This window comes from Methyloceanibacter stevinii, from assembly GCF_001723355.1.
Classification (GTDB): Bacteria; Pseudomonadota; Alphaproteobacteria; order Rhizobiales; family Methyloligellaceae; genus Methyloceanibacter; species Methyloceanibacter stevinii.
This window is the reverse complement of record NZ_LPWE01000001.1, coordinates 1-56,395: the sequence shown is the minus strand read 5'-3', so window position 1 is coordinate 56,395 and position 56,395 is coordinate 1. Positions and strand designations below refer to the sequence as shown.

Sequence of the window (56,395 nt, the reverse complement as noted above, 5' to 3'; positions counted from 1 at the left end):
TGTGGCTGGTTTGGAAGAGCGGAGCCATGTCTTGACCGTGCCGACGCGCGGGAAAGGCTTTGTCAATTTCACGCGGGCGGTTGCCGCATGGCTGGAGTCGATCCGAGCTCAAGGCGGTTTGCTGACGGTCTTCGTGACCCACACGTCGGCGTCACTGACCATTCAGGAAAACGCCGATCCGAATGTGCGGGTCGACCTGCTGGACGCGCTCGAGCGGCTTGCCCCGGAGGACCACCCCTACGTCCACCACGAAGAAGGGCCCGACGACATGCCGAGTCACATCAAGTCGATGCTGACCTCCGTGAGCCTCTCGATCCCCGTTCGCGAGGGGGCAATGACACTCGGCATTTGGCAGGGCGTCTATCTGATCGAGCATCGCACCTCACCCAATAAGCGCCAGGTGGTGCTGAGCTATATCGGCCGTGTGGGCGAGTGAGGGTCAGTCGCCGGCGAACATCCGCGTTTCTGCGATCAGGGCGTGAACGATGCCCGGTTCCGTCATCGCATGTCCGGCGTCGGGCACAATGCGCAGTTCCGCCGTGGGCCAGGCCCTCGACAGGTCAAACGCATTTTTCATCGGCGTGACCACGTCGTAGCGGCCATGGACGATCGCGCCGGGGATGTCCGTCAGGCGGTCCGCATTCTGCAACAGCTGATCGTCCGCCTTGAAGAAGCCTCGGTTGACGACGTAGTGGCATTCGATCCGTGCGAGGGCGAGGGCGTAGCGGTCGGCCGTCAGATAACGCGTGCGGTCGTGGTCCGGCAGAAGCGAGAGGGTTCGTCCCTCCCAGGACGTCCACGCACGGGCCGCTTCGAGTTGGACGGACCGGTCCGAACTCGTCAGCCGTTTGTAGTAGGCGCCGATCATGTCGGCACGCTCTTCTTCCGGAATAGCGCTGGTGAAGTCGGCGAACGCCTCCGGGAACAACCAGTTGCAGCCGTCCCGATAAAACCATTCGAGCTCGGACCTCCGCATGAGGAAGATGCCCCGCAGGATTAGTTCGCGGACCCGATCCGGGTGCGTTTGCGCGTAAGCGAGGGCAAGCGCCGATCCCCATGACCCCCCGAACACCTGCCAGCTTTCGATCCCGAGATGGTCGCGCAAGGCTTCGATGTCGGAGACCAGGTCCCACGTCGTGTTGTTCTCGAGCGAGGCATGGGGATGCGACCGGCCGCAACCGCGCTGATCGAACAGTACGATGCGGTAGAGCCGTGGATCGTGGAAGCGGCGCATGACGGGCGACACACCTGCCCCAGGGCCTCCGTGGAGGATGACGACGGGCTTGCCGATTTCTGAGCCGCACTCCTCGAAGTAGAGCTCGTGTCCCCCGGACACTGGAAGACGGCCCGTACGAAAAGGGGCGATCGCGGGGTAAAGATGAAAACGTTGTGGCTCGGTCAGGTTATCCAAGCTGATCCTGTTGTTCTGTCTTGTTCTGCGCGGCCGAGGCTTGTGCTTCAGCCTGGTCGTAGAGGGTTTCGCCGTCGGGGCGGCGCATCGCCTCGAAGAAAGCGGTATCCGCCGCCTTGGCCGCGGGGCCATAGAGACTGGCGCCGATGCCGCCGACGAGGGCGAGCAAGGCCGAGACGAGGCTCGCCGCCGCCGTTCCAGCCGCGGTGTCAGCGATACCGACGAGGCCGCCCGCAATGAGGCACAGAAGCATAAAGCCAAATCCCGTCGCCATGCTCGCGAGCGCTCCCCACAGCGTGCACCGTTGCCACCAGGTCGACAAGAACAGGGCAGGGAAGAACGTCGCGGCTGCAAGCGCAAAGGCCGTCACCATGTAGCTCAAGGCGTCGACGTCGGCGATGAACAGATAGATCGCCGTGATCAGCGCGGTACCGGCGATGGCCGCCCAAGCCAGCAGAAGGCGAGGCAGCACGATCGGCTGCGGATCGATCGAGCGATACAGATCGTCCGACAGGCTCGCGCTGAGCGTGAAGAGGTGAGAGCCGGATGCGGCGAGTGCGACCGCAAGTCCGGCCGCGGCCATCAGCGCCGTGAGGATATAGGGTAGCGCCGCGAGTGTAGGCAGCGCCAGTGCGACCCCGTCGCGCGCGACGAGGAGGTCGCTGAAACTGATCGATCCGTCCCCATTCAGGTCCGTGGCGCGCAGCAACTGGAGCGCGCTTAGATCGTTGAACCAGGCCGGTAGACCTTGCGTGGGGATGAGAACGATATCTCCGAACATCAAGACCTTTGCGAACACGACGAGGGCCGGCGCCGTCATGGCGAAGAGGGAGACGAGCAGGAGCGCCCAGGCCGTAGATCGGCGCTGGTCTGCGACGGACGCGGTCACGCCGCTCCGGGCCAGCAGGCTGGGCAAAGCGGCCGTGCCGAGCGCGAAACAGACAAACACCGCGAAGAAGCCCGCCTCCGAGATCGTGCTGAAGGCCTGTAGAAAGGGCGTCACGGCGGCGACCGGTTCGTGACCGGGGAAACCCGCGACCGCGCTCGGACCGGCCGCGCCAACGCCGGCCGCAGCCTCCGCGTTCCCCAGGGAGCCGAGTAGTCCCCCATAGGTGAATTGCGGCGCCGGCAGGTTGGTCAGGACCACCGCGACCACCGTCAGCGGAATGGCGAGGCCGAGGCTGCCCGTGATGAACTGGGCGCTGCCCGACCATGTCAGGGCGCGCATGCCTCCGAGAATTCCCGTCGCGGCGATGAACACGACCACGATCAGCACGGCCACCCAGTGGGCCGCGGGCAGGAAGAGCGAAAGCACCATGGCCGCGATCTTCGCTTCGGCGGCAAGCAGGAGAAATGTCGGTGCGATCAGGAGCGCGCTCGCCACCATGCGCGTCAGCGGCGAGCGAAAGCGCAGGCCGAAATAGGCCGGAAGCGTGTATGCCCCCACGCGCCGCAAATACGGCGCAAACAGCACGGCGGCGAGCAACAGACCGCAGACCCAGCCAAGACCGATCGCCAGACCGTCGAAGCCGACGAAGAACAGCGCGCCCGTATAGGCGAAGAAGCCGGTTCCCCCGACGGTGATCGCCGCCATGAGGAACCCGTTATAGATCTGCGGAACCCGGCGCCCCGATGTGAAGAAGTCCTCGATGTTCAGTGTGCGGGCCGCGACCGCGATAGCCATGTAGAGGATCATCGGCATCAGGATCATCAGCCGCGCGATCGATCCGCCGCCCCATCCCAATTGCTCCGCCATGGCCAGCAGGATCGCGAGCGAGACGAAGGCGCTGGCGACGATCCCGTAATAGGCGCCGAGATGAGGGTTCGGCGTGCGCTGGCGTGATTGCAGAGCCATCGCCTAGGTAACCTCCTCGTTCATGCTGCGGGTCAGGTCGATCCGTTCCTGGACGCGCACGTACCAGAACGTGACGAAGACCGCGAAGAGGATGAGCCCCTGAGCGAGCAGATAGAAGCCGAGCGGGAAGTTCAGAAACCAGATGCGGTTGAGCGGAATCGCGTAGAGGATGGCCACGACCACGGCGAACAGCACGACCGACACGGAAGTGATTGCGACAGCCAGCGTCCGCAGCTGGTGACGGTCGCGGGCCGCGTTCTCGATCTCAATATCGTGCTGCGCGTCCTGGTCGGTGTTCTGCGTCGTCACGCGTCCTGCCCCGTTGCGTGGTTGAGGTGCCGCCGAGACCGCCTGCCGTCAAGGCACGGAAGCCATACCGCCGCGCGGCGGTACTTTGAATGCACTTAGCAGCCGGGCCAGCCAATGCAAACCGTCCTTCGCCAACAACGAGGCCAAATTGCGGTTGGCGCGGGCGACGGACACCGCGCGATGCTGCGTTCCGGGAAGGGGAGCCGCGCCTACCAGGTCAGGCGCATGCCGCCTCTGGCGCTGATGCCTTCCGTCTGATCGGCGAAGATATAGTCGATCTTGGCGAACACGGCGGTCTGGGCCTCCGGGTTGAAGAAGTTCACGCCGCCCGACACTTCGCCCCAAACCTCGTCCGGCTTATCGGTGAAGACGAAATCGGTCCCCCGTGAGGTCAGCGTCGCGCTGTGTTCCCCGGAAAGCAATCCCCAGAAGCTGCCCGTCACGAACGGCTCGAAGGTGGTGCCTTCCCAGATCTGCGACGACGTGCCCATGCGCAGGCCAAGGCGACCGCGCACCTGTTCGTCGTCGGCGAAGTCGATGCTGTTGCCCTGGTGGGAGAAGTCGTCGACATGCGTCCATGAGATCGCGACCGTACCGAGCGGTTCGACGAACGGCCCGTCCTTCAGACCGCCGAAGCGGTAGCCGCTGTCCATGCGAAGACCGTAGGTTTGCGTGTCAAGGGTCTCGGGATACTCGACCGACGCCGTCGGCTCGACCGTGCCGAAGAAGGCCTTGAACAACGTATCGAAGAAGAATCCGCCGCGCAGATAGGTCGCGTAAGCGCCCGCTTCCAAGGTGCTGATCTCGAACGAGCGGGCAATGGCATCGTATTCGAGCGACGATTCCACGGCGCCGCCGAGGACGCCGAAGACGAGCATGTCGTCCGGCGACAGGATGTCTTCCTTGCCGAAGTCCACACCTGACTCGACCTGCCAAATGTCGAGATCCCGTCCCAAATCGTAGCGGTAGGTCCGGCCGTTCGCCTTGGTCGTTCCGTTGTCGTCGAGATCGAGCCAGGTGCCACCGCCCCGGGCCCAAACGGCGGGAACCAGGTCATACAGATCCTGACAGCGGATCCGTTCCTGAGGATTGTAAATGTCGTCGCACACCGATCCGCGCGCCAGGACCGCGCGCAAGTCGACTGTCTGGTCGAACCACGTCTCCGTCGATTGATGGAAGACTCGTGCGTGGCAGTGATGATATGCGGAATAATATGGGAACCGCCGCCGGCGTGGCTCTTCAGGTCGAAGCGTCCGCTTCCCGTCGGCGTGAACACCAGGTCGTAGTCGAAGAAGCCCGCATCGATCGGCTTCTCGAGGTAGAAGTTCGACGCGTTCACGTTCCCGTCCACGTACACGACGGGAATGCCTTGGCGGTTGAGCTGGCCGGGTCCCGGATTGACGTTGTTGACCTTTAGGCGCGTGCGCCCGGTCGTGGTGCCTTCGACGGTCAGCGTATCGGACTTGGATCCCGGCCCGCCGAGGAACGCATCGACGCCCAGCGTGGATTTGCCGGAGCCGCTGAACCGCAGGTCGGTCCCTCCTGGCGTGTTCGACATGGTGAAGGAATCGCCGGTTGTCCCGTCGACCATGGTGATGAGGCCCATGTTCCGAAAACGCTCGAGGCCGGTGAAGCGCGTGTCTTCGTTCGAGAACTTGGTCGCGGTGCGCAGCGTGCCGCCAGCTTCGTTGATGAAGAGATCGGAGCCGCCCCGGAAGCGGCTGGTGTCCCGCGCGTGAACTCACCGCCCGCCGTGTTCGTGAACGTGTCGCTGCTGTTGGTCAGATCCACGAAACCAGTGATCAGCCCAGAGTTGTTGATGGATGTGCTGGCGCCGGCGGTATCGATAGCTAGTCCCGATCCCGCCGAGATGTCGCCGCTATTGTTGATCGTCGTCGAGGTCGCGCTGTAGCTGTAGAGGCCTGCCGTCGATCCGAAAAGCTCGCCGCTGTTGTTGACGGTGATCTCCGATCCCGGACGGAGGGAGACGGCCGTGATGCCGTAGGCGAAGCGCCCCTCGGCGCGAATGGACCCGGAATTGTTGATCGTGATCTCGCTGCTCCGGCCGGGGGCATAGACGCCGGTAAGGGCATAGATGCCGTCAGCGAACGCACCTTTGGCCAGAACCTCACCGCTGTTCGTGATCGTGATGTCGGAGTTGCGCCAGTTCGTGGTCGCGTAGATACCCTCCGCCGCAAAGCCGGTTGTCGTGACTTGGCCGGTGTTCTTGACGTTGATCGATGAGGCGGGGCCGAAGGTCGTGAGGTTCATGCCCTCCGCGTCAAAGCCTCGGGTGAGGATATCGCCGGTGTTGGTGACCGAGATGTCCGCGTTACGGTCGTAGGTCAAGCCGAAGACGCCCTCGGCATTGGTGCCGCGCGTATCGATAGTGCCGCTGTTCGTCACCTTGATGTTGCTGCGCCGGTCGAAGGTCGCCGAGACAATGCCGTATGCGTTCCGGCCGCGCGTGTGATTTCGCCGGCGTGGTAATGGTGACGTCGCTGTCTCTTGAAAACGTCGCGCCGTAGATGCCGTCTGCGGCATAGCCGACCGTGGCCACCTGGCCGTTGTTTTGGATCGACACAGAGCCGGAGATGCCCCCGGCCGCGGCATGGATGCCGGTGGCGTAGCCGCCGGCGGTGGCGATGCCCCCCGAGTTTGTAATGTTGACCGCACCCGCCGTGGCGGCCAGCGCGTAGATGCCATAGGAGAACAGCCCAGCCGTTGCGATGTCGCCGGTGTTGGTGATGTTGATGGCGCCGCCGAGAGCCGTCACCGCAGAGATGCCGGCGGAAAGGCCGCCTGCTGTAGCCAAATCGCCCGAATTATTGATGGTGATGCGGCCGCCGAGCAGCGTGGTCGTCAGGATGCTGGCTGCCCCAGGCCCGAGCGTGGCGAAGTCCCCCGAGTTCGTGAAGGTGATATTGGCGAAAGGACCGACCGTATTAATGAAGGCGCAATTGACGGGAAAGATGCAGTCGTCCGCGTTGTTGATGTTCACCGAGAACAGCGACGCGGGAACGTTCACGGCCTGCTGCGCTTGGGCAGCGCTCGTCGAGACCATGAAGGTCGTCGCGATCGCCGTTCCGGCCAGAAGAAGGCGCCGCCGCATCCCGTCCACGCCGGAATGGCTGGTTGTGCCCGCGCGGAAGGCCCCTGTGCGGCGAACCGCCGTTTGACGTTCCATGATCCCCCCCGGAAACTGTCGGTACGACCGGAGCAAAATGGCGGAAAAGTGTGATCGGGACTAGGGGAAGCCTCCAAATGCTCCACAGTCGAATGCTGATTCACGGCAGGCGTTGCTGGAAAGAAACAGTTTTTCTCGTGCGCCCGCGCCGGAGATTCTGTTCGCGAAGCGCCCGGTGAAAGAAAAATGTCCTGCGTTTAGGGTTTCTCAGGAACAATTTTGCACTAAAGGCGGGATATGGACATTTGCTGGGGAATGATTTTTCAGTAGCGCTTCTTATTTACGGGGCCTGCCGCCCTCTTTGATGAGGCTGGGGCCGGGGGCCTGGGAACCAGGTTTCGCCCGATCTCATGGCGGTCTTTCAGGCGTTTACGATTGGCAGTTTTGCGGACTTGCGGGGCGGGCGGCCGCCCAGTACACGGGCCGTTCTTTTTCAACCTCGACGCCTTTTGGAAGGTGGCTTGAGACATGTTTATCAACGTGCGCATGCCGGACGGTTCCACGCACCGCCTCGAAGCCATGGAGGGGTGGCGTGTGATGGAGGTCATTCGCGACTGGGGTCTGCCTATCAAGGCGGAATGCGGCGGCGCCTGCGCGTGTGCGACCTGCCATGTCTGGGTGGCGGATAGTTGGGTCGACAAGCTCGTCCCGCCGACCGACGAAGAGACCGAGATGCTCGACGGGGCCTTTTCCGTCGACGACCGGCGCTCGCGGCTTTCCTGCCAGCTCCTGATGCGCCCGAGCTCGACGGGTTGGAAGTCGAGCTTGCGCCCGAAAGCATTGCCGACATTGCCGACAACACGGCAGCGACAGGAACCTCTGGATGATGCGGACCTTCCCCATCTTCGTCAGCTTCGATGGCAAGCCGCCGCTCGTGGTCGGCGGGGGTCCTCTTGCGGCCATCAAGACGCGTCTGCTCCTGAAGCGGGCCGGGCACGTCGATGTGGCTGCCGAGACGCTGAGCCCGGAGCTGTCGGACCTCGAGGCCGAGGGCAAGGTTGTCTTGCAGCCGGCCCATCCGGGCGCGGATCAAATTCGCGGCCGGCCGTTGGTGATTTCGGCCACCGAGATCGACGGCGAGGACGCCCGTATCGCCGAGATCGCTCATAGCTTGGGCGTGCCGGTTAACGTCCCGGACCGGCCGGCTCTTTGCACCGCTGTGCTGCCCGCGATCGTGGATCGCGGCGAGGTTACGGTGGCGGTCGGCACATCGGCCGCCGCGCCGGTCCTGGCTCAGCGCCTGCGCGCCTGGCTGGAGAATGAGTTGCATCCCCGGCTTGGCGACCTGGCCGAACTCGCAGGGCAGTTTCGCCATCGCGTGGCCGAACGTCTCGCCGAGGGGCCTGAGCGGCGCCGGTTGTGGGAGAGGATCTTCGATGGGCCGGCCGCTCGCGCCATGCTTCACGGCGACGAGGACGCCGCCCGCAAGCTGATCGACCACGAGATTGAAACCGCCGCTTTGGCCGGAACGGGCGAAGCCCCGGAGTCGCAGGGCCGCGTTCTTCTCATTGGCGCCGGTCCCGGTGACCCCGAGCTTCTGACCGTGAAGGCGGTCCGGGCGCTCAAGGCCGCCGACGTCGTCTTCTACGACAAGCTCGTCGGCGACGGTGTCTTGGAACTGGCCCGCCGCGAGGCGGAACTGGTTTCCGTCGGCAAGGCGAAGGGAGCCCATAGCGTTCCGCAGGCGGAGATCAACGCGCTGTTGGTGGCGCGCGCAAAGGCGGGGCACACCGTCGTCCGGCTCAAGGGCGGCGACCCCTTCATCTTCGGCCGCGGCGGCGAGGAACTCGACGCGCTGCGCGCCGAGGCGATTCCCGTCGAGGTCGTGCCCGGCGTCACGGCCGGTGCAGCGGCAGCGGCGAGCCTGCAGATTCCGCTGACCCATCGCGACGTGTCGCACACGGTCACGTTCCTGTCCGGCCATGAAGCGGGCGGGAAGGCGCCGAGCTTCGAACATCTCGACTTGAAGGCCTTGGCGTCCGGCAACAACACGCTTGTCGTCTATATGGGCGTCACAACAGGCGCGGTGATTGCACAGCGCCTCCTGGACGCCGGATTCCGCGCGGCACTCCCCGTGATTGCGGTGGAGAACGCGAGCCGCGCGAACGAGCGCCGCGTCGCCACTACGATTTCCGCGCTGGCGAACGATGCTGGCAGCGTTGGGCTGAAGAGCCCCGCCGTTCTTATCTTCGGGGAAGTTGCCGGGCTTCCCGCGGCCGGGGCCGTTGACACGATTTTGGCTCATGAGGAGGTCGCGCGCGCCTATGCCTAGCGTCGTTACAGCAAACCGTTTGGACGACGGCATTGTCGTCTATCTCGCATCGGGTGGTGCGTGGACGGAGGACATTGCCGAGGCGGCCCGTGCCGAGGGCGAGGACGAGGTCAAGGCGCTTGAGGCGACCGCCGAGGAGGCCGTCCGCGAACGGCTCGTCATCAGCGTCTATCCGATGCCGATCGAGGTTAAGGACGACGGCACCGTCGATCCCATTTCCGTGCGCGAACGCATTCGCGCGTCCCACCGCACGACACTGACAAAGGACTGGTACGATGTACCGCTATGATGAATTCGATCACGCCTTCGTAAACGAGCGCGTCGCGGAGTTCCGCGACCAGGTCGGACGGCGGCTGACCGGCGAGCTCTCGGAAGAAGAGTTCCGCCCCTTGCGCCTACGCAACGGGCTCTATCTGCAGCTGCATGCCTACATGCTGCGGATCGCGGTCCCCTATGGCCAGCTCTCGCCGCGCCAGATGCGGCAGCTCGCGATGATCGGCCGGAAGTGGGATCGCGGCTACGGTCACTTCACGACGCGCCAGAACATCCAGTTCAACTGGATCAAGCTCGTCGACGTGCCCGACGTGCTGGCCGCGCTGGCTGACGTCGAGATGCACTGCATTCAGACAAGCGGCAATTGCGTGCGCAATGTCACCTCGGACCCGTACGCGGCCGCCGCGAACGACGAATTGGAGACCCCGCGCGTCTGGTGCGAGATCCTGCGCCAGTGGTCGACGCTGCATCCGGAGTTCAACTGGCTGCCGCGCAAGTTCAAGATCGCCGTCTCCGGAGCCGCGGAGGACCGCGCGGCCACGGCGTTCCACGACATCGGTCTGCGCATCGTGCGTGGCCCGAACGGTGAAAATGGCTTCCGCGTCCTCGTCGGCGGCGGCATGGGACGTACGCCCTATGTGGGTCAGGTGATCCGCGAGTTCCTGCCGAAGGAGCATCTGCTCTCCTACGTGGAGTCGATCCTGCGCGTGTACAATCTGCTCGGCCGCCGGGATAATCTGTACAAGGCGCGCATCAAGATCCTCGTGAACACGCTCGGTATCGAGAAGTTCCGCGAAGCCGTCGAAGAGACTGGAACGCGACGGCTAAGGCTGGCAATCGATCTTCCCGAAGACGAGGTTCGCCGTATCGCGTCCTATTTCACGCCGCCCGATCTGCCGGAGCGCGCTCCGCGCAACGAGGCCCTTGCCGCGCGCCGCGAGAGCGACCCGGCCTTCGCGACTTGGTACCGCAACAACGTGCTGCCCCATCGGGTGCCGGGCTATGCGTCCGCCGTGATCTCGCTCAAGGAGCCGGGCCGGACGCCGGGCGATGCCTCATCCGACACGATGGATATGGTGGCCGATCTCGCCGAGCGTTTCGGCCATGATGAGATCCGGGTCAACTACACCCAGAACCTGGTTCTGCCGCATGTGGCGCTGGCGGACATCCCCGCGCTCTACGACGCGCTTGCGGAAGCGGGGCTCGCGGTCGGCAACAACGAGTTGCTCGGCGACATGATCTGCTGCCCGGGCCTGGACTACTGCAACCTTGCGAACGCGCGGTCGATCCCCATCGCCAAGGAGATCGCCAAGAAGTTCGAGGATCCCGCGCGGCAGGACGAGATCGGCAAGATCCGGGTCAACATGTCCGGCTGCATCAATGCCTGCGGTCATCACCACGCCGGCAATATCGGCATCCTCGGTGTCGATAAGAAGGGTACGGAGCTTTATCAGATCACCCTTGGCGGCAGCCCCAAGGATGACGCCGCGGTCGGCACCATCATCGGTCCCGGCTTCCGCGCCGAGAAGGTCCCGGAAGCGATCGATACGATCGTCGAGACCTATGTCGAAAACCGGAACGAGGGAGAGAGCTTCCTCGAGACTTGGCGCCGTGTCGGTGCAGCGCCGTTCAAGGAGGCTCTCTATGGTGCTCGTTGATTTGTCGACAGGCACGCTTGTCGCGGAACCCGATGAGCCTGCCACCGTATTGGAGCCGTCCGCGGATCACGAGACGCTGGTCTCGGCGGCGGGTGGCAATGCCGGTCCGATCGCGGTCCTCTTCCCGAGTTTCGCGGACGGGCGCGGCTTCAGCCTTGCACGCATGCTCCGGGACCGGCTCGGCTTCACCGGCGAGATCCGTGCGGTCGGCTCGCTGATTCCGGACCAGTCGCAGTTTCTGCTGCGGTCCGGTTTCGACACAGCCGAGATCGCCGATCCCGGCGCGGCCGAGACATGGAAGAAGACGCTCACCATCATCGGCCGGAGCTACCAGCCCTCGGCGCGCAACCCGCTGCCGCTGCGCTGGAACGCATCCGCCAAGGCCGCGGCGGAACTCGACCGGGCGCTCGCCGCGACGGACGATCTCGTGGAGCGCATCAAGCTGATCGCCGAACGCATTGAGGGCCGCATCGCGTTCTCGACGAGCGTCGGTCTCGAGGATCAGGTGATCCTGCAGGCCATCGCCAAGTCGGGCGTAGCGAAGTCGGGCGCCGAGATCGATGTCTTCACGCTCGATACCGGCCGGCTGTTCCCGGAAGTGCTGGAAACGATCGAATTGTCCGAGCTGCGCTACCGCACACGCATTCGGCTTGTCGCGCCCGATGCGCGCGAGGTCGAAGAGCTCGTATCCCGCGACGGCGTGTATGGCTTTCGCCAGTCCGTCGAGAACCGGAAGAGCTGCTGCGAGGTGCGCAAGGTCCGTCCCCTGAACAGGGCCCTGCAGGGCGCGCAAGGGTGGATCGCCGGTCTGCGGCGCGAGCAGTCGCAGGCGCGTGCGGACGTGCCGCTGGCCGAATGGGACGCGGAGCGTGGGCTGATCAAGATCAACCCGATTGCCGACTGGTCCGACAAGCGCCTGAACGACTACATCGATGCCAACAATGTCGTGGTCAATCCGCTGCATGCGCAAGGCTTCGTCTCGATCGGCTGCGCGCCGTGCACGCGCGCGATCGAGCCCGGCGAGGATCCACGCGCGGGCCGCTGGTGGTGGGAGGCCGAAGACAAGAAGGAATGCGGGCTGCATGTGGCCGAATCCGAACGCTCGGCCGTGCCAGTCGCACACCGGGAGAAGGCCGCATGACCGCGCTGACATCACACCTCAAGCTTCTCGAAGCCGAGAGCATCCACATCTTCCGGGAGGCCGCGGCGCAGTTCCGTGCCCCGGTGCTGTTGTATTCGATCGGGAAGGACTCGACCGTCCTGCTGCATTTGGCGCGGAAGGCATTCTGGCCCGCCAAGCCGCCGTTCCCGCTGCTTCACGTGGACACCACGTGGAAGTTCCGCGACATGATCGCGTTTCGCGACCGGACCGTTTCGGAGATGGGGCTCGATCTGATCGTGCACACCAATCACGACGGAGCGGCCAAGAACATCAACCCGTTCGACTATCCGCCGTCTGTCTATACGGACATCATGAAGACCCAGGCTCTGCGCCAGGCGCTCGACAATGGCGGCTACGATGCCGCGTTCGGCGGAGCGCGACGCGATGAAGAGGCCTCGCGGGCCAAGGAACGCGTGTTTTCGTTCCGGGCCAGCGGCCATAGCTGGGATCCGCGCTTGCAACGGCCCGAGATGTGGCAGCTGCTGAACGGCCGTCTCGGCAAGGACGAAACCGTCCGGGTCTTTCCGCTGTCGAATTGGACCGAGGCGGACGTGTGGCGCTACATCACGCTCGAGAAGCTCGACCTCGTGCCGCTCTATTTCGCGAAGGAGCGCCCGACGGTTGAACGCGACGGGCAGATACTGATGGTCGACGACGAGCGTATGCGGCTCAAGCCGGGTGAAGAGCCCGTGATGCGCAGGATCCGCTTCCGCACGCTCGGGTGCTATCCGCTCACCGCCGCCATCGAGTCCGAGGCGACGGATCTGGACGCGGTCGTGACCGAGACCTTGGATGCGCGTGTGTCGGAGCGGGCGGGGCGCCTGATCGACCATGACGAGGCCGGTGCGATGGAGATGAAGAAGCGCGAGGGGTACTTCTAAAATGAGTTTGGTAGCGCTCTCCGAAACAGAAGCCGCGCAGCCGGTCCTTCAGCCCGGCGACAAGTCCGAGGCCATGTTGCGGCTCCTCACCTGCGGCTCCGTGGACGACGGCAAGTCGACCCTGATCGGCCGTCTCTTGTGGGATGCGGCCGGCGTGACCGACGATCAGCGCGCGCAGATCATGCATGCCTCGCACGCCCGTGCCGTCAACGGGGAACGCATCGACTTTTCGCTTCTGCTCGACGGCCTCGTGGCTGAACGCGAGCAGGGAATCACGATCGACATCGCCTGGCGCTATTTCGAGACCGAGCGCCGCCGCTTCGTGATCATCGACTCCCCGGGACACGAGCAATATACCCGCAACATGGCGACCGGCGCCTCGCATGCGGATGTCGCCATCCTGCTGGTCGATGCGCGCCACGGCGTGAAGCGCCAGACGCGGCGGCATGCGGCGATCTGCAATCTCGTTGGCATCAAGAAGGTCATTCTCGCCGTCAACAAGATGGATCAGATCGATTGGTCCGAGGAACGCTATCGCGCGATCGAAGAGGATTTCCGCTCGCTTGGGGGCAATTTCAGCTTTTCGGACGTCACCTCGATTCCCGTCGCGGCTCTGACAGGCGCGAATGTCGTCGCCCGGTCCGAAGAAATGCCGTGGTACGACGGGCCGACGCTTCTGGAATATCTCGAGAGCGTCGAAGCCAGGACCGAACCCGAAGACGCGCCGTTCCGGATGCCGGTGCAGATGGTGTTGCGGGCAGCGAACGACTTTCGCGGTTATGCGGGCACGGTGACGTCGGGCACGATCCGTGTCGGCGACCGCATCGTGGATGCGCGCAGCGGCCTTGGTGCGACTTTGCAGCGCATCTCGACCATGGACGGCGATCTCGATAGCGCGTCGAGCGGCGATGCGGTCACGCTCGTGCTCGATACCGATCTCGACATTTCGCGTGGTGCCGTGCTGACGGAAACGCAGCGGCGCCCTACCAACGCCGATGTCATCGAGGCACGGCTGGTGTGGCTCTCCGAGAAGCCGTTCGATCCGGAGGCAGGTTACCTGCTGCGCACGGCAACGGATCTGACGCCTGTCACATCCGTAAGCGTCTCTACACTGATCGATTTCGAGACGCTTTCTTCCACGCAGGCCCATACGTGTAGCATGAACGACATCGCCGACTGCCGCGTTCTCCTCGGCCGGTCGACGGCATTGGACCTCTTCGGCGATCTTCCGCTGACGGGCAACTTCGTCCTGGTCAACGCACTGGACGGCGCCACCGTCGCAGGCGGCGTGATCACATGGGTACAAACTGGTGCGGCGGCCGTTGGGGACAACGTACTGGTGCTTGACCGAGCCCGGCTGTCTGGCTTATGCGCGGACCTTGGCGATTCTCCGGAGGACAGGGCCGAATATGATCGACGTGCCCAAGAGGTGGCAATTCTGTTACGGTCGGCCGGCGTTCCGGTGCTGATTGAGACCGATCGCTAAAAAGCCGTTGGATCCGTCTCGGTCCTGATCGTGCTGGATAAGTCGGGGGAGGCCCTCATAGATGATTGATCTCAGCGGGGTCATTGCCCTGCTGCCCCTCGCTGGTGCCGGATTCGGCGTCGGCTTCTTGGTGGGACTGACAGGCGTTGGCGGCGGCGCATTGATGACGCCGCTGCTTATTTCGAGTTTCGGCGTTCCGCCTCCGTCGCGGTGGGTACGGACCTCCTCTATGCGTCGGTGACCAAAACGGTCGGCGGCTGGCGGCACCATGTGCAGGAGAATGTCGACTGGCCGATCGTGCTGCGGCTTGCGATGGGCTCGCTGCCGGCGTCGATCATACTGTTGGCCATCATTGCCTATGTGCCGTTGGACACGGAAGCCATGGCGGGGTGGATCCGCTACGGCCTTGCCTTCGCGCTTCCCGTCAGCGCGGTGGCGATTGTGCTCTATCCGATCATGATGAAGTCGCATGCGAACGGCAAAGACCCGGAAGGCCCGCCCCAGCACGCCGCTCTTACGGTGCTGTTCGGCGCCGCTCTCGGACTGCTGGTCACGCTCACCTCGGTCGGCGCCGGCGCCATCGGCGTGGTCGTGCTGGCGCTGCTGTTCCCGGCCCTTCCGGCCAAGCGCATCGTCGGATCGGACATCGCTCATGCGGTGCCGCTGACGCTGGTAGCCGGCGCAGGCCACCTAGGACTGGGCCATGTGGATTTCGGGATTTTGGGAGCGCTGCTGGTCGGGTCGATCCCAGGCATCTTGCTCGGCACGCGCCTCGCAGGTGTCGCACCGGACTGGCTGCTCCGGCCGCTGCTCGCGATCACTCTGTGCTACGCAGCGTATGCGCTCCTCACCAAGTAAGGTGTGAGACGCCCGCGCCCAGCGGTCATACAAATCGTGACCTAAGCAACCCGTTGCTCGGGCTCGATGCCGAGATACTCGTCGACGTTCTGTCTGGCTGCCGCTAATGCCTCCTCGGGCGTGGACGAAAGCGTCCGCAAGGGGGACATGGCCAGCATCGGAAGATCGTCCCGTGTAGGGATGATGTTCGCGCACCAGTTGGACCATTCCTGACGAAGCCGGATTTCATAGCCTCGGTATTGGGACTTATCGCTTACCATTGTCGCTACCTCCGCGATTCACGTCCCCCGTGTTTCAAGACATTGGGATTGTCACCGAACTTTCAATAGGATTGGCCCAGGATCGCACGGACGGCAGGGCTGGAGGCGGGGATCCGGCCTCTATGGTTAAGTATGACTTATCAAGGCGTTAGCCTCGGCGCCGCCCTTTCCACACTGCGGGAGAGGTGGCGATGTTGCGAAGATTTAATCTCGGCGGCACAGGTCTTATGGCGTGCGAGGCTATCAACCCCCGCCAAAGCCGATTAGCCCGTCTCAAGCGCGATCGCGTGCCCTGCACGCCGGCCTCAGCACCTGTTCTTGAGGAATCCGCGGTTCATGAAGCGCGGATTGCGCATGAAGGGCGGCACGGGCCCTTTCTTGCAATCCTTGGCGGCGTTGCTCTTCTTCTTCGTCTTCTTTTGGACGCTGGCCTTCTCGTCCGAATACTTCTTCGCGATGGCGGGATCTCCGGAGAGACCCACCGCGCCGCATAGGACGATTGCGATGATCGTCGGTAGACGGATTAGTTTTATCACGTGGCTTCTCCTCCTTGCGTCGTGTCGAAACCCTTGCGCGCCAGGATCTGCTCAAAAGCTGTCGGCAGCGACACGTTGTGCGGCGCAGCCGCGAACATCGGAGCGATGTCTTCCGCGCTGTAGCCCGCGAGACGGCAGCCGATCGGTGCGACGTCGAACAAGGCCCAGGGGCGCATCCGCGTGAAGCGGAGAAACTCGTTCACGCTCTCGGCGATGTCCTGGCGCGCCCGTGGCCTGCCGGTTCCGCTCCGTGTGGGGATCGCATAGGCGTTCCCTTGCGGCCCGCATCCCTGGCCGTAGACCGCGCCACGGGTACGAAGCGCGACTAGGGCGTCGCCATCACTATGGTGTCCGGCAATGTTGGAACCGAACACAAAGACGGGCCTGTCCATGTGCATCGTTTGGCCTCCCGAATTTGAGGGTCGCGCCCCGCTTGGCGGGGCGCGCCCGATACTAGCGAATGCAGGCGTTGTATTTGTTGCGCCACTTGGCGGCGCGCGTTTCCTGGTACCGCTTCCGGTAATACTCGCAGTTCCGCGTCAAAGCGGCGTGGCCCGCGCCGACACCGGCGCCGACCCAAAGAGCGCGTGTGCCCCAGCGGGCGCCGTTATACACGCCGCGGCCTACCCCGCGCGCGCCGCGGTAGACACCCCGCGTTGCAGCATTGACGCCGTTGGTGACGCCCCTGGCCACGTGGGGCCGTGCATCGGCGGGCCGCTGTCGAACGTCATCGTCGCGGCAAACGCGACAAAGCAGAAGATCGCAAGTGCTGTGATTGTTTTCATGGCCCGGTTTCCTCCCTGTCCTAGCCGTCGTTAAGCCTAACACATCGGCGCGAAGCGATCTGCCTTTTGCATTGGCGACAGCGTCTCCGCAGCGGGATCGACGGCGACTGAGTTAAGGATAACAGCGCTTTGGTCTGGCTTGGATTTTTGTCCGCATGCTGTAGTTCCCGGTGTTCAAGGGAGAGAGATATGACCCGAAAACTGACAGTTGGCGTTTCGGCCATTTGCGCATCGATCATGGCGTTCGCGTTGGTGATGGTCTCGTCGTCCCCAGCTTCCGCCGGCGGCCGCTATTCCGGTTACGGATATGCGACCGCGTGTTGCTGCTGCTGCGTCACCTACCGCACCTGCGGCGGCTACGTTCGTGGACGTGGCTACGCGGGCTATGGCTACGCAGGTTACGGCTATGGCCGCTACGGCTACGCCTATCCGCGCTATCCGTATGCGCGCGGCGTCGCCCGGCGTCAGCTGCGCCGTGAGGCCATCCGCGGCTGGTAATGCTCGGCCGGCTCTAGGGCTGCGCACATTGGCGCCTACCCAAAATGAATCGAGGCCCCCGGTGCTCAGCGCTCCGGGAGCCCCGTCGGACTCTCTGTGGCAATCGCCAGAGGTCTAGCTGCCGGAAGTCTCTTTCTTGCCCTTCGGGCACGCCTCGGCGGCTCGCTTGGCGGTCCGGGCGTCTTCCTTGGTCGGATAGGACGTAGCGCCGATCATGACGAGGGTGGCACCGTTCGGCTTCTTCTGGACGATCTTGCACTTCTTCGTGGCGGTATCCTGGGCCACGTAGAACGCCTCGTCCTGAGCGAACGCCGGACCACCCACCAGAACCAGCAGGCCGACCGCAATCAGAGCATATCTTTTCATCGCTTGTTGTTCTCCAGATAGAGCCGCCGAAACGGTCTCATCAGATGCCTCGGGAGCGCAGTCCTGATCGTCCTCATCCCGACGAACGCCGTGAGCGCAGCTCTCCTGCGCGCGGGCGGCCAGGGACACTGCGGCGATGCCGGGCGCGGCAGCGAACGCAGCGAAGGTCTTCATGGATCTGCTCCGGGGCGAAACGCCGGTAACCGGACGCATGAATCGGTAATTGGCCTTGCCGACGAATTCGCGGCTGGGCGGCGGCAGGGGCAGACTTTTTCCCGCTCAAACTGCGGCAGCCGCGCAAAATTTTTGCGCGGGTAGAGTCGCCTATGCGGCAGGTCGGAGTCGGGCACTCAAGGATCAGCGGCGGGCCGTGAAGGGATGGCGCAACAACATGCCAGGCGATCCGGGCGTGGTTGAGAATCTGGTGCCGCCGGACAGGATCGAACTGTCGACCTCGTCATTACCAATGACGCGCTCTACCACTGAGCTACGGCGGCGTTCCGTTGACCTGACGGTGCGGCGCGATCTGTCGTGCGATCGCGAGGCTCCGTTGGTGGTCGGTGGGTCCGCGACGGGCGGGCTGACCTGAGATACCCCTAGTAGGGAATCGATGGGGGTGCCCCCTCCCGGTGCGGCGCGCAAACTGCCATAGCAGGCTTTGCGACGCAAGGATTCCGCATGCCGCTCGCGGCCTCTTACGGGCGGCAGGCCGATAGGGTAAAAGGCGCGGGCTTGAGGGAGCCCGACAGGGGTGGCGGAATGGCCGAAGATGACAAGCGCACACCGAAATCGGCGCCTATACCGGCGCAGGATGCAAAGCAGGAACGCCTGGCCCAGGCGCTGCGGTCCAACTTGTTGAAACGCAAGGAGAACGCCCGCGCCAAGCGCAAAGGCTCGAGGGCCCCCGATGAAGGGGGACAGGGATGACGCGGAAAGGTTAGACTGGCCGCTTGCCGCATTGCCGATCGCGGCGGAACAGGGGAAACGGGGCGCGTCGGACAAAGGCGCTTCAGAGGGAGTAGCGCGTTATGGATCGTATCCGCATTGTGGGCGGCGAACGGCTCACGGGCACCATTCGGATCAGTGGTGCCAAGAACGCCGCGCTGCCGCTGATGATTGCGAGCCTTCTCACCGACGAGACTTTGACGCTCCACGGCATGCCGCGCCTCGCGGACGTGGCGCTGCTCGCGCGCATTCTCGGCAATCACGGCGTGGACGTGACCATCGCCGGCAAACGGGCCGGTCAGGACTCCAACGACGGGCAGACCTACAAGTTGACCGCTGCCGAGATCGTCGACACCACGGCGCCCTACGAGATGGTCGCGCGCATGCGCGCCAGCTTCTGGGTGCTGGCGCCGATTCTGGCGCGTTGCGGTGAGGCCAAGGTCTCTCTGCCCGGCGGCTGCGCCATCGGCACGCGGCCCGTCGACCTTCATCTTGTGGCGCTCGAGGCGCTCGGCGCCGACATCGAGTTGGACGCCGGTTATGTGATCGCCAAGCGCCCAAGGGCCCTCAAAGGCGCCCGCATCCACCTTGAGAAGGTGTCCGTGGGCGCGACCCACAACGCCCTGATGGCGGCGGTTCTGGCCGAGGGCGACACGGAAATCGTGAACGCCGCCCGCGAACCCGAGGTCGGCGATCTTGCCGCCTGCCTCGTCGCAATGGGCGCCAAGATCGAGGGCATCGGTACGTCCACCCTACAGATCCAGGGCGTGCCCTCGCTGCACGGGGCCGCGCATCGCGTTTTGCCGGATCGGATCGAGACCGGCACCTATGCCATGGCTGCGGCGATCACCGGCGGCGACATCTTTCTGGAAGGCGCCCGCGCCGAACTGCTCCAGGAGGCGCTCGTGGCGCTGCGCTCGACGGGCGTCGAGGTTTACGAAGAGGAGGGGGGCTTGCGCGTCTCGCGAACGGGCAGTCTCGAAGCCGTGTCCGTGGAGACGCAGCCGTTCCCGGGGTTCCCGACCGATCTCCAGGCCCAGCTGATGGCGCTGATGTGCACGGCGAAAGGCGTTTCGGAAGTGCGCGAGACCATTTTCGAGAACCGCTTCATGCATGTGCAGGAGTTGGCCCGGCTCGGGGCGCGCATCGATCTGCGCGGCGACACCGCGCTGGTCCACGGTGTGTCCGGGCTCCGCGGCGCACCCGTCATGGCCACCGACCTGCGTGCGTCGGTCTCGCTCATCATTGCGGGGCTCGCCGCGCAAGGAGAGACCACCATTGGCCGCGTCTACCATCTGGACCGCGGGTTCGACCGCCTCGAAGAGAAATTGCGCAAGTGTGGCGCTCAGATCGACCGGATCGCCGGCTAGGCGCCTGATTTTCGGAATGTCTTCCGAAGCAGACCTAAAGCGTGGTAGGTCCAGGTCAGTTATGCTCTTACCGGTGATTTCTTCTTATGACGACGCTTAAGCTGCTCGCTCTCGACGCGGAGGACCTGCAGGTCGTGTCCTCGCAACTCCAGGACGCGGTCGTGCGGGTCGGCGACATGACCTATTTGCCGTCCCAGAAGCGGTTCGCGGCGGTCCTGAACCGGTTCGATTGGCAGAGCGCCGGCGCCACCGATGCCGATGGAGAGCGTTTTCGCCGGTTGCGCACGGCGCTGCGCTTCGACCGGGTGCTCGGCGCCCGCCACAAGGCTCTCGCCCCGCAGAACAAGGACCGCGTCCTGTCTCTGCTCGCTATCGCCTTCGAAGAGGGCGAGGCACCCGGCGGCAGGGTCGTGCTGTATTTCGCGGGCGACGTGACCGTGCAACTCGATGTCGAGTGCATCGAGGCGGAGATGCGCGATCTGGGTCCCGCCTGGCGGACCCGCAGCAAGCCGAAACACCCGAGCGAGGGCGACGCCCAAGGCGCACCGGAAGCCGACCCGCAGGTCGATCCCCAAGTCGATTCTCAAGGCGACGCCACGATGTCCGCCGAGACAGAGTCAAACGGCTCCAAAGCCGCGGGCGTTTGAGGTCTTATGGTTCAGATGCTGGATACCCGTGAGGACGGCTTCGCGGCCCGCTTCGAGGAACTGCTCGGCATGAAGCGCGAGTCCTCGACGGACGTGAACGACGCCGTCGCCAAGATCATCGCCGATGTGCGCGCGCGCGGCGACGAGGTCTCATCGATTTCACGCAGAAATTCGATCAGCTGGGATCTTCGTGAGGCCGGCCTCGCCGTGACGGAAGCCGATATCGCAGGCGCTCTCGCCTCAGTCGAAGAGGACACGGTCGAGGCGCTGAAACTCGCCCATGAGCGCATCCTCGCGCACCACAGCCGGCAGCTCCCGGCGAGCGAAAGCTATATCGACGCCACGGGCGTGGAACTCGGCCAGCGCTGGTCGGCGGTCTCCTCGGCCGGTCTTTACGTGCCGGGCGGCACCGCCAGCTATCCGAGTTCGGTCCTGATGAACGCCGTGCCTGCCAAGGTCGCGGGCGTGGAGCGCCTGGTCATGGTGGTCCCGTCGCCGCGCGGGGAGCTCAATCCCCTGGTGCTTGTGGCGGCCGCGCTCGCGGGCGTTGACGAGATCTACCGGGTCGGCGGCGCCCAGGCCATTGCCGCGCTCGCCTTCGGCACCGAAACGATCCGCCCCGTGTCGACCATCGTCGGCCCCGGCAATGCCTATGTCGCCGCGGCCAAGCGGCAGGTCTTCGGCCAGGTCGGCATCGATATGGTCGCGGGTCCGTCCGAGGTCGTCGTTATCGCCGACAAGGAAAACGATCCAGCCTGGATCGCCAGCGATCTGTTGGCCCAGGCCGAACACGATGCTGCGGCGCAATCCATTCTTATCACCGACGATGCGGGTTTTGCCGAGGACGTCGTTGCGGCGGTGGAGACGCAACTGAAGACGCTGCCGCGTGCGCAGACGGCGCGGGCGAGCTGGGACGAGTTCGGCGCGGTGATCCTGGTCGGAAGCCTCGCCGAGGCCCCGGCGCTGTCCGACCGGCTTGCCCCGGAGCATCTGGAAATCGCCACGGAGAACGCGGACGCGCTGGCGGAGGAAATCCGGCACGCCGGGGCGATCTTCGTCGGCCGCTACACGCCCGAGGTCATCGGCGATTACGTGGCCGGCACCAACCACGTCCTGCCGACCGCGCGCAGCGCCCGTTTTGCATCGGGCCTCGGTGTGCTCGATTTCATGAAGCGCACGTCGCTGCTCAAGCTCGACGCCGAGAGTCTCAAGAAACTTGGGCCCGCGGCCATGACGCTTGCCCGGGCCGAGGGGCTCGACGCTCACCGCCGATCCGTCGGCATCAGGCTCAACCTGCCGGATTGATTATGACCGAGACGGACGCCGACAGCCCTTTTCCGGACACCGCACGCTTGCTTGCCGTCACGTTGGACGAGGCTTCGCTGGGCCGCGACAGCGTCGAAGTCGAGCACGAGCGCGAAGTCGCCATCTTCGACCTCCTGGAGAAGAACAATTTTCTTTTGGAAGGCGACGGCCAGGACGGTCCCTACACGCTGCATCTGTCGCTGGCCGACAACCGGCTCGTGTTCGCGATCTCCGATGAAGACGGCAACGCGCTGCAGCAGATCATGCTGTCGCTGTCGCCGTTCCGCCGCATCGTGAAAGACTATTTCCTGATCTGCGACAGCTACTACGCGGCCATCAAGACTCAGCCCGCCTCCAAGATCGAGGCGATCGACATGGGGCGCCGGGGTCTGCACGACGAGGGGAGCCAACTCCTGATGGAGCGCTTGAAGGGCAAGGTCACGGTGGACATCGCCACCGCGCGGCGACTGTTCACGCTTCTTTGCGCCCTTCACTGGAAGGGCTGATCCGTTGAGCGCTGGCGGGGATCTGCCGGGCGCCGTCCTCTTTGCGTGTGCCAGCAATGCGGTTCGCTCGCCCATGGCCGCGGCCATGTTGCGCCATCTCGCGGGACGGCGGATCTATGTGGAATCCGCCGGCGTCCGGGCGGGGGAGCCCGACCCGTTCGCGATCGCGGTCATGGACGAGATCGGCATCGACATTTCCGATCATGTGCCGCGGGCCATCGACGATCTCCATGACCTCGGCTTCGACCGCATCGTCACCCTGGCGCCGGAAGCCCAGCACAAGGCGCTGGAAATCGCACAAGGCTACGCCATCGACGTGGTCTATTGGCCGACGCCGGACCCGACGCTGGCCACCGGCCCCCGCGATATGATTCTCGACGCCTATCGCGGGGTTCGCGACCGGCTGTTCGGGAAGATCAAGGCCGAGTTTCCGGTGCAAGGGGCAGGGGGCGTCTAGGCCTGACTGCCGGCAGGCCAGATTCTTTCACCGAGCCGGGAACGCCTTGAGCGCCGAGCCGTTTTTCCTTCGTCCCCTAGTAACGATTGGACCGGACGATGAACGAAGCTTCACGAGCAAATGGCGCAAGCCCGCACCAGGGCCACCCGCAGCACTTGGAACTGTCCACCGACCAGGCGGTGGAAAATGCCGCCCTCGCAGGCGCGGCCGCCGTTCAGAAACTGGTGTCGGAGCGCAATGAACTGCGCACGCGCCTTGCGGCCCAGGAGCAGGAGACCGCCGCCTACCGGGCGCTCAACAACGAACTGCGCCGTCGCCTGCTGATGGTCCACCAGACCTTTGTGGAGATGGCCAAGGGCGTCGTCGGCGATCTCGAGCGGTTCGACGCCGCACTCAGGGAGTCGGCGCAAGACGCCCATGCCACGATCGAGGCACGGATGCAGTGGGAAGAGGCCGCGGTGGCTTCTGCGCAAAACGGGGCGCCCCGGGTCAATGGCGCACATGTCAATGGCGCGCAAGCCAGTGGGGCCCATCAGCCGAAGGGCCCCGCGCCGATAAAGCCGTAAGCCGCACGCGCTTGGCGGCGGGAGGCATCCACCCTCGTCCGTACCGAGCCTTGTACGCCTAGGCTTCGGCCTTCCAGCCCCCCGGTCTTCTAGCCTTTGGCTTCCAGGAATTTCTTCAACTGGTCGAAGTCCATGACCGGGATGAGATCGTGGACGTTCAGGTCTGTCCACGGCTCGAACAGCATCGCCACGGCCTCCGGCTTGTCCGATTCGATCAGGATGAACGTTTCCTGCTGCATGAGTGAGATCCAAACGCCCTTCAGCTTGACGCCGGGGACCTCGGGCACCCCATTTTCCATGAAGCGCCCGATACTCTCGTCGCGGTCCTCAGGCTGCATCGTGACATGGCACATGAAAAGCATTCCAACCTCCTCAAGGTATGGTGTGGCACGGTCGAGGCCCTGCCCGGCTGCAATCCGTACGCAACATTGCCCCTTTATTGAGACATCCCTTTGAAAGACCAGCGCATTCTGCGCTTTCCGAGAGGAAGGCCGAGGGCTGACGATTGCCCCTCTGCGGCAGCCACGACGGCACAATCTCCGGTCGAGTGTTGCGCGCCTGCACTAGTTGTATGGCGGCGCCTTTGGCTACAGTCAGACCAAGGAATACGACCGGTGCGATAGGGCGCGCCGGTAGGCAGGGGGTTCCGTGGATTTTGGACGCACTGCGAGGCGGCAGTGGCCGTCTGCGCGCACGCGCAGGCGTGCCGGGCGCGTGGCTTGCCGCAGACCCGCTCGAACGATTCTCTGTCCCCGAATAGGATGCGCCACGCGCCATGCGCTGCTGCTCGGCACCGCGCTCGCCTCGACGCTGTTGATCGCGACGGTGACCGCGCCAGCACCTGCCAATGCGCAAGCGACGTGTAACCCCGGCGACCCTGGTGTGATTGGGACCAATGGCCCGATCCTGATCAATGATCCCGGCAAAAGCATCGATTGCGACAACAGCTTCGACCGCAACAACGCCGGCAACGTGATCGAGCTGCGAACCGATGGTGGCGGCGAGTTCATTTCTCTCGACAATTACGGAGACCTGACCTCTACGGCAGGCCGCACCATCCTTGCCTATAGCGAGGGGGCCAATAGTCGAGTCGAAGTCATCAACACGGGCGACCTGGACACTTACGAGGCGGGCATCTACGCCCGCACGCGTGGTGACGCCAGTGAGCTCTACGTCTACAACTCCGGCCATATCACGGGGTTTTATAAAGGCATTTGGGCCGTCACCGGCGCAGGCGTTCCGAACGACGATAGCCCTATGAGGGTCATCAATACCGGTGACATCGATTTGCAGACCGGGGAGTCCATCGACGCCGCTACTTATGGCGTGGACAGCGACATTTTCATTTTCAATAGCGGCGCGCTTACAGGCGAAACTGGAATTCGTGCCTTCGCCGAAGGTGACGATGCCGATGTCAAAATTATCAATACCGGCAGCATCACGGTGCAGACCGGCGATGACCCCTCGTTCGGTATTTCGGGGTCCAAGTATTCTGGCGAGAACGGCCGTGTCACGATCCGCAATAGTGGCGAGATAATGGTGACCGGCACTGGCGGATTCGACGTCTTCGGCATCAATGCAAGGACATATGGGTCGAGCAGCCCCGTTGACATCAGAAACACAGCGGCCATCTGGGCGAGCGGTTCAGACGAGGCCACCGGTATTAACGGTGCTACGCTCGGAGGCTCCCTCAGCATTACCAATAGCGGCAAGCTTGATGTGACGGGGACCAACCTGGCCCAGGGCATCGCTGGAGCTAGCCTCTCAGACATCAGCATCAACAACAGCGCGGACATTCACGCCACGTCGAGCCAAGGGCGCGCCGAGGGCATCAAGGTATTTTCGCTCGGCTTCGACGACAACGCGACGGAGATCACAAATAGCGGAGACATCCGCGCATCGGGCGGCGAATATGCTTTCGGTATTGTGTTCGCAGACGTCGGCTCAAACGGGGCGCTGACCATCCACAATTCGGGATCCGTCCATGCGGACGGTCCATCAACTGCCCCGGCCGGCAACGTGGCCGCTATCAGCGTCTACAGCCAAGGTGGACTAACCACCATCTTTAACACCGGTGATATCTCAGCATCGTCGCACCTAGCCATTGGCTTCAACCCCAACAGTACGGGCAAAGCCAACATCTTCAATGCCGGCCACATCACGGGCCTCGTGGATCTGACCAGCCAGAACGACCGCTTTGTGAACCTGTCGGGCGGTGTCTTCGAGACCAAGAAGATGTCTCTGTTCGGCGGCGGAGAGGACGTGTTCGTGAATCAGACCGGCGCCACGGTGCTGGCGGCGACGAACGCGAACTCTCGCGAGATGAGTGGCTTCGAGGGCCTCGAGACCTTCAAGAACGCCGGCGGCACGATCTCGCTGGTCGACGGCGGGGTGGGGGACACATTCACCCTCGCCAACACGCCGGGGTCTGCGGATCTCAAATTCGAAGGCGGTGGTTATCTGGCGGTGGACGCGTCCTTGCGCGGTCCCGGGTCCAAGGCGGACAATTTCATCGTCGACGGCGACGTGTCGGGCGTGACGAAGGTGATGGTCAACAACACCGGCACCCAGCCCGGCGTCTTCAATTCACAAGGCATCCCGATCGTGTTCGTGGACGGGAAGACGCCGAGCGCAGGGAACTTCGTTCTGGCGGACGGTCCGATCGACACCGGGTTCTTCGATTACGATTTGTTCTTTGTGCCGACGGGGTCCGGCTACTGGGAACTGCGCAGCTTCCCCGGCGCTTCCGCCCAGGCCCTGCCGAAGCTGCTGACGGCGGCCCAGGATCTCTGGCACGAGACCTCGAGCACCTGGTTCGACCGTACGGCCGACCTTCGCGTGGTGCTGAACGGGGGTGGGTCACCCGCCTATGACGCCGGCACCAAGTCCATGGCCGCACCGGGCGGGAACGGTCTGACGCCGGGCGTGTGGATCAAGGGCGGCGGCTCGCGGCTGGATCGGAACGGCTCGGCGACGACCAAAGCTTATGGCAACACCTACGACTACGATCTCGACAACGAGCTTTCCACGGTCGACCTGCAGATGGGCGTCGACATGGGCAAGTACGATGTGCTCTCGGAAGGCGACGTGCTGGTCTTCGGCGTGCTCGGCGGCTTCGTCGGCGCCGGCCTCGACTACGACAGCGTCGCCGACAGCTTCAACTTCTCCGGCGGCCAGGTGGGCGCCTATGCCACCTATCTCAAGGACGGTCTGTTCGTCGATACGCTGCTGAACGTGCATCTCTACGAGATCGACACGCCCAATCTCGGCTTTCCCGACAGCCTGAACGCCACCACGGTGGGTCTCAGAACCGATGCGGGCTACCGCTTCGGCTCGTTCACCGGCGGGGCGTTCTTCGAGCCGCTGGCGACGATCGAGTTCGCCTGGGCCGATATCGACGGCTTCAACGTGGGCGGAAACAAGGTCAGCTTCTCCGACGATGCCAATGTCAGAGGCCGGATCGGCGGGCGTGTCGGCACCACCATGGAGGCCTGCGAAGGCACCATGATGGAGCCGTTCCTGATCGCCAGCCTCTGGGGCAACCTCTCGGAAGACAATGCCGCCACGCTCGTCTCCTCCGGCACCACGTTCAACTTCTCCGACGACCTCGACGACGTCTGGGGCGAACTCTCGGCCGGCGTGAACCTGTTCAACTTCTCCCAGACCACCGCCGTGTTCGCCAAGGTCGACTACACGTTCGGCGAGGACGTGCAAGGCCTCGGCGGCAAGGCCGGCATGCGCGTGGCTTGGTGATCGCGCTCAAGTAGGCCGAAGGCCGGTAGCGCAAAGAACATGCCCTCAAGCAGCCGCTAGGCGATAGAGCCAATAATCAAGGGCTCAAGTAGCCGAAGGCCGATAGCGCAATGGTCATGCCCTCAAGCAGCGCGAAGCGCGTTAGGGCAGATATAGACGCCTGCTAGGCGCGGTCGCCGGTGGTGTCTTCCGACGTGCTGTCGTCCGCCGAGACCACGCTTTCGATTTGATCGAGCTCGATCTCGTCGTCGGATCGGGTCAAAGTCGCGGACGGAACAAAGCTCAAGCCGTAGACCAGGCCTACAAGGACCACGCTGGTCAGTAGCGATAGGATCGACATTTCGTTAATCCCCTCCCTCAATTTGTCTCGTTCTGACAGGTGAAGGGGGCGGGGGCTCGACCGAATCCGGGCAACTCTGGGGCCTTTCCCGCCACCCGCGCCACACGGCGGCCTCAAGGCTTACGGCTTCGTAAACACCGGCAGCCTGCCGGGCGCCTTATGGCCGCGAGCGGCGCCCGCATTCAAAAAACGGCGACTGTGACATGTAGGGCACAGCATCCGGCCCCGGCTTGGGCTATAAGAGTCCCATCAACTGTCGATTCTGCAGGGAATTTTTTGGGGGATCCAACCATGCGCATGTTCATCGCTCTTGCGATCATCGTTTCTGCCACGCTCGGCCTGGGCGGTTGCTTCGGCCACCACGAGAAGGCCGTCGTCGTTGAGCCGTTGAAGCTCGGCTAAGCAGCTGACGACGAGGTAGCTAAGCAGTCTATCTCTACGGCAATGCCAACCCCGGCCAGGGAAACCTGGCCGGGGTCTTTGCGTTTGGGGCTGCCTTTCGGCCAATCGCGCGTCCAGCGCGCGAGGCCTCAGGAGATTGCCTTCGACACCTGGTGGGGCTGGGCAAGGACAGGCTCGCGGCTTGGCGCGATAATTGGCAGGAAGATCGACCGGCCCCGGAATGGGCCCGCGTAGCTATTGTGGTGTGAGAAGAGACCCGCGAGGCGGGGACTAAAGCCAGCCGAGAGCCTTAGCTTCGGTGTAGGCGGCCTTCCAAGCTTCGGCCGCGAAGGACGCCTCTTGGCCGCTGATGCTCGGTGCAGTCAGAAGTTCGCTGGCTTCGAGCATGCGGCACTGAGCGTTACGTTGGAACGTCAAAGCATAGGACGTTCCGGGCCGGGTCACGCGAAGACCGTTCTCAAGCACTTCGACGTCGATGTCGCTCATGACGCTCGCGATCCTTCTGAAACGACTGGAGAGGATTCCGGCAATTTCCAAGTGCATCTGCGCAGACAAGCCGTGCAAAATCAAGCACGGCTTGCCGGTTCCAAATGTCACGGTGAGAAGAAGCCGACGCGCCTGATTCCGATCCAACCCACGCCTCCGATCGCTCATCCAGCGGTAGTGCGTGGACCTTTATGCGTTCGTCACTTGATCTCGCGAAATGGGCCACGATAATCCGCCTGTAGCGACTGATTTGGCCGGGAGTGCCTGGCGGTTCTGCCAGCGATCCGGTTTCCCCCAAAGCCATCAAGTCCACCCGAAAGGAAGGCTCCATGTTCCGGCAAGTTTCGACAGGGCTCTGCGCGGCCGCGCTGCTGTGCCTGATCGGCGGCGCTGCTGCCGCGCAATCGAATATTCGAGGATCGACGACCGGGCCGACGACCGCCCCCGGCTACAATCATCCCGAGCAGTACATGCATCTCGACGCGAAGAAGCCCGCCCCGAACATGTACCCGGTGATCAGGCATGAGAAGCTCGAGGAGAACGCAGCCGGGAAGCTGGCGACGCTGGCCGAAAAGACGGGCAAGAAGCCGAATATCCTGATCTTCCTCCTGGACGATGTCGGCTGGATGGATCCGGGCTTCAACGGCGGCGGCGTTTCCGTTGGCAACGCGACGCCCGAGATGGATCGATACGCGGCGGAGGGCTTGATCCTGACCTCGGCTTACTCCACCCCGTCCTGCTCGCCGACCCGCGCGACCATTCATACGGGCCAGAACCCGCTGCATCACGGCATTCTGCGACCGCCAATGTACGGCGAGGCCGGGGGGCTCGATGGCGCCACGACCATGCCCATGCTCCTGCAGAAGGAAGGGTACGTGACCCAGGGCGTCGGCAAGTGGCACATGGGCGAGAACACGGGCTCCCTGCCGCAGAACGTCGGCTACGAGACTACATCGGCTTTCTCGGCGTGTCCGACATGTACACCGAGTGGCGCGACATCTACTTCAATCCGGAAGTCGCGCTATCGCCGGATCGCTTCAAAATGATGGAGGATGACAACTTCAATCACTACGAGGTGCATTGCACGCCGGCCGACAAGGACAAGTGCCAGAACGGCAAGCTCATCGACCTCGACTACATCAAGGACCTCGATACCCACTGGATGGATGTCAGCCTGGCCTTCCTCGACAAGATGAAGGGCTCCGACAAGCCGTTCTACCTCTATCACGCGACGCGCGGCTGTCATTTCGACAACTATCCGTCGGACGAGTGGGCGGGCCGGTCCATGGCGCGCACGGTCTACTCGGACTGCATGGTGCGCATGGACTACGTCTTCGGCCGCCTCATGAAGAGGCTGGAGGAAATCGGGGAAGCAGAGAACACGCTGGTGATCCTCACGTCCGACAACGGGCCGGAGTGTGAGATTCCGCCGCGCGGCCGCACCCCGTTCCGGGGCTGCAAGGGGTCCAGCTGGGAAGGCGGCGTCCGTGTGCCGACCTTCGTCTATTGGAAGGGCATGATCCCGTCGCGCAAGTCGGATCAACTGTTCGACTTGGCGGACATCTTGCCGACGGCGCTGCATCTTGCAGGCTATCCCGGTGCCAAGCTGGCCGGGCTCTTCTCCGACAAGACCTATATCGACGGTGTCGACCAAGCGGCCTTCTTGGTCGCCGACAAGGGGCTGTCGGCCCGGCGCAGCCGCATCTACACGATGAACCAGTACTACTCCGCGATCCGGATCGACGAATTCAAGGCGACGATCACGGGCCAGATCGAGGACGGCATCATGAAGCGCGGCTATACGGGCGGCTTCTCCGGGTCGGTCTTCACGGACACGGGCGGTGCGGTCGTGGTCAATCTCTATACCAACCCGCAGGAAGACGTCTCGGTCGGCGTCCGTCATATCCCGATGGCGGTGCCACTCGGCACGACAGGCGGCTGGTACTTGAAGGAGCTGTTCGAGTATCCGCCGCAGTTCAAGGTCGGCTTCATGTCCAACAACCCGCCGATCTACGACACGATCCCCATTGGCGAAATGGCGGTGAAGGCCTGGATCAAGAAGCACGGCTTCGGCCGCTTCCAGAACTAGAACGCGGTCTAGAGCACCGCGAGCGAACAGGACGGGGTGCGCCGGCAACGGCGCGCCCCGTCTCTGTTTCAGAAGAGATCCTAGGCTGTTGTTTCCAGGCAACAGTTCTCGGGAATCCCGCGCGCCTGCGGAAATTCGATCAACGACAGGTCGAAGCGGCATTAATCTCCCTGATGGCGATATTGGGGAGCTGTCATGTGGCGTAGCGTTGGTTTGAGCCTCGTCGGAGGGCTGCTTTTAGGCGGCCTGTCGCCGGCCTCCCACGCAGACGATGCCGCCCCGCCGCCGTCCGAGTGGACCGTGACAGGTGGGTTCTATGGCTGGTTCCCTTGGGTCCAGGGCAGCACCGACGCCAATGGCGAAGAATTCGATATCTACGCGACACCGATCGACCTCATCGAGAACTTCGATGCACCGCCGATCATGGCTAATTTCGAAGTCAGCCGGGGCAAGTTCTCGTTCTGGGGTGACGCGCTCTACGCGAAGTTCGCTTTTGGCGACGACTTCGCCTCAGAGGCCCAGCCCATACCAATTCTGAAAGTCGGTGCCTCGGGACAGACCGAGACGGACTACACGCTCGGCGTCTATCAGTTCGGCGGCTTCTACCAGGTGGCCGATTTCGTCGGAGAGCAAGGCAACACGACGCTGGAGGTCGGCGCGGGCGCGCGCTTCATTCAGCAGGAGATCCGGATCAAGGCGAAAATCGATGCTGCCGCTCAGGTTCGCCTGGGCAAGCTCGCGAACACCATTGAGCGCCGGATCCAGAAGATCGAGAATCAGGAACAGCGGCTCCAGGCACTTGCCGCCCTCAATGACGTGCGCCGCGAGGATCTGGACCGGAAGATCATTCGCGCCGGGGACAAGGGGCGCGAACGGCGCGTCGCTCAGCTCGAGAAGAGGCTCAAGCGCGTCGACGATCGCGGTCAGGCGCTTGCAGCGCTCGAGGCGGTCGAGAAGTTTCGGCTGGAACTGCTCCGGGCCGCGCTCCGGATCGACGGCAAGCAGTTCAACGATCAGTTCGCCTTTGTCGGAACGGGCAACTTGGATTGGGTCGACCCCACCATCGCCTTGCGCCTTCAGCACGACTTCGGGAACGGCCACTCGGTTACGGCTACCGGGGACTTCGGCGGTTACAACGTCGAGGAGGGGCTCTCCAGCCAGCTGGTGCTGACCTACGACATCGAGGGGACGTTGTGGGGCTTCGATACGACGACCTCGCTCGGTTACAAGGCCTTGTGGCTCAGCTACGAGGACCAGACGCCGCGAGGCGACGTCGGCATTAGTGCGTGGCTGCACGGCCCCATCGCCGAGGTCGCGCTTCGCTGGTAACGCGGGCCGTCCCGGGCGGCCGGTGACGCACAGCATCGTCTGGCGTGCACGGACGCAACCTCGAACCTTTCTTGGACGTTTCCTCTGTGGTCGGAATGCGGCTCTCTTGAAAGGCATTGCTGGCGCGAAGTGACAAGGCCGCGTCGTGATTCCCGATTAGAGAAACCGCCAAACGACGGTTACACTCTACGTGTAGTTGGTCATCAGAGCCCGACTAACCAATTGGGTCAGAAGACAATTCAGTGGCCCGACAGAACAAGTACAGGAGAAGCGTCCCATGGAACTGCTAATGAGAGGCCTCTTTCGAGCGGGCCTTGCGACCGCAGTGGCGGCCTTGCTGTCCGTGACAGTCTCTGCATCACCCGCCTTTGCGCAAGACACCGGAGAGGCAAGCGAAAGCGCCAAGTCCGAAACCAAGACCGACAAACCCAACATCCTGGTGATCTGGGGCGACGATATCGGCATCTGGAACATCAGCCACAACAGCAAGGGCATGATGGGCTATATGACGCCCAATATCGACCGGATCGCCAATGAGGGCCTGTCCTTCACCGACTATTACGGTCAGCAATCCTGTACCGCCGGCCGTGCGGCGTTCATTGGCGGCAACGTGCCGGTCCGAACCGGCATGACGAAGGTCGGCCTGCCCGGGGCCAAAGAAGGCTGGCAGGAATCAGATGTGACGATTGCCACTGTCATGAAGAGCCTCGGCTACAAGACCGGCCAGTTCGGCAAGAACCACCAGGGCGACCTTGACGAGCATCTGCCGACCAATCACGGCTTCGACGAGTTCTTTGGCAATCTCTATCACCTGAACGCCGAAGAGGAGCCGGAGCACCCTGACTATCCGAAGGACCCCGCCTTCCGTGAGAAGTATGGTCCGCGTGGCGTGATCCATTCCTGGGCGCAAGAGGACGGCACCCAGAAGATCGAGGACACTGGTCCGCTGACGAAGAAGCGGATGGAAACGGTAGACGAGGAAACGCTGGCCGCGGCAAAGGACTTCATCAAGAAGGCCGTCGAGGAGGGCGAGCCGTTCTTCGTCTGGTGGAACGGTACGCGGATGCATTTCCGCACGCACGTAAAGGAAGAGCATCGCGGTCTCTCGGGCGAGACGGGTAACGAGTACCAAGATGGCATGGTTGAGCACGACATGCATGTGGGCGAGTTGCTCGCCCTGCTCGACGAGCTCGGCATCGCCGACGACACCATCGTGTTTTACTCGACCGACAATGGGCCGCACTTCAATACCTGGCCTGATGGTGGCACCACGCCGTTCCGCAGCGAGAAGAACTCGAACTGGGAAGGCGCGTATCGCGTGCCGGCCTTCGTGCGCTGGCCGGGACATTTCCCCGCCGGCAAGACTCTGAACGGCATTGTCTCCCATGAAGACTGGCTGCCGACATTCGCCGCTGCTGGCGGCAATTCCGACGTCAAGGAGGAGCTTGCCGGGGGCGTGGAAATCGAAGGCCGTACCTATAAGAACTACATCGATGGCATGAACATGCTGCCCTACTTCTCGGGCGACGTGGAAGAATCGCCGCGCGATGAGTTCATCTACGTCAATGATGACGGGCAGATCGTCGCGATACGCTACAAGCCCTGGAAGGCCGTGTTCCTCGAGAACCGCGCCAAGGCGTTCGAGGTCTGGCGCGAGCCGTTCGTCGAGCTGCGCGTGCCGCTGGTTTTCAATCTGCGCCGGGATCCGTTCGAACGCGCCCAACACAACTCGAACACCTATAACGACTGGGTGCTCGACAGGGCCTTCGTGCTCGTACCGATGCAAGGCTTGGCGGCTGAATTCCTGCAGACCATGCAGGACTATCCGCCGAGCCAAACGCCTGGCGCCTTCAACCTCAGCAAGATCGAGGAGCAGCTGAAGTCGGGCATGGGATCGAACTGATCTGTTAAACTTTCAAGGGGCCGCCAGATCGCACTGGCGGTCCCTTTTTTCATCTGAGACTGTTCATTTGAATCTGGAGAATTGAAATGAAGCGTCTTCTGATCCCGATCGCCGCCGTGGCCATGGTATTGTCCGGTGCTGCACACTCGGAGGCTCCGGACCCGCTTCCGTCGTGGAACGACGGCCCCACGAAGGGAGCCATCGTCGGCTTCGTGGAGAAGGTGACGAAGGAGGGCGGTCCCGACTACGTGCCGCCGACCGACCGTATTGCGACCTTCGACAATGACGGTACGTTGTGGGTGGAGAAGCCGGCCTACACGCAATTGATCTTCGCCATCGACCGCGTGAAGGCGCTGGCGCCCGAACATCCCGAGTGGAAGAACAAGCAGCCCTTCAAGGCCGCCATCGAAGGCGACATGAAGACGCTGGCCGCTTCAGGCAAGAAGGGCATTGCCGAGCTGGTCATGGCAAGCCACGCGGGGATGACGCCGGCGCAGTTCCAGACCATCGTCGGCGACTGGCTCGCGGCGACGAAGGATCCGCGCTTCCAGCGCAAATATACCGAGCTCGTCTATCAGCCCATGCTCGAGCTTCTCGCCTATCTTCGCGACAACGGTTTCACCACCTATATCGTCTCGGGTGGCGGCATCGAGTTCGTGCGCAACTTCTCCGAGCCGGTCTACGGCATCCCGCCGGATCAGGTCGTGGGCTCCAGCATTAAGACCAAATACGAGGTCGTCGACGGTGAGCCTACGGTGATGCGTTTGCCGGAGATGAATTTCATCGACGATAAGACAGGCAAGCCGATCGGCATTACCCAGCATATCGGTCAGCGGCCACTCGCCGCGTTCGGCAATTCGGATGGCGATTTCGAAATGCTGCAATGGACCACTGCGGGAGAGGGGCCGCGGTTCGGCATGATCGTGCATCACACCGATGCGGAACGCGAATATGCTTATGACCGCGATTCCGAAGTGGGCCGTCTCGACAAGGCGCTGGATGCGGCTGCCGAGAACGGATGGGTCGTAGTCGATATGAAGAACGACTGGGGGCAGATCTTTCCTTCGAAAGAATAGCCGTTACGGGACAATTCCCGGCGAGGCGGGCGATGCCCGCGCCTGCGGCCCCAAACATGCGTTGCCCAATGTCTCGGACTGGGCGATATAGCAGCGGTAGGGTTGGGCGCCTCGGAGGGGGTGTCCGGCAATGGTGTCGGGTTGGCACCGAGCAAATCGGCGTCGTAACGGCGCTGCCCAAGGAGAAGGATCCCATGAAACGATTGAGCCACGTCTTGTGTGGTGTCGCGGCCGTGCTGATGGTCGTCGTCATCGCCCCCGTCGCCAACGCTCAGGCCTTGCTGGTCTACAAGGAGGGTGCGACTGACGCCCAAGTCAAGAAGGACCGGGTCGCCTGCCACGAATGGGCGGTTCAACAGACGAATTTCGATCCCACCGCGACGTTCGCGGCTCAGCAAGCTGGCATTCGGACCCGGACCATCATGGAGGTCTCGACAGCGTTGAACGAAGCGTCCGCCGGCACCGACCCGCGCTGGACGGCTGGAGGCTTCGGCAACACGCGCACGTCGGCCGATGTTCGCCGCTTGAACGCGCTTTACGCTGACTATCTCAAGGCCGGGGCGCTCTGCCTCGAAGGCCGCGGCTACGTCGTTACCCAATAGGAGCTCAGACCATGCGATCGATGATTTCCAAATCGGGCCTCGGGCTCATTTGTCTGCTTGCGGTTCCGGCGACCGTTTCCGCCGCCGAGGGCACCTATATGTGCGCCGTCACGGACGTGTATGAATGCGTGGAAGTGGCAGGCTGCAAGCGGGTGTCGCTCGACTTCGCCAACCTCGCGCCGGTGCTGAAGTTCGACTTCGACAAAAAGGTCATGACGTCGGACGACATCGGTAGCGATCCGCGCGAGATTGCGTTGAACAACATGGAGGAGATGGGCGATGTCCTCCTTTTCCATGGGATCGGTCAGAACAAGGAGTCGCCCCGCTCGTTCAGCGCGGTCATTTCCAAGAAGACTGGCAAGATTCGCGCCGGCATCACCACAGCCGATGCGACGCTGTCCCTGACGGGCGACTGCGTGGACAGTTTCTAGCTCGATTACAATGACCGGCAGAGCGCTGCCGGACCAGAGAGCTTTGATGCAACGGGCAGGTGCTAGCGCCTGCCCGTTCTTCGTGGAAATGTCCTATCCTTAGCGGCCTGACCCAGTCCTACGAGCGGAGCCATTTTGGACAGCCGACGCAGAACTTCCGGCATGAGTGAGTCATCGACGACGCGCCGGTGCGCGCCGATGGTCCGGCGTTGCCTTTGCGGTCGAAGCTCTTCCTGCTGATCGGTGTGGCGGCGCTCGCGGCCATGGCCGTGCTTGCCATTGGGCTCATCGCGAACATCCTCGCGTCGGACCCGGCGGCGACCGCTGGCCGCGCGGCGGACAGCGAGGGTGCGCCGGCCGCCAGCCCGGTGTCGTCCAGCCAGTTGAGTTTCGTCGGTACCGAGACGTGTGTTGGCTGCCACCAAGAGGTGGGGACGCTGTGGCGGCCGTCTCAACATGCCCATGCCATGGCCCATGCCACGGCGGACACTGTTCTGGGCGACTTCAGCGGCACTACGTTCGACTATTACGGGACGACGTCGCGGTTCTTCACGAAGGACGGCAAGTTCTTCGTCGAGACCGACGGGCCCGATGGCACCCTCGAAACCTTCGAGGTCAAATACACGTTCGGCCTCGATCCGCTGCAGCAATATCTCATCGAGTTCCCGGATGGGCGCGTACAAGCGCTGACCATCGCCTGGGACAGCCGGCCCAAGGCGCAAGGCGGGCAGCGCTGGTTTCACCTCTATCCCGACGAGAAGATCGGCCACGACGATCCGCTCCACTGGACCAAGCTGAATCAGAATTGGAACTTCATGTGCGCCGAGTGCCATTCGACCGGCGTCGCCAAGAACTACGATCCCAAGACAAAGCGCTACCACACGACCTGGAAGGAAATCACGGTCGGCTGCGAGGCCTGCCACGGGGAAGGCTCGGCGCATGTTGCGTGGGCCGAAGAACATGCCGACCGAGCAGGAGAGGGCGCCGAGGCATCGGCCGATGACAACGCGCTCGGTCTCCTGGTCCGCTTCGACGAACGGAAGGGTGTCTCGTGGTCTCTGGACCCCAAGACGAAGCAACCCAAGCGCAGCGCGCCGCCGATGACTACCCGCAAGGAAGTCGAGATGTGCGGGCGCTGTCATGCGCGCCGTGGGATTCTCTCCGAGGCGTTCGTGCCGGGCCGCCCTCTTGCGGACAGCCATCAAGTGGCTTTGATCTCGCGCGGTCTCTTCCAGGCGGACGGGCAGATGCTCGACGAGGTCTACAATTACGGCCAGTTCAAACAGTCCAAGATGTTCGCGGCGGGTGTCACCTGCAGCGATTGCCACGATCCGCACAGCGCGAAGCTCCGCGCGCCGGCGGCGGAGGTCTGCACGCAGTGCCATGCTGGAAGCTACGCGGAGCCCAGCCATACTCATCACCAAGGTGCCGACACGCCGAATTGCATTTCCTGCCACATGCCGGCGCGCGAGTTCATGGTCATTGACACGCGGCACGACCATTCCTTCCGCGTGCCGCGGCCGGACCTGTCGGTGACGCTCGGTATCGACAACGCCTGCACCGATTGCCACACGGACAAGACCGCAGCGTGGGCTGCCGAAGCGATCGAGGGTTGGTACGGGCCTGAGCGCAAGGGCTATCAGAACTTTGGGCCGGCCTTCAATGCGGCCTGGACCAGCGCGCCTGACGCCGCGGCATTGCTTGCAGCCGTCGCTGAGGACGATACCGTGCCGGCCTTCGTGCGGGCGAGCGCCGTTGAGGAATTGACTGCCTATCCGTCCGAGCGGACCGGGGACGTTGTTCGCAAAGGGCTGTCCGATCCCGATCCGCTTGTACGGCTCGCGGCCCTCGATCATCTGGAGACCGCATCCGGGGCGCAGCTCTGGCCGCTCATCGCACCGCTCCTCGACGATCCGGTTCGCGGCGTCCGAGGCGGCGCCGGTTTCCTGCTTGCCGGAACGCCGGAGGCGAACCTGTCGGAGGCCGACCGCACGCGTCTCGATAAGGCCGAGAAGGAATTCGTCGCCGCGCAGATGTTGAATGCGGACCGGCCCGAGTCCCAGTCATTGCTGGCGCGTTACTACATCCGCAAGGGAGAACTCGACAAGGCGGAGAGCGCCTACAAGACGGCCCTCGAACTCAGCCCGCATTTCACGCCGGGTGCCGTCAATCTTGCCGATCTGTACCGAGCGCAAGGGCGCGACGAGGAGGGGATAGCGGTTCTGCGTGAAGCGCTTCGCCTGTCGCCGGATGATGGGGGATTGCACCATGCGCTGGGTCTGGCGCTCGTCCGCCAGAAGATGTCGGAGGAGGCCGTCGCGGAGCTGGCACGGGCCGCAGAACTGGAGCCGGACCGGGTGCGCTACACGTACGTCTATGCGGTGGGGCTCAACTCCATCGGCAAACGCGCCGAGGCAATTGCCGCCCTGAAGACCGGTCTTGAGCGGCATCCCCAAAATGCGGATATCCTGACCGCGCTGGTGAACTACTCCCGCGCGGAAGGGGATCTGAAGGGCGCGCTCGTCTATGCGCAGCGCCTGGCCAAGGCGGACCCGGCCAATCCTGAGGTCAAGTCTCTGGTCGAGGCCTTGACGAAGCAGGTCATGGAGCAGCGAAGCGCGCAGTAGCGCTTAGGCCGTTTGCGCGCCCAGGATCAGCCAGACGCCGAATAGAACCACGAGGACCGCGCCGCCAATCTCCAACGTGCGTCCCAGCCAGCGCCGCGCGCCTTCCGTCCGCGAGAAGAACGATAGGAGCCGCTCGCGGGAGAGCGTAGCCAGCACGGCGACGGCCGAAATGGTCAGTACCATCCCCGCTGCCATCGCGACCGTGACGGCAAGTCCTGCGGCGAGGAGCCCCCGGGCGAGCGCGTAACTCATGATGAATGTCGTCAGGGGGCAGGGCACGAGACCCGTCACGAAGGCAAGCGTGCGGCCCTTTTGCGGGGACTGACATTCTGCGCCTTCCGGCGCTGCGCGGCTGACGGCCCGCCAAATCAGATAGGCGCCGATCAGCACCACGAAGATCCCGCTCGCCAGTTCGAACTGGGGTGTGCGCCCGCCATAGGCAAAGGCCCGCGAAATGACGGCAAAGCCCGCAAGAACCAGCAAGATGGCTATCCCCACATGCGTAAGCGCGAGGATCGCGCCGTTGGCGATGCTGGAGAGCAGGCTGCCCTTTTGGCCGAGGTGGTAGGAGAACAGCACGGTCTTGCCATGCCCCGGCATCATCGCGTGGAGGATGCCGAACAGCACGGCAGCGGCCATGGCGGCAGCGAGCGCCGGCCAGCTTCCACTTGCGACATCGCGCAGCCCGCTGGCCATGCCTTCGTAGAGCCAGCGTTGAAGGGCGATCAGGTCTTGCATGGCCCGGGCTGTTTCACACGAGGGCGTGCGCGCAGCAAGTCACACACGCGTGCGATCCCGCGAACGCCACAAGGCCGTCAGAAAAAATTCTAGCGGAAGAAGGGACCCGATCGCCAAGCCGGGGTGGGCTGGCTGATGCCGGGCGCCGGAATGGCGATGCCGTTGCCGTAGTCCGACGCGAAGGCCGAGCTTTCGCCGTTATTGGCGAACGGCATGGCCAGGGAGCTCCCTTCGAACTGGGGCATACTGTAGGCCGGCGACAGGCCAAGATGTTCGGCTGCGCTCTTCGGAATCTCGGCGTCCTCGCCCTGAATCTCAAAAGCACCGGCGCTGAGCGGCATGAGTGCCACGCTCGAAGCGGCGACAAGCGCTAGATAGAAAGCACGCATCAGTGTCATCCCTCGTCCGGCGAACCCCGTCTCGCCCTATGCCACCCGGATTCCGGGCGCTATCGGTCCAAAGTTTACAGCGATTTGCCGCGCAACGCCAGACGCCGCCGCGGCTTCCCAACATTGTGATGCCCCAGCGTGACCTCGGCGCCACAAGTGTTGGAGCCGAGAAAAATCCGGCCTCACGGCGAAATTGCGGCAGGCTCCGCAAGCGGCTAAAGCATGAGCCATGGCGCCGCGCATCCTCTATATCGTTACGGAAGATTGGTATTTCCTGTCCCATCGCCTGCCCATGGCACGCGCGGCCAAGGAGGCGGGCTACGAGGTCCATGTGGCCGCCCGGATCCCCGATGGCGCGGAGGCGATCGAAGCCGAAGGCTTTGTCCCCCATAACTTGAGCTGGAGCCGGGGCAGCATCTCCGCGCGCGACAGCCTTTCCGCCGTTCTGGAGTTGCGGGGTCTGATTCGCGATGTCGGTCCCGACCTCGTTCACAACGTGGCCCTGAAACCCGTTCTGCTCGGCACTTTGGCGTCCTTCGGCCTCAAGGAGGTCGCGATCGTCAACAGCCTGACCGGGATGGGTGCGCTCTTCGTGGACGGGGGCGGGGCCAGCCGGCTCACCCGGAAGCTGGTTGTGATGGCCCTGAGCCGCCTCTTGCGGCGCAAGCGGTCCATCACCGTCGTCCAGAACCCGGAGGACCGGGCCTTCGTGGCGGAGCTCGGAGTGCCCGACGAGGCGATCACGATCATCGCCGGCTCCGGCGTCGATATCGACAAATATCAACCGCTGCCCGAGCCACACGGCACGGTCACGGCCGCCTTCGTGGGCCGTATGCTTCATCACAAGGGAGTACTGACGCTGGTCGAGGCCTTCCGGCGCGCCACGGCCGATGCCGCGAGCGGCGAGGCGTCCGAACTGCACCTGCTTCTCGCGGGCGATTGCGATCCGGAAAATCCCGGTTCGCTCGCGGCCGAACAGCTGCGGGAGTTTGCGTCGGCCTACGGGATCGACTGGCTCGGCCACGTGAAGGACGTGCGGGAGATCTGGAACAAGGCCCATTTCGCCGTGCAGCCGTCGCGCGGGGGTGAGGGCCTGCCCAAGAGCCTGCTGGAGGCGGCTGCTTGCGGCCGGCCGATGGTGGCGACCGACGTTCCCGGCTGCCGGGAAATCTCAATTCCTGGCGAGACCGGCTTCCTGGTGCCCGTCGACGATGCGGACGCTCTTGCCACCGCGATGTTGGAACTCGCGCGCGATCCAAGCCTGCGGCAGCGCTATGGCGCCGAGGCGCGGCGGCTCACGGAAGAGAAGTTCTCCTCTCAGGCGATCGGCCAGGAGACGGCCGCGCTCTATGGGCGTCTGATTGCCAACTAGGGCGCAGGTGCTTGCGGAACGCGCATCATCTGTCTGATGCCTTCGGTGCTTTCGACCTCGGGCTTCCAGCCCGTCGCCATCAACTTGGCGGGGTCGATCTCGAACGTGCCGCAAACCCGTTCCCAGTCGGCTTCGCGCCCGAACGACTTCATCAGCCGCCGAATGGCCCTGTGGGGCATTTTGACGAGTTGCGGCGGTCGCCCCAGCCCCTCGCGCATGGCGGCAACCATGCCGGCAACGCTGATCGGCTCGGCGTCGGCGACCAGATAGGTCTCGTTGCGGGTTTGCTCCGTCTGGAGGACGTGGACGGTGGCGGCAATGAGATTGTCGATCGATAGTAGCGACCGGCGGTTGTCCAGCCCTCCAAACGGGAGCGGCATGGGCGTCTTGGCGATGGTGGCCAGCGAGGCGATGTTGCCCTTCACATTGGGCCCGTAAACGACCGCGGGCCGCAGCACCGTGTAGTCGCCGCCGCTCGCCGCAAGGCGGCGTTCCGCCTCGAGCTTGGTGCGGCCGTAGATCTCCGTAGGCGTCGGTTCATCCGCTTCGGTGATGATGGTCGGCGACGACAGGCCTGCCTGGGCGCGGACAGATGACATAAGCACGAACCGATCGATCTTGCCCTTGGCCTGTTCGGCGAGTTCGGCCACGGCCTCGGTGTTGATCCGCGTGTAGATACCGTCTGACAGCGTGCCGGGCGCGTGGGCGATGCCGGCGAGGTGTACAACGTGGCTGACATCCTCGAGTGCGGTGGACCAATCGGCTGGACCCGACAGATCCGGCATCGCGACGGGTTCGATATTGGGGCCTGCGGCCACACGCGAAGGATCGCGAGCCGCCGCACGAACGAAGTAGCCTTGTCGTGCCAAAGCCGGGACGAGGCTTTGTCCGATGAAGCCGGTGGAGCCTGTGACGAGAATGCGCATCTCCGCTCAGCGCCCCCTCGCGAAGCTGGTCAGGACAAGTGCAACGCCGCCGGCCCCGAGCACCAGCGTTACCAGATCCACGATCAGCGACAGGCTGAGGGCGGCCGCGATGGCCAGCGCCGCGAGCCACGCGCACAGCAGGAATATGCGCGTAGTGACCTCCGGAACGCGGAATCCGCCGGCCGTTGCCCGTTGATAGAAGTGGGAGCGATGCGCGTCCGTCACCTTTTCGCCGTTCGCCAGGCGCCGGAAGAACGTCAGGGCGCTGTCGGCAATGGTGTAGAGCGCCAGTAGGAGGGCCGAGACGAGATGCGCCTCCGCGACCCAAATCAGCATATAGGCCAGCAGCAGCCCGATAGGCAGGCTCCCCGAATCTCCCAGGAAGATGCTGGCCGGGTGCCTGTTGAAAACGGCGAAGCCGAGCATGGCTCCAAGCAGCGCCAGCGCCAGAAGGCCGATGCCGGCGGGCACGATTCCCAGCCACCAAAGACATGCGATGCCGAGCGACATGGGAACCACCTGGGCCACGGTCATCCAATCGAGGCCGTCCAGGAAATTCACGACGTTCACGAAGCAAACGATCCCGAACACAAGGACTGTGCGTTCGGCGGCGGCCGGGAGAACGGCGGGCAGGACACGGAAGTCCTGGGGCAGCAACACGACGATTCCAAGTGCCACGGCGCCTTGGATCAGCAGCCGCCACGAGACGGGGAGAGGGCGAGCATCGTCCAGCCCGCCAAGGACCGTCAGCACCGCAGCGCCGATCAGAACCGGCACGAGGTTTGGCTCCGGTATGGCCATGCCAATGAGCAGCCCGATACACACCAGGAAAATCGCGGCCATGACCCCGAAGCCTGCACCCTCGGGCGTCGCTTGGATGTGGGAAGAGCGGTCGTTGGGGTGCGCCATCAAATGGCGAATGAGCAAGGGTCGGAGGAGGAAGATCAGCGCCGCGCTCAAGGCTGCGCTCACGCCGACTACCGCGGCACTCAAGACAACGTCGGCGTCCAGCATGGGATCAGTGCAGGGTTTGCGATTGCGGTTGCCACTCGTCCGTGCCGGGAGCCGCGGCAGCGGTGGCGCTGCCAGGCGCGTAGCCCTCGACGGTGGCGTGCAGCATCTCCTGGACCTCGGTCAGGTCATTGTTCGCGATGGCCTTCTCGAACCGCTCCAGCGCGGCGATTAGCTCTTCGTAGGCCAGGACAGGTTCGGATGTCTTGAAGATGCGCGGATGATCGGTGCCCGTCGTGTCTTCGCCGATCAGCAGTTCCTCGTAGAGTTTCTCGCCGGGGCGCAAGCCACATAGCGGATTTCCAAATCGCCATCGGGATGCGCCTCGTCCTGGACCTCGAGACCCGACAAGCGGATCATCGTGCGGGCCAGGTCGTCGATCTTGACCGGCGTTCCCATCTCCAGCACGAACACTTCGCCGCCCTCGGCCATGGCGCCCGCCTGGATCACGAGTTGCGCGGCTTCCGGGATCGACATGAAATAGCGGATCACCTCCGGATGGGTCACCGTGACGGGGCCGCCGGCCTTGATCTGTTTGCGGAACAGCCGCACGACCGAGCCGGAGGAGTCCAGCACATTGCCGAAACGCACCATGGTGAAGGTCGTGTTGTGCGGATCTTCGGCCAGTGCCTGCAGGATCAGCTCGGCCAAGCGCTTGCTGGCGCCCATCACATTCGTGGGCCGCACGGCCTTGTCGCTTGAGATCAGTACGAACCGCTCCACGCCCGCGTTCCGCGCGGCTTCGGCGACGACGAGCGTGCCGAACGTGTTGTTCTGCAGGCCGACCGCCGGGTTCACCTCCACGATCGGGACGTGCTTATAGGCGGCGGCGTGATAGATGACCTCGACATTGTGCTGGTCGATGGTTCGGCGCACGAGGTCGCGGTCTAGAACCGAGCCGAGGATTTGCACCACGGTCGTTTGCCGTTCCGGGCCGCCAGGCCCGACGCGCATGCGGCGCTGCATCTCGGCGAGCTCGAGCGATATCTCGTACAGCGCCGGCTCCGACACATCGAACAGGACGAGCGTCTTGGGTCCAAGTTGCAGAAGTTGGCGGGTGAGCTCGGAGCCAATCGACCCGCCGGCGCCGGTGATCAGAACCGATTTGTCCCGCACCTGGGAGGCAAGCAGCGCCGTGTCCGGCGCAACCGGATCGCGCCCCAGGAGGTCTTCAACGTCGATGGGCCGCAGATCGCTGATTTCGACGCGGCCAGAGGCGATCTCCTCCAGCGCGGGCAGCGTCTTCACCTCGACGGGATACTGCTCGAGCACTTTGAGGGCGACGCGGCGCTCGCTGCGCAGCGCCGACGGCGCGGCAAGGAGGACCTCGTCCACTTTCTCGTCGGCAATGACCTTGCCGATCTTCTCTGGCCGGATGACCTTGACCCCATGCACGACCTGTCCGGCCAGCGAGGGGCTCGAATCGATAAAGGCGACGGTGCGGTAAGTCCCCACCTCGTTCAGCGCGCGCAGAAGCTGAATCCCCGCCGGGCCAGCGCCATAAATAATGACGTTCTTATGCACGTCGGCCCGGATCGGCTCGAATTGCGGTGCCGCCTTGAGCAGCATGGAGCCGGCCCATTGCCGGCTCAGCCTGATCAGGATCGCGGCAATCAGGGCGTAGATGACGACCACCGAGCGGGGGTGGTTCTGGACGCCGCTCAAATAGACCACGAGCGCCCACAGGACCGCGGCGATTACCACCGCAACGTAGATCTGTGTCGTCCCGGAGGGGCCGATGAAGCGCGTGACGAGCTTGTAGAGGCCGCGCCAATAGAAGACGAAGACGCCGATGACCGGCGCGGCCAGCAAAAGCAATATCGTCTGCCAGGTCTCGGGGATATAGATGCGGCTCAGGCGCAAGGAATAGGCCGCCCACAACGCGATGCCGAGCATCGCGAAGTCGTTCGCAATCAGAAAGATCCGCTTGAACCAGCGGGGGCATTCGATCAGCCAAACGGCGAAGTTCATTGAGCCCGTCCCGCGCCAGACCTTGCCAAGCCTAGCCTAAGAACTTGATGCACGTCGGAAAGTTGGTCGAACCATAGCGGAAGGCCAAACCAAACGGAAGCAACGGGTTGAGGTCTTGCGGCGTTACCTTCAAGCTCCTTTGGTATCAGATAGGCGCGGGCGGCGATTCGCGATGAGGACTGTTCTTTTCAAAGCGCTGATGGTGGGTGGTTCGTGCTTGGCCGCGGTCTCCTTGGCGGGTGCGGCCCCGGCCGAAGTCGTCACCCTCGAAACCCCCGTTGCCTTCGGGACCCACGTTCCCGGTCTTGGAACGCCTGCGCGCGAATTGGCCAAGCTCCTCGATGAGCGTTCTGACGGCTCCCTGCAGCTTGCCCTGAAAGAGCCCGGCGAGGGCACAGCCCCGTTCGAGATCCTGGACAAGGTCTCCGACGGCAAGGTCGACGCGGGTTTCGCGACCGCCGGATACTGGGCGGCGAAGCTGCCTGCGGCCAGCCTTTTTGGCGGATATCCCTTCGGTCCCGACGCGAAAGAGTATCAAGACTGGTTCAACCGCGGCCACGGGCGCGCGCTCTATCAGGAGATGTATGACCAGGCCAAGGTCAAGGTCCATGTGGTTCCGTGCGCCTTCGGCGGTGCCGAGGCGGGCGGCTGGTTCGTGAAAGAGGTCAACTCGGTCGACGACATGGAAGGGCTGCGCATGCGCATTTTCGGGCTGGGCGCGCGCGTGGTGATGCGCCTTGGCGCGGTGCCGGTGCTTGTCCCGGGGAGCCAGATCGCGGAGGCCTTCGAGAAGGGCAAGATCGACGCGGCGGAGGCCTACACGCCGGTCGTGGACCGAACTAATGGGCTTCAGGACGCGGCGAAGATCCTCTACCAGCCCGGCTGGAGCCAGCCGGCGACCGTCTTCGAGTTCCTGATCAACCAGGAACGCTGGGACGCGCTCGGGCCCGAGCGTCAGTCCCTCATTGAGAGTACCTGCGGAGAACTGCTTCAGCGCACCCTGTCGGAGAGCATCAACCTGCAGTCGGCGGCGCTCACGGCCTTCAGCAACCAGGACGGCGTCACAATCCTCGAGTTTCCCGACGATATTCAGGCAGCCTTGCGCGAAGGCTGGGACGAAGTGGCCCGGGAAGAGGGGGTACGGGACTACCTCTTCAAAGAAGTCCATGAAGACATCGAGGCTTTTCGGGCCGGCGGCGAGGCTACGGCCCAGGCCGGCACCGGTCCCGGGGAAAGCGATGGCAAGAGCGGCAGCGCTAAAGCCGAGGCGGCGATGCCACCCCCGCCGCCCCCGGGAGAGGCCACCCCTGTGGGGCCCTGAGAGCGAGAGAGCAGGGCGACCAAGCTCCTTTCGCGGCTGCGTTTTGTTTGGACGCGCGTCTTGATAGACTATGACCGCATGTTGCTCATCGGCCCCGGAAAATGCGAAGAGGGGCGAGCATCCTTCATCTTGATGGCCGTGTCGGCCTGATGGCAATTTGGGCCGGATGGCCTACTGGGCGGCTTGGAGCCTGCAGACATGTCCACTGTGACCCTTCCCGATCCCGACCGCGCCGTCATGGCGCGCCGGAACGAAGTGGTGAAGCAGCTCAAGAAGCTGGCGCCCAAAGCGGTGGTTATTGCCGATCTCGAGGGCCGCCGGACGTTCGAATCCGATGCGCTCGCCGCCTACCGGCGCTTGCCGCTGGCGGTCGTGCTTCCGGCGAACACGGAGGAAGTCTCGGCAATCCTGCGCTTCTGCTACGAGAACCACGTCAAGGTCGTGCCGCGCGGTGCAGGCACCTCGCTCTGCGGGGGCGCGACGCCGCTCGAAGATTCCATCGTTCTGTGCCTGTCGCGGATGAATCAGGTTCTGGAGATCGACGCCGCCAACCGCGTCGCGCGGGTCGAGGCCGGCATCACCAATATCGCGATCACCCAGGCGGCAGCGGCCAAAGGCTTCTTCTACGCTCCCGATCCGTCGAGCCAAGTGGCCTGCACCGTCGGCGGCAACATCGCCACCAACTCGGGTGGCGCGCATTGCCTGAAATACGGCGTGACGGTCAACAACCTCCTGGGCGTGCGCATGGTCATGGTCGATGGCGAGATCGTCGATTTCGGCGGCACCTATCTCGATGCGCCGAATTACGACTTCCTGCCGTTGATAACCGGGTCCGAAGGCCAGCTCGGCGTTGTGACGGAAGCGAGTGTCCGGCTGATTGCCGCCCCCGAGGGCGCGCGGCCCGTCCTGATCGGCTTCGATTCGGCGAATGCCGCGGCCTCCTGCGTGGCCGCGATCATCGCGTCCGGCATCGTTCCCGTCGCGATCGAGTTCATGGACCGCCCGGCGATCCACGTGTGCGAGCACTTCGTGCCCGCCGGCTACCCGCTCGACGCCGAAGCGGCGCTGATCGTCGAGGTCGAAGGCTCCGAGGACGAGATCGAGTATCTTTTGGAGAAGATCGAGGACATCGCGCAGGACTACAACCCGATCAGTATGCGGCGTAGCCAGAGCGATGAAGAAAGCGCGCTGATCTGGAAGGGCCGCAAGGCGGCGTTCGGCGCGATCGGTCAGATCTCAGATTATATGTGCATGGACGGCGTCATTCCGTTGTCGGCCTTGCCTGAGGCGTTGACCGGCGTGAGCCTGATTTGCCGCAAATACCGCTTCGACGTGGCCAACATCTTCCACGCCGGTGACGGTAATCTGCATCCCTTGATTCTGTACGATGCAAACGATCCCGGGCAGCTGGAGCGTGTGGAGCTTTGCGGCGCCGAGATCCTGAAGCTATGCGTCGAACTCGGTGGATGCCTCACCGGCGAGCATGGCGTCGGCATCGAGAAGCGCGAACTGATGTACGAGCAGTTCACGGACGAGGACATCGATCAGCAGGTGCGGATCAAGGAAGAGCTGGACCCCGCGTGGCTTCTGAACCCGGGCAAGGTGTTTCCGATTCTCGGCCGCGGTGCTCTGAAGCAGAGCATGGACCTGACCCGTCTCGATGCCGCCCCGGATGGTTTGCCGCCTGAGGACACCCTCGTGGACGAAGTCGAGTTCGACGTCGAATACATTGAAGGCGAGGAACGGCTGTGACGGCTCACATGCGCCTTGGTTTCCACGCGCCGCAGACGGAAGAGGAACTGTCGCAGATCGTCCTCGAAGCCGCCGAGTCCCGCACGCCCCTGGAGATCATGGGCAAGGGCACCAAGCGCGAGTTGGGCCATGCGGTCCGTGCGGGCGCGGTTGTCAGCACCGAGAACATGAAGGGCATCACCCTCTATGAGCCAACCGAGCTCGTGATGGTGGCCAAATGCGGGACGCCGCTGACGGAGATCGAAGCGGCGCTTGCGGAGAACGATCAGGAACTCGCCTGCGAGCCCGTCGATATCGCGCCGGTAATGGGCTACGGCCCGGGCGAGGGCACCGTCGGCGGTCTCGTCGCGACGAACATCTCCGGCAGCCGCCGCATTCTCAAAGGAGCAGTGCGCGATCACGTTCTCGGCGTCACCGCTGTGAACGGGCGCGGCGAGATCATCAAGTCGGGCGGGCGCGTTATGAAGAACGTGACCGGCTACGATATCGCCCGGACGCTGGTCGGGTCCTGGGGCACGCTCGCCGTGATGTGCGAAGTTGCGCTGAAAGTCCTACCGGTACAGCGCGAATCCCGGACGCTCGTGTTTTTCGGGCTTACCGATTTCGCCGCCGTCGAAGCTCTGTGTCTTGCGATGGGCACGCCCTACGAGGTGTCCGGTACGGTTCATCTTCATGCTCCGCTCGCCGCCCGGCTGTCGGATGCCGACCTCGCCGGGAACGGCAAGGCCGTGACGGCGATCCGCGTGGAGAGCTTTCCCGCCTCGGCCCGGTATCGCACCAGCCGACTGCGCGAGGCGCTGCTCGCCTATGGGCCGGAACTCGAACTCGATACCGATCGCAGCCAGACCTTCTGGAAGGACGTGCGATCGCTGAAGATGTTCCAGGGCACGAAGCATCCGCTGTGGCGCGTCTCCACGGTTCCGAGCAAGGCGGCGACGCTGGTCGGCAACCTCGCGCGTAAGGTGGACGTCCATGTGGCCTACGATTGGTCCGGCGGTCTTCTTTGGATCGAGACGCCGTCCTTGACCGACGCGGCCGCGGTCGATATTCGCCGTCAGCTTGCGGAGTTCGGCGGCCATGCCACCCTCATCCGCGCGGATGCGGCCATTCGCAAGGAGACTGATGTGTTTCAGCCTCTGGAGCCGCCGCACGATGTCCTGGCGGCGAAGCTGAAACACGCGTTCGATCCGCTTGGGCTTTTCAACCCCGGCCGGCTGTACAGGGGCCAGTAGCGCGCGATGGAAACCAACTTCAACTCCATGCAGCTTGGAGACCCGTCCATCGCGCGGGCGGACGAGATCCTGCGCCGCTGCGTCCATTGCGGTCTGTGCACGGCGACCTGCCCCACCTATGTGCTGACCGGCGACGAGCGGGACAGCCCGCGCGGGCGTATCTATCTGATGAAGCAGATGTTCGAAACGCGCGACGTGCCGGCGTCGACGGTTCACCACATCGACCGCTGTCTTTCGTGCCTCGGCTGCATGACCGCATGCCCCAGCGGCGTCGACTACATGCATCTGGTCGATCTCGCGCGCACGCGCATCGAGCAGCGCGGACACCGCAGCCCGAACAAGAACACCATGCGCATGTTCCTGAGCCGGGTGTTGCCCTATCCGAGCCGGTTCAAGGCCATGCTGATCCTCGGCTGGTTCGCCCGGCCCTTCCGCGACGTGATCGGCAAGCTCGGCATGAAACGCATCGCTGCGGCGCTGGAGCTGGTCCCGAAGGACGCGCTGAAGCTCAAAATTCTGCGTCCGCGCTCCGCCTACAATCCTAAGAGGCCGCAGCCGAAGCGTGTGGCCATCATGCTGGGCTGCGTTCAGGAGGTGTTGGCGCCGCAAATCAACAGGGCGGCTATCCGTCTCCTGCGCCGCCACGGCGTGGACGTGATGGTCGTGAAGGACGAAGGTTGTTGCGGCGCGCTCTCCCATCATCTGGGGCGCGACGAGGAAGCACGTGCCCACGCACGCCGGAACATCGATGCGCTGACGGCCGTCATGCGCGAGCGTCTGCTGGACGCCATCATCCCGACCGCGAGCGGCTGCGGCACCATGCTCAAGGACTACGGTAGTCTCCTGGAGCGCGACCATGGCTACGCCGAGCGGGCGGAATATGTGGGCGGACTGGCGCGCGATGCGACCGAGTTCCTAAACGAGATTTCGCTCAATCCCCCGGTGATGTGGACCGGGCTCAAGGTCGCCTATCACTCGGCCTGCTCCTTGGGCCACGGGCAGAAGCTCGAGGAGTTGCCCCGGCAGCTCCTGGAACAGGCGGGCTACACCCTGACCGAGATCCCGGAGGGGCATCTGTGCTGCGGCTCCGCCGGCACCTACAACATCGTCGAGCCGGAACTGTCCGCCGAACTCCGGGACCGCAAGGTGAAGAACATCGAATCGATTGCCCCGGACGTGATCGTCACGGGCAATATCGGCTGTATGACCCAGATAAAGGCCGGAACGGACATCCCGATCGTCCACACGGTGGAGCTTCTCGACTGGGCCACCGGCGGCCCATGCCCGCCGGCCCTGTCGAAGATGCGCAACCGCGCCCACCCCATCGAGGCGCTGGTCGAGATGGCCAAGGCCTCGGCCAAGGAAAAGGCGCTCGCCGATTAGTCTCCGGCCAATTAGTCCCGGGGCGAACAAGGCCCATTGCTTGCTGGCAGGGGAGCGATGGGCTAGAACGCGGCGGCAAAAGCTAATTGAAATCTGCCGCATCCCTCATGAGCAAGAACGACGATAAGCCCGGGCAGGGTTCAGAGAACACGCGCCCCGCGGCGCGCCTGCCCAAAGGCCTGCAAGACGCTTCGGCGCAGGAGATTCGCGCGACCGAGGCGATGCTGGCCACGATCAAGCAGGTGTTCGAGCTCTACGGGTTCGAGCCGCTGGCGACGCCGGCCATCGAATACACCGACGCGCTCGGCAAGTTCCTGCCCGACGAGGACCGGCCCAACGCGGGCGTGTTCTCCTTCCAGGACGACGACGAGCAATGGCTCTCGCTGCGCTACGACCTGACGGCGCCGCTCGCCCGCTACGTGGCCGAGAACTATCAGACCCTGCCCAAGCCCTTCCGCCGCTATCAGACGGGCCCCGTCTGGCGCAACGAGAAGCCGGGCCCCGGCCGCTTCCGCCAGTTCATGCAGTTCGATGCCGATACGGTCGGCGCGCCCTCCGTCGCGGCCGATGCAGAACTGTGCATGCTCGCTGCCGACACCATGGAGGCGCTCGGCGTCCCGCGCGGCGACTATGTGGTGAAGGTCAACAGCCGCAAGATTCTCGATGGATTGCTGGAAGGCGCTGGGCTCGCGGCGGACGACACCAAAACTCGTCTCACCGTCCTGCGAGCAATCGACAAGTACGATCGACTCGGAGAAGACGGGGTACGGGCGCTGCTAGGCAAGGGTCGCAAAGACGATAGCGGTGACTTCACCGAGGGAGCGGGCTTACCGGAAGACAAGATCCGATTCATTTGCGACTTCCTGTTTGGGCGTGACCTTGAGCGCTTTGAGCAGGACGGGTCCTACTCCAACGTCAATACGCTTGTTGGCTTGTTAGCCACCTTGGGGTCGTCGCAGTCAGCCGAGGAAGCAATTCGAGATTTGGAGGAGCTGTTCGAACTCGTCTCAGCTTCTGGCTATGGCTCCGACAGGATCAGATTCGACCCCTCCATCGTGCGCGGCCTGGAGTACTACACCGGCCCCGTGTTCGAGACGGAGCTGACGCCCACGATCAAAGATCAACGGGGACAGACCATCCGGCTGGGCTCCGTGATGAGCGGCGGGCGCTATGACGGACTCGTGGCGCGCTTCACCGGCGAACGTGTCCCTGCCACGGGCATCTCGGTCGGCGTATCGCGCCTTCTGTTCGGCCTGCAGCTTCTCGGCAAGTACAAGGGCGATGAGACCCGCGGCCCCGTGGTCGTGCTCGTCTTCGACAAGGACCGCCTCGGCGACTACCAGAAAATGGTCAAGACCTTGCGCGACGCAGGCCTTCGCGCCGAGCTCTATCTCGGCTCGTCCGGCATGAAGGCGCAGATGAAATACGCTGACAAGCGCGGCAGCCCCTGCGTCGTCATCCAAGGCGGCGATGAGAAAGAGCGCGGCGAAGTTCAGATCAAGGATCTCGTACTCGGCGCCGGTCTCACCAAGATCGAGGATCGCGAAGAGTATTTGAAGAAACAGGCCGAGGCGCAGTTTGCCGTGCCGGAGGCCGAACTCGTCGCCGGCGTGCGCAAGGTCCTCGACCGGTACAAGGCGTAATCCCATGACCGCCGAATCCGCCAAAGCGTTCGAAGCCCTCGAAGGCCAGGCCCGCGATCTCGTCGCGCTGTTTGGGGAGGCCGGGTATGAATTCGTGGCACCCGCGATCATCCAGCCCGCTGGCGTCTTTCTCGATCAGATCGGCGAGCAGATCCGCGCGCGTTCCTACGTCTTCACCGATCTCGCGGGCGAGGAACTGTGCCTGCGCCCGGATCTCACCGTGCCCGTCTCCCGGCTCTACCTGGAGCGTCACCCGCAAGCCGACGCAGAAGCCCGTTATTGCTACAACGGCCCCGCATTTCGGTTTCAGCCGCTGGGCCCGAGCGTCATGCACCCGCGCGAATTCCGCCAGGCGGGCGTGGAATGTTTCGGCGCGCCCGACAAGGCCGCCGCCGACGTGGAAGTGCTGCTGCTCGCCGTGCAGGCGGTGCGAAGCGCTGGGCTGTCCGACTATCGTATCGGCTTCGGCGACATCGCGCTGTTCTACGCGCTGATCGACGCACTGGATTTGCCGGAGCGCTGGCGGCTCAAGCTGCGCCACTATTTCTGGCGCCCGCCGAGCTTCCACGCGCTTGTGGACCAGCTCGCAAAGGGCACGCGCATCGAGCCCGACCGTATCCTGACGGCGCTTGGCGAGAAAATCGCAGGCAAGAGTCAGGAAGAGGCGGAGGACATCGTATCCGGCTACCTCGAGGCCGAGGGCATTCCCCTTGCGGGCAATCGGACCTTGCGGGAGATCGCCACACGCCTGCTCGATCGGGCGGCGGATCTTCTCGCCGACACACTGCCGCGCGAAGTGGCTACGGTCATCGAGTATTATCTCGGCGTGTCCGCCCCGCCGCGCGAGGCTGTCGACAAGATCGCCATGATCGCGCGCGGCGCGGGGCTCGATATCGATGAGGCGCTCTCCACGGTCGTGTCCCGCTTCGACCTGCTGGAGCAGCAGGGCGTCGATCTGACGAATGCGACCTTCGCGACGGAGTTCGGCCGCAAGCTGGAATACTATTCGGGCCTTGTCTTCCAGATCGGCGCGCCGGGGATGGACGAGACCGAGCCCGTCGCCGGCGGCGGCCGCTACGACAATCTGTTGACGGCACTCGGCGCCCCAACCCCGGTGCCGGCCGTCGGCACGGCCATCCACACCGAGCGCCTGCTCGCCGCCGTGGGGAGGGCATCGTCATGAGCGCGCCGTCCCTCGTCATCGCCGTCCCTTCGAAAGGGCGATTGAAGGAGCAGGCCGCGAGCCTGTTCGAAGCGGCGGGCTATACCTTGCGGGTCAAAGGCCATGAGCGCGGCTATCGCGGCCAGCTCGACGGACTGCCCGATGTCGCCGTGGAGTACACCTCCGCGGCCGAGATCGTGCACCAGCTGCGCGCGGGCCGCGTGCACCTCGGCATTACCGGCGAAGATCTCGTGCGCGAGAGTTTGCATGACGTCGACAGCCGTATCGAGTTCCTGGCGCCGCTGGGCTTCGGCCACGCGGATGTGGTCGTGGCCGTGCCCGAGTGCTGGCTCGACGTGTCGCGCATGGCGGACCTGGAAGACGTAGCCGAGCAATTCGCCCGCAGCCACGGCCGGGGCCTGCGTGTCGCTACCAAATACATGAACCTGACGCGGCGCTACTTCGCGCAGAAGGGCGTCACCGGGTACCGTATTGTCGAGAGCGTCGGCGCCACGGAGGCGACGCCCGCCACCGGCACGTCCGAACTCATCGTGGACATCACGAGCACCGGGACGACGCTGAAGGCGAACCACCTCAAAGTGCTCGAGGACGGTCTCATTCTGAAGTCGCAAGCCCACCTTCTGGCAGCCAAGCGCGCCAGTTGGGACGGGCGGGCCAAGGAGCTCAAGGCGGCGATCCTCGGCGCGCTCTCAGGCTGAGCGATTTCTCGGGCTCACCGCTCACGGTCGATCACGTTTGCGTTGAGGTCCCTGGCGACGACCGGCCGCCGTGGCTAGGCTCGGCCCCGTTTTGTAAATGCAATCCGAAGGGGCCATCCATGCGCAGCTCGATTTTAGCGCTCGTCCTATCGCTCGCCGTGCCGGCTGCTGTCTTGCCAGTCGCCGCTTTGGCCGCGCCGGCCGGTATCGTGATCCTGACCAGCGCCGAAGCGGCGGATGCCTGGCAACTCTGCGAGATCGGAAGTCAGCGCGCGCAAGGCCTGCACTACAACTATCTTGGCGAGAAGGCCGCAAAATCCCTCTTTAGCGAGGGTACGGCGCCCGCGTTCTTCTTCGCCATCACGCCCCATACGGTCGCGACCGTGACGCCCGCCTCGTCGAGCTGGCGCAAGCCCGTGATCCACTATTCGGTGCTCCCGCAGGACGACCCCAAGAAGTTGGAGGAGGCATTGCACGAGCGCACGCGCGAGGCCGCTGGCAACGTGCTCAACAATCCGGCGCTCAAGGGCAAGACGATCGTCATGGTCTGGGACCGACGGCACATCGCCGACCCCGAATACGACAAGAAATACGAGCGCGAGGCCGCTGTCACGCTGAGGCAGCTCCTCCACCTCGACATCCTGCCGGGCGTGCCGCGCGAATGGCCGTCCGGCAATCACGACTATTTCTGGGTCGTGGATTTTCCGGATAGCTCGAACGTGCCGCTCAAGTTCGAGATGGTGAAGCAGGACTTCGGCAAGTCGTTCCCCAACGTGCCCGCCAACGATTGGGGTCAGCCGGCCGGGCTCGACGCGGCGGCCGGATGCCTCGTGGACTAAATCGCTCCGGTCCGAATTTGCCTAGCCAGCGCCCTGACGTTCGGTCGCGCTTTTCTCGCCATAGTAGAAGCCCGTCACGGCGCCCACCAGGCCGACAAGTGGCGCCAGCAAGATTTCACCGATCGATCGGATCCCGGTTAGTCGCAGCGCTTCGGTTGTGCATTCCGAATTGCTGCTCAGACAGCCGACGGTGGAATAGCTGGCGATGCCGATCATGGTGCCGATCACGACAAGAAGCGTTATGAGCAGCAGCATCGCGATCCACCCGCGCATCGTCTCCCGTTTCCGTTCGCGGTCATAGGGCGTCGTGGTGAAGCCGCCATTGCCATCGCCTCCCGCACCGGCCGCGCTGGCTGGGTGAAGTTTCGTGAGATCGATGATCATCTTTCCAGCATCTGGATTCTCGGTCATGAGGCGTACCTCCCATCCCTACATAGACGGCTTTTTCCTGGTCACCTGTGTCAGTGTGTGGTTCGGCTTCTCGATGAGGAGCTTGGAACCGGCGGCTTCGTTCTCAGAAATGAAGTTCTCTGTGCTGATGGCCTGAGAGAGAATGGTGTTGGCCGATACGCCACGCTGCTCAGCCAGGCTCTTCAAGGTCTCAAAAAGCGTCGCCGATATTTCGGCGGTGATTTTCACCTTCGCAGGATCGTCTGCCATGTCGCCTCCAGTCTTCCATGGGGCTGCGGTCTGGTAACACCTATAGGTTGAATATATTGCCACAGCACACCGTTTGCTAGCAAAGAAAAAGGGCCGCCCCGAGGGACGGCCCTTGTAGTTTCTAGCCTTGAGAGGCGTGGACTACATCATGCCCATGCCGTCCATGCCGCCCGGAGGCATCGGCATGGGGTCATCTTTCTTCGGCAGCTCGGCGACACCGGCCTCGGTGGTGACCAGAAGGCCGGCCACGGAAGCGGCATCCTGCAGCGCCGTGCGGACCACCTTGGCGGGGTCGATGATGCCCTTGTCGATCAGATCGACATAGGTGTCGTTCTGGGCGTCGTAGCCGAAAGTCGGCGACTTCTGATCCATGACCTTGCCGACCACGATGGAGCCTTCAACGCCGGCATTCTCGGCGATCTGGCGGATCGGAGCCTGGAGCGCGCGGCGTACGATGTTGATGCCGGCCTCCTGATCGTCGTTGTCGCCCTTGGCCTTCAGACCCTTCGAGGCATGAAGCAGCGCAACGCCGCCGCCCGGCACGATGCCTTCCTCGACGGCCGCACGGGTCGCGTTCAGCGCATCGTCGACGCGGTCTTCTTCTCCTTCACCTCGATCTCGGTGGCGCCGCGACCTTGATCACCGC

The 56,395-nt window shown here is 63.8% G+C and carries 55 protein-coding genes, 1 tRNA gene and 3 pseudogenes; 34 read left to right on the top strand and 25 right to left on the bottom strand.

What is annotated here, in order from left to right:
- The first annotated feature begins 1 nt into the window (after position 1).
- Complete coding sequence (locus AUC70_RS00285; protein ID WP_083241100.1) at positions 2–436, top strand: secondary thiamine-phosphate synthase enzyme YjbQ; 435 nt, start codon at positions 2–4, stop codon at positions 434–436.
- Between the two features lie 3 nt (positions 437–439).
- Here the strand turns inward: AUC70_RS00285 and pip are convergent, their stop codons facing one another.
- From pip to AUC70_RS00250, 7 genes and pseudogenes are all read right to left on the bottom strand, one after another.
- A complete protein-coding gene (gene pip, locus AUC70_RS00280; RefSeq protein ID WP_069443120.1) occupies positions 440–1,402 on the bottom strand; it encodes a prolyl aminopeptidase in 963 nt (320 codons plus the stop codon).
- A 1-nt stretch (position 1,403) separates the two neighbouring features.
- A complete protein-coding gene (locus AUC70_RS00275) occupies positions 1,404–3,266 on the bottom strand; it encodes a solute symporter family protein (protein ID WP_069443054.1) in 1,863 nt (620 codons plus the stop codon).
- A 3-nt stretch (positions 3,267–3,269) separates the two neighbouring features.
- On the bottom strand, positions 3,270–3,575 hold the full coding sequence (locus AUC70_RS00270; RefSeq protein ID WP_083241098.1) for a DUF4212 domain-containing protein: 306 nt from the start codon (positions 3,573–3,575) through the stop codon (positions 3,270–3,272).
- 209 nt (positions 3,576–3,784) lie between these two features.
- Positions 3,785–4,684, bottom strand: a complete 900-nt coding sequence (locus tag AUC70_RS00265; protein ID WP_158007309.1) for an autotransporter outer membrane beta-barrel domain-containing protein — start codon at positions 4,682–4,684, stop codon at positions 3,785–3,787.
- Positions 4,685–4,863: 179 nt separating this feature from the next.
- A pseudogene (locus AUC70_RS18695) lies at positions 4,864–5,133 on the bottom strand (autotransporter outer membrane beta-barrel domain-containing protein); the annotation flags it as partial.
- Positions 5,025–5,981 (bottom strand): hypothetical protein, encoded by a 957-nt coding sequence (locus tag AUC70_RS17645; protein ID WP_069443051.1) that lies wholly within the window; start codon positions 5,979–5,981, stop codon positions 5,025–5,027. The pseudogene AUC70_RS18695 and the gene AUC70_RS17645, both read right to left, overlap by 109 nt.
- Complete coding sequence (locus tag AUC70_RS00250; RefSeq protein ID WP_069443050.1) at positions 5,908–6,762, bottom strand: hypothetical protein; 855 nt, start codon at positions 6,760–6,762, stop codon at positions 5,908–5,910. The genes AUC70_RS17645 and AUC70_RS00250 overlap by 74 nt, the downstream gene beginning before the upstream one ends.
- Before the next feature lie 468 nt (positions 6,763–7,230).
- On the opposite strand from AUC70_RS00250, the pseudogene AUC70_RS15880 reads away from it, so the two are divergent.
- The 8 genes and pseudogenes from AUC70_RS15880 (at position 7,231) to AUC70_RS00215 (ending at position 15,352) form a co-directional block, all read left to right on the top strand.
- Positions 7,231–7,589 (top strand): annotated as a pseudogene (locus tag AUC70_RS15880) (2Fe-2S iron-sulfur cluster-binding protein).
- The gene (gene cysG, locus AUC70_RS00245; RefSeq protein ID WP_083241097.1) at positions 7,586–9,034 is read left to right on the top strand and encodes a siroheme synthase CysG; all 1,449 of its coding nucleotides are present in this window, start codon (positions 7,586–7,588) and stop codon (positions 9,032–9,034) included. The pseudogene AUC70_RS15880 and the gene cysG overlap by 4 nt, the downstream one beginning before the upstream one ends.
- Positions 9,027–9,323 (top strand): DUF2849 domain-containing protein, encoded by a 297-nt coding sequence (locus tag AUC70_RS00240; RefSeq protein WP_158007308.1) that lies wholly within the window; start codon positions 9,027–9,029, stop codon positions 9,321–9,323. The genes cysG and AUC70_RS00240 overlap by 8 nt, the downstream gene beginning before the upstream one ends.
- Positions 9,310–10,965 (top strand): nitrite/sulfite reductase, encoded by a 1,656-nt coding sequence (locus AUC70_RS00235; protein ID WP_069443048.1) that lies wholly within the window; start codon positions 9,310–9,312, stop codon positions 10,963–10,965. The genes AUC70_RS00240 and AUC70_RS00235 overlap by 14 nt, the downstream gene beginning before the upstream one ends.
- Positions 10,952–12,106 (top strand): phosphoadenylyl-sulfate reductase, encoded by a 1,155-nt coding sequence (locus AUC70_RS00230; protein ID WP_158007307.1) that lies wholly within the window; start codon positions 10,952–10,954, stop codon positions 12,104–12,106. The genes AUC70_RS00235 and AUC70_RS00230 overlap by 14 nt, the downstream gene beginning before the upstream one ends.
- On the top strand, positions 12,103–13,008 hold the full coding sequence (cysD, locus tag AUC70_RS00225; RefSeq protein ID WP_069443047.1) for a sulfate adenylyltransferase subunit CysD: 906 nt from the start codon (positions 12,103–12,105) through the stop codon (positions 13,006–13,008). The genes AUC70_RS00230 and cysD overlap by 4 nt, the downstream gene beginning before the upstream one ends.
- 1 nt (position 13,009) lies before the next feature.
- Positions 13,010–14,494, top strand: a complete 1,485-nt coding sequence (locus AUC70_RS00220; RefSeq protein WP_069443046.1) for a GTP-binding protein — start codon at positions 13,010–13,012, stop codon at positions 14,492–14,494.
- 210 nt (positions 14,495–14,704) lie between these two features.
- On the top strand, positions 14,705–15,352 hold the full coding sequence (locus AUC70_RS00215; RefSeq protein ID WP_244505428.1) for a sulfite exporter TauE/SafE family protein: 648 nt from the start codon (positions 14,705–14,707) through the stop codon (positions 15,350–15,352).
- Positions 15,353–15,393: 41 nt separating this feature from the next.
- Here AUC70_RS00215 and AUC70_RS00210 read toward each other — a convergent pair whose 3' ends face one another.
- The 4 genes from AUC70_RS00210 to AUC70_RS00195 form a co-directional block, all read right to left on the bottom strand.
- A complete protein-coding gene (locus AUC70_RS00210) occupies positions 15,394–15,612 on the bottom strand; it encodes a hypothetical protein (RefSeq protein ID WP_069443045.1) in 219 nt (72 codons plus the stop codon).
- A gap of 305 nt (positions 15,613–15,917) precedes the next feature.
- Positions 15,918–16,148, bottom strand: a complete 231-nt coding sequence (locus tag AUC70_RS00205) for a hypothetical protein (RefSeq protein ID WP_069443044.1) — start codon at positions 16,146–16,148, stop codon at positions 15,918–15,920.
- Positions 16,145–16,546, bottom strand: coding sequence for an A1S_2505 family phage non-structural protein (locus tag AUC70_RS00200; protein WP_083241095.1), 402 nt, complete (start codon positions 16,544–16,546; stop codon positions 16,145–16,147). Before AUC70_RS00200 ends, AUC70_RS00205 begins: the two co-directional genes overlap by 4 nt.
- 55 nt (positions 16,547–16,601) lie before the next feature.
- Positions 16,602–16,841: a hypothetical protein gene (locus AUC70_RS00195; RefSeq protein WP_069443042.1), complete on the bottom strand. Its 240-nt coding sequence runs from the start codon at positions 16,839–16,841 to the stop codon at positions 16,602–16,604.
- A gap of 281 nt (positions 16,842–17,122) precedes the next feature.
- Between AUC70_RS00195 and AUC70_RS00190 the strand changes: the two genes are divergently transcribed.
- Positions 17,123–17,431 carry a hypothetical protein gene (locus AUC70_RS00190; protein ID WP_141701858.1) on the top strand — a complete coding sequence of 103 codons (309 nt, stop codon included), beginning with the start codon at positions 17,123–17,125 and terminating at the stop codon, positions 17,429–17,431.
- Between the two features lie 114 nt (positions 17,432–17,545).
- On the opposite strand, the gene AUC70_RS17635 is transcribed toward AUC70_RS00190, so the two are convergent.
- Both AUC70_RS17635 and AUC70_RS00180 read right to left on the bottom strand, forming a co-directional pair.
- Entirely contained in the window at positions 17,546–17,971 is a 426-nt protein-coding gene (locus AUC70_RS17635) for a hypothetical protein (RefSeq protein ID WP_244505427.1), read from the bottom strand.
- Between the two features lie 248 nt (positions 17,972–18,219).
- Positions 18,220–18,294 (bottom strand) — tRNA-Thr (locus AUC70_RS00180).
- A gap of 531 nt (positions 18,295–18,825) precedes the next feature.
- Between AUC70_RS00180 and murA the strand changes: the two genes are divergently transcribed.
- The 6 genes from murA (at position 18,826) to AUC70_RS00145 (ending at position 23,593) form a co-directional block, all read left to right on the top strand.
- On the top strand, positions 18,826–20,112 hold the full coding sequence (murA, locus tag AUC70_RS00170; protein WP_069443039.1) for a UDP-N-acetylglucosamine 1-carboxyvinyltransferase: 1,287 nt from the start codon (positions 18,826–18,828) through the stop codon (positions 20,110–20,112).
- Positions 20,113–20,198: 86 nt separating this feature from the next.
- Positions 20,199–20,759 carry a DUF2948 family protein gene (locus tag AUC70_RS00165; RefSeq protein WP_069443038.1) on the top strand — a complete coding sequence of 187 codons (561 nt, stop codon included), beginning with the start codon at positions 20,199–20,201 and terminating at the stop codon, positions 20,757–20,759.
- A gap of 6 nt (positions 20,760–20,765) precedes the next feature.
- A complete protein-coding gene (gene hisD / locus AUC70_RS00160) occupies positions 20,766–22,064 on the top strand; it encodes a histidinol dehydrogenase (RefSeq protein WP_069443037.1) in 1,299 nt (432 codons plus the stop codon).
- A 2-nt stretch (positions 22,065–22,066) separates the two neighbouring features.
- On the top strand, positions 22,067–22,570 hold the full coding sequence (locus AUC70_RS00155; protein ID WP_069443036.1) for a UPF0262 family protein: 504 nt from the start codon (positions 22,067–22,069) through the stop codon (positions 22,568–22,570).
- A gap of 4 nt (positions 22,571–22,574) precedes the next feature.
- Positions 22,575–23,027 carry an arsenate-mycothiol transferase ArsC gene (locus tag AUC70_RS00150; protein ID WP_083241094.1) on the top strand — a complete coding sequence of 151 codons (453 nt, stop codon included), beginning with the start codon at positions 22,575–22,577 and terminating at the stop codon, positions 23,025–23,027.
- Between the two features lie 98 nt (positions 23,028–23,125).
- Positions 23,126–23,593, top strand: a complete 468-nt coding sequence (locus AUC70_RS00145) for a hypothetical protein (RefSeq protein ID WP_141701857.1) — start codon at positions 23,126–23,128, stop codon at positions 23,591–23,593.
- A gap of 89 nt (positions 23,594–23,682) precedes the next feature.
- Here the strand turns inward: AUC70_RS00145 and AUC70_RS00140 are convergent, their stop codons facing one another.
- Entirely contained in the window at positions 23,683–23,955 is a 273-nt protein-coding gene (locus tag AUC70_RS00140) for a DUF3303 domain-containing protein (RefSeq protein WP_069443034.1), read from the bottom strand.
- A gap of 352 nt (positions 23,956–24,307) precedes the next feature.
- Here AUC70_RS00140 and AUC70_RS00135 point away from each other — a divergent pair, with 352 nt between their 5' ends.
- Positions 24,308–27,346 carry an autotransporter domain-containing protein gene (locus tag AUC70_RS00135; RefSeq protein WP_158007306.1) on the top strand — a complete coding sequence of 1,013 codons (3,039 nt, stop codon included), beginning with the start codon at positions 24,308–24,310 and terminating at the stop codon, positions 27,344–27,346.
- A gap of 163 nt (positions 27,347–27,509) precedes the next feature.
- Here the strand turns inward: AUC70_RS00135 and AUC70_RS16925 are convergent, their stop codons facing one another.
- Positions 27,510–27,686, bottom strand: coding sequence for a hypothetical protein (locus tag AUC70_RS16925; protein ID WP_158007305.1), 177 nt, complete (start codon positions 27,684–27,686; stop codon positions 27,510–27,512).
- A 672-nt stretch (positions 27,687–28,358) separates the two neighbouring features.
- Positions 28,359–28,574 carry a hypothetical protein gene (locus tag AUC70_RS16545; RefSeq protein ID WP_141701856.1) on the bottom strand — a complete coding sequence of 72 codons (216 nt, stop codon included), beginning with the start codon at positions 28,572–28,574 and terminating at the stop codon, positions 28,359–28,361.
- A gap of 329 nt (positions 28,575–28,903) precedes the next feature.
- Here AUC70_RS16545 and AUC70_RS17435 point away from each other — a divergent pair, with 329 nt between their 5' ends.
- From AUC70_RS17435 to AUC70_RS00090, 8 genes are all read left to right on the top strand, one after another.
- Positions 28,904–29,620: a sulfatase-like hydrolase/transferase gene (locus AUC70_RS17435; RefSeq protein ID WP_206599280.1), complete on the top strand. Its 717-nt coding sequence runs from the start codon at positions 28,904–28,906 to the stop codon at positions 29,618–29,620.
- Positions 29,551–30,663, top strand: a complete 1,113-nt coding sequence (locus AUC70_RS17430; RefSeq protein ID WP_206599279.1) for a sulfatase-like hydrolase/transferase — start codon at positions 29,551–29,553, stop codon at positions 30,661–30,663. The genes AUC70_RS17435 and AUC70_RS17430 overlap by 70 nt, the downstream gene beginning before the upstream one ends.
- Positions 30,664–30,858: 195 nt before the next feature.
- On the top strand, positions 30,859–31,992 hold the full coding sequence (locus tag AUC70_RS00115; protein ID WP_141701855.1) for a hypothetical protein: 1,134 nt from the start codon (positions 30,859–30,861) through the stop codon (positions 31,990–31,992).
- Positions 31,993–32,269: 277 nt separating this feature from the next.
- Positions 32,270–33,895, top strand: coding sequence for an arylsulfatase (locus tag AUC70_RS00110; RefSeq protein ID WP_069443028.1), 1,626 nt, complete (start codon positions 32,270–32,272; stop codon positions 33,893–33,895).
- Positions 33,896–34,017: 122 nt separating this feature from the next.
- A complete protein-coding gene (locus AUC70_RS00105; protein WP_425283570.1) occupies positions 34,018–34,971 on the top strand; it encodes an HAD family hydrolase in 954 nt (317 codons plus the stop codon).
- A 194-nt stretch (positions 34,972–35,165) separates the two neighbouring features.
- Positions 35,166–35,573, top strand: coding sequence for a hypothetical protein (locus tag AUC70_RS00100; RefSeq protein ID WP_141701854.1), 408 nt, complete (start codon positions 35,166–35,168; stop codon positions 35,571–35,573).
- An 11-nt stretch (positions 35,574–35,584) separates the two neighbouring features.
- Positions 35,585–36,004: a hypothetical protein gene (locus tag AUC70_RS00095; RefSeq protein ID WP_141701853.1), complete on the top strand. Its 420-nt coding sequence runs from the start codon at positions 35,585–35,587 to the stop codon at positions 36,002–36,004.
- A gap of 188 nt (positions 36,005–36,192) precedes the next feature.
- Positions 36,193–38,631 carry a tetratricopeptide repeat protein gene (locus tag AUC70_RS00090; protein WP_244505426.1) on the top strand — a complete coding sequence of 813 codons (2,439 nt, stop codon included), beginning with the start codon at positions 36,193–36,195 and terminating at the stop codon, positions 38,629–38,631.
- A gap of 3 nt (positions 38,632–38,634) precedes the next feature.
- On the opposite strand, the gene AUC70_RS00085 is transcribed toward AUC70_RS00090, so the two are convergent.
- Together AUC70_RS00085 and AUC70_RS00080 are read right to left on the bottom strand one after the other, a co-directional pair.
- On the bottom strand, positions 38,635–39,369 hold the full coding sequence (locus tag AUC70_RS00085) for a nickel/cobalt transporter (protein WP_069443024.1): 735 nt from the start codon (positions 39,367–39,369) through the stop codon (positions 38,635–38,637).
- 89 nt (positions 39,370–39,458) lie between these two features.
- Complete coding sequence (locus tag AUC70_RS00080; RefSeq protein ID WP_141701852.1) at positions 39,459–39,758, bottom strand: hypothetical protein; 300 nt, start codon at positions 39,756–39,758, stop codon at positions 39,459–39,461.
- Positions 39,759–39,987: 229 nt separating this feature from the next.
- Here AUC70_RS00080 and AUC70_RS00075 point away from each other — a divergent pair, with 229 nt between their 5' ends.
- Positions 39,988–41,130: a glycosyltransferase family 4 protein gene (locus tag AUC70_RS00075; protein ID WP_069443022.1), complete on the top strand. Its 1,143-nt coding sequence runs from the start codon at positions 39,988–39,990 to the stop codon at positions 41,128–41,130.
- Here the strand turns inward: AUC70_RS00075 and AUC70_RS00070 are convergent.
- Genes AUC70_RS00070 through AUC70_RS17420 form a run of 4 tightly spaced genes read right to left on the bottom strand, consistent with a single transcriptional unit; the run spans position 41,127 to position 45,038 of the window.
- Positions 41,127–42,056 (bottom strand): NAD-dependent epimerase/dehydratase family protein, encoded by a 930-nt coding sequence (locus tag AUC70_RS00070; RefSeq protein WP_069443021.1) that lies wholly within the window; start codon positions 42,054–42,056, stop codon positions 41,127–41,129. The two genes, AUC70_RS00075 and AUC70_RS00070, sit on opposite strands and share 4 nt — an antisense overlap.
- A 6-nt stretch (positions 42,057–42,062) precedes the next feature.
- Positions 42,063–43,070, bottom strand: coding sequence for an MraY family glycosyltransferase (locus AUC70_RS00065; RefSeq protein WP_069443020.1), 1,008 nt, complete (start codon positions 43,068–43,070; stop codon positions 42,063–42,065).
- Positions 43,071–43,074: 4 nt separating this feature from the next.
- The gene (locus AUC70_RS18690; protein WP_206599278.1) at positions 43,075–43,353 is read right to left on the bottom strand and encodes a hypothetical protein; all 279 of its coding nucleotides are present in this window, start codon (positions 43,351–43,353) and stop codon (positions 43,075–43,077) included.
- A complete protein-coding gene (locus AUC70_RS17420) occupies positions 43,317–45,038 on the bottom strand; it encodes a polysaccharide biosynthesis protein (RefSeq protein ID WP_206599277.1) in 1,722 nt (573 codons plus the stop codon). The genes AUC70_RS18690 and AUC70_RS17420 overlap by 37 nt, the downstream gene beginning before the upstream one ends.
- A 172-nt stretch (positions 45,039–45,210) precedes the next feature.
- Between AUC70_RS17420 and AUC70_RS00055 the strand changes: the two genes are divergently transcribed.
- The 8 genes from AUC70_RS00055 to AUC70_RS00020 all read left to right on the top strand — a co-directional run bounded on the left by AUC70_RS00055 (position 45,211) and on the right by AUC70_RS00020 (position 55,089).
- Positions 45,211–46,359 (top strand): TRAP transporter substrate-binding protein, encoded by a 1,149-nt coding sequence (locus tag AUC70_RS00055; RefSeq protein ID WP_083241093.1) that lies wholly within the window; start codon positions 45,211–45,213, stop codon positions 46,357–46,359.
- Between the two features lie 198 nt (positions 46,360–46,557).
- Positions 46,558–48,111 (top strand): FAD-binding oxidoreductase, encoded by a 1,554-nt coding sequence (locus AUC70_RS00050; RefSeq protein WP_069443018.1) that lies wholly within the window; start codon positions 46,558–46,560, stop codon positions 48,109–48,111.
- Positions 48,112–48,119: 8 nt separating this feature from the next.
- Positions 48,120–49,343, top strand: coding sequence for a glycolate oxidase subunit GlcE (glcE, locus tag AUC70_RS00045; protein WP_069443017.1), 1,224 nt, complete (start codon positions 48,120–48,122; stop codon positions 49,341–49,343).
- Positions 49,344–49,349: 6 nt separating this feature from the next.
- Complete coding sequence (gene glcF / locus AUC70_RS00040; protein WP_069443016.1) at positions 49,350–50,726, top strand: glycolate oxidase subunit GlcF; 1,377 nt, start codon at positions 49,350–49,352, stop codon at positions 50,724–50,726.
- Positions 50,727–50,833: 107 nt separating this feature from the next.
- On the top strand, positions 50,834–52,369 hold the full coding sequence (gene hisS, locus AUC70_RS00035) for a histidine--tRNA ligase (protein ID WP_069443015.1): 1,536 nt from the start codon (positions 50,834–50,836) through the stop codon (positions 52,367–52,369).
- A 4-nt stretch (positions 52,370–52,373) separates the two neighbouring features.
- Positions 52,374–53,552 (top strand): ATP phosphoribosyltransferase regulatory subunit, encoded by a 1,179-nt coding sequence (locus AUC70_RS00030; RefSeq protein ID WP_069443014.1) that lies wholly within the window; start codon positions 52,374–52,376, stop codon positions 53,550–53,552.
- Positions 53,549–54,250 (top strand): ATP phosphoribosyltransferase, encoded by a 702-nt coding sequence (gene hisG, locus AUC70_RS00025; protein ID WP_069443013.1) that lies wholly within the window; start codon positions 53,549–53,551, stop codon positions 54,248–54,250. The genes AUC70_RS00030 and hisG overlap by 4 nt, the downstream gene beginning before the upstream one ends.
- Before the next feature lie 119 nt (positions 54,251–54,369).
- Entirely contained in the window at positions 54,370–55,089 is a 720-nt protein-coding gene (locus tag AUC70_RS00020; protein ID WP_069443012.1) for a hypothetical protein, read from the top strand.
- 21 nt (positions 55,090–55,110) lie between these two features.
- Here AUC70_RS00020 and AUC70_RS00015 read toward each other — a convergent pair whose 3' ends face one another.
- From AUC70_RS00015 to AUC70_RS00005, 3 genes and pseudogenes are all read right to left on the bottom strand, one after another.
- Entirely contained in the window at positions 55,111–55,500 is a 390-nt protein-coding gene (locus tag AUC70_RS00015) for a hypothetical protein (RefSeq protein WP_069443011.1), read from the bottom strand.
- Between the two features lie 18 nt (positions 55,501–55,518).
- On the bottom strand, positions 55,519–55,749 hold the full coding sequence (locus AUC70_RS00010; RefSeq protein ID WP_069443010.1) for a hypothetical protein: 231 nt from the start codon (positions 55,747–55,749) through the stop codon (positions 55,519–55,521).
- A gap of 141 nt (positions 55,750–55,890) precedes the next feature.
- Positions 55,891–56,395: pseudogene (locus AUC70_RS00005) on the bottom strand (TCP-1/cpn60 chaperonin family protein); the annotation flags it as partial.

Coding starts and splice junctions, on each gene's coding strand:
- AUC70_RS00275 (WP_069443054.1), bottom strand. CDS start 3,266: ATGGCTCTGCAATCACGCCAGCGCACGCCGAACCCTCATCTCGGCGCC.
- AUC70_RS00250 (WP_069443050.1), bottom strand. CDS start 6,762: ATGGAACGTCAAACGGCGGTTCGCCGCACAGGGGCCTTCCGCGCGGGC.
- cysG (WP_083241097.1), top strand. CDS start 7,586: ATGATGCGGACCTTCCCCATCTTCGTCAGCTTCGATGGCAAGCCGCCG.
- AUC70_RS00240 (WP_158007308.1), top strand. CDS start 9,027: ATGCCTAGCGTCGTTACAGCAAACCGTTTGGACGACGGCATTGTCGTC.
- AUC70_RS00235 (WP_069443048.1), top strand. CDS start 9,310: ATGTACCGCTATGATGAATTCGATCACGCCTTCGTAAACGAGCGCGTC.
- AUC70_RS00230 (WP_158007307.1), top strand. CDS start 10,952: ATGGTGCTCGTTGATTTGTCGACAGGCACGCTTGTCGCGGAACCCGAT.
- cysD (WP_069443047.1), top strand. CDS start 12,103: ATGACCGCGCTGACATCACACCTCAAGCTTCTCGAAGCCGAGAGCATC.
- AUC70_RS00220 (WP_069443046.1), top strand. CDS start 13,010: ATGAGTTTGGTAGCGCTCTCCGAAACAGAAGCCGCGCAGCCGGTCCTT.
- AUC70_RS00210 (WP_069443045.1), bottom strand. CDS start 15,612: ATGGTAAGCGATAAGTCCCAATACCGAGGCTATGAAATCCGGCTTCGT.
- AUC70_RS00200 (WP_083241095.1), bottom strand. CDS start 16,546: ATGCACATGGACAGGCCCGTCTTTGTGTTCGGTTCCAACATTGCCGGA.
- AUC70_RS00190 (WP_141701858.1), top strand. CDS start 17,123: ATGACCCGAAAACTGACAGTTGGCGTTTCGGCCATTTGCGCATCGATC.
- AUC70_RS17635 (WP_244505427.1), bottom strand. CDS start 17,971: ATGAAGACCTTCGCTGCGTTCGCTGCCGCGCCCGGCATCGCCGCAGTG.
- murA (WP_069443039.1), top strand. CDS start 18,826: ATGGATCGTATCCGCATTGTGGGCGGCGAACGGCTCACGGGCACCATT.
- AUC70_RS00165 (WP_069443038.1), top strand. CDS start 20,199: ATGACGACGCTTAAGCTGCTCGCTCTCGACGCGGAGGACCTGCAGGTC.
- hisD (WP_069443037.1), top strand. CDS start 20,766: ATGGTTCAGATGCTGGATACCCGTGAGGACGGCTTCGCGGCCCGCTTC.
- AUC70_RS00155 (WP_069443036.1), top strand. CDS start 22,067: ATGACCGAGACGGACGCCGACAGCCCTTTTCCGGACACCGCACGCTTG.
- AUC70_RS00145 (WP_141701857.1), top strand. CDS start 23,126: ATGAACGAAGCTTCACGAGCAAATGGCGCAAGCCCGCACCAGGGCCAC.
- AUC70_RS00140 (WP_069443034.1), bottom strand. CDS start 23,955: ATGCTTTTCATGTGCCATGTCACGATGCAGCCTGAGGACCGCGACGAG.
- AUC70_RS16925 (WP_158007305.1), bottom strand. CDS start 27,686: ATGTCGATCCTATCGCTACTGACCAGCGTGGTCCTTGTAGGCCTGGTC.
- AUC70_RS16545 (WP_141701856.1), bottom strand. CDS start 28,574: ATGAGCGACATCGACGTCGAAGTGCTTGAGAACGGTCTTCGCGTGACC.
- AUC70_RS17435 (WP_206599280.1), top strand. CDS start 28,904: ATGTTCCGGCAAGTTTCGACAGGGCTCTGCGCGGCCGCGCTGCTGTGC.
- AUC70_RS17430 (WP_206599279.1), top strand. CDS start 29,551: ATGTACACCGAGTGGCGCGACATCTACTTCAATCCGGAAGTCGCGCTA.
- AUC70_RS00115 (WP_141701855.1), top strand. CDS start 30,859: ATGTGGCGTAGCGTTGGTTTGAGCCTCGTCGGAGGGCTGCTTTTAGGC.
- AUC70_RS00110 (WP_069443028.1), top strand. CDS start 32,270: ATGGAACTGCTAATGAGAGGCCTCTTTCGAGCGGGCCTTGCGACCGCA.
- AUC70_RS00105 (WP_425283570.1), top strand. CDS start 34,018: ATGGTATTGTCCGGTGCTGCACACTCGGAGGCTCCGGACCCGCTTCCG.
- AUC70_RS00100 (WP_141701854.1), top strand. CDS start 35,166: ATGAAACGATTGAGCCACGTCTTGTGTGGTGTCGCGGCCGTGCTGATG.
- AUC70_RS00095 (WP_141701853.1), top strand. CDS start 35,585: ATGCGATCGATGATTTCCAAATCGGGCCTCGGGCTCATTTGTCTGCTT.
- AUC70_RS00085 (WP_069443024.1), bottom strand. CDS start 39,369: ATGCAAGACCTGATCGCCCTTCAACGCTGGCTCTACGAAGGCATGGCC.
- AUC70_RS00080 (WP_141701852.1), bottom strand. CDS start 39,758: ATGCGTGCTTTCTATCTAGCGCTTGTCGCCGCTTCGAGCGTGGCACTC.
- AUC70_RS00075 (WP_069443022.1), top strand. CDS start 39,988: ATGGCGCCGCGCATCCTCTATATCGTTACGGAAGATTGGTATTTCCTG.
- AUC70_RS00070 (WP_069443021.1), bottom strand. CDS start 42,056: ATGCGCATTCTCGTCACAGGCTCCACCGGCTTCATCGGACAAAGCCTC.
- AUC70_RS00065 (WP_069443020.1), bottom strand. CDS start 43,070: ATGCTGGACGCCGACGTTGTCTTGAGTGCCGCGGTAGTCGGCGTGAGC.
- AUC70_RS17420 (WP_206599277.1), bottom strand. CDS start 45,038: ATGAACTTCGCCGTTTGGCTGATCGAATGCCCCCGCTGGTTCAAGCGG.
- AUC70_RS00055 (WP_083241093.1), top strand. CDS start 45,211: ATGAGGACTGTTCTTTTCAAAGCGCTGATGGTGGGTGGTTCGTGCTTG.
- AUC70_RS00050 (WP_069443018.1), top strand. CDS start 46,558: ATGTCCACTGTGACCCTTCCCGATCCCGACCGCGCCGTCATGGCGCGC.
- glcE (WP_069443017.1), top strand. CDS start 48,120: ATGCGCCTTGGTTTCCACGCGCCGCAGACGGAAGAGGAACTGTCGCAG.
- glcF (WP_069443016.1), top strand. CDS start 49,350: ATGGAAACCAACTTCAACTCCATGCAGCTTGGAGACCCGTCCATCGCG.
- hisS (WP_069443015.1), top strand. CDS start 50,834: ATGAGCAAGAACGACGATAAGCCCGGGCAGGGTTCAGAGAACACGCGC.
- AUC70_RS00030 (WP_069443014.1), top strand. CDS start 52,374: ATGACCGCCGAATCCGCCAAAGCGTTCGAAGCCCTCGAAGGCCAGGCC.
- hisG (WP_069443013.1), top strand. CDS start 53,549: ATGAGCGCGCCGTCCCTCGTCATCGCCGTCCCTTCGAAAGGGCGATTG.
- AUC70_RS00020 (WP_069443012.1), top strand. CDS start 54,370: ATGCGCAGCTCGATTTTAGCGCTCGTCCTATCGCTCGCCGTGCCGGCT.
- AUC70_RS00015 (WP_069443011.1), bottom strand. CDS start 55,500: ATGACCGAGAATCCAGATGCTGGAAAGATGATCATCGATCTCACGAAA.
- AUC70_RS00010 (WP_069443010.1), bottom strand. CDS start 55,749: ATGGCAGACGATCCTGCGAAGGTGAAAATCACCGCCGAAATATCGGCG.